This is a genomic window from Nonomuraea sp. NPDC049646 (assembly GCF_044465525.1).
GTDB lineage: Bacteria > Actinomycetota > Actinomycetes > Streptosporangiales > Streptosporangiaceae > Nonomuraea.
On sequence record NZ_JBITLU010000004.1, the window covers coordinates 163,398 to 220,068 of the forward strand.

General features: G+C 69.0%; 48 protein-coding genes and 1 pseudogene (1 of these 49 running past the window's edge). 20 read left to right on the forward strand and 29 right to left on the reverse strand.

The window, feature by feature from the left end:
- From ACIBQ8_RS13275 to ACIBQ8_RS13305, 7 genes are all read right to left on the reverse strand, one after another.
- The coding region (locus ACIBQ8_RS13275) for a GntR family transcriptional regulator (RefSeq protein ID WP_397192021.1) at nucleotides 1–355 on the reverse strand (355 nt) is incomplete at its 3' end.
- A 42-nt stretch (nucleotides 356–397) separates the two neighbouring features.
- Complete coding sequence (locus tag ACIBQ8_RS13280; RefSeq protein WP_397192022.1) at nucleotides 398–874, reverse strand: GntR family transcriptional regulator; 477 nt, start codon at nucleotides 872–874, stop codon at nucleotides 398–400.
- A 1,183-nt stretch (nucleotides 875–2,057) separates the two neighbouring features.
- Nucleotides 2,058–2,369, reverse strand: coding sequence for a hypothetical protein (locus ACIBQ8_RS13285; RefSeq protein WP_397192023.1), 312 nt, complete (start codon nucleotides 2,367–2,369; stop codon nucleotides 2,058–2,060).
- 1,256 nt (nucleotides 2,370–3,625) lie between these two features.
- Nucleotides 3,626–4,069 (reverse strand): transposase, encoded by a 444-nt coding sequence (locus ACIBQ8_RS13290; RefSeq protein ID WP_397179700.1) that lies wholly within the window; start codon nucleotides 4,067–4,069, stop codon nucleotides 3,626–3,628.
- Between the two features lie 714 nt (nucleotides 4,070–4,783).
- Entirely contained in the window at nucleotides 4,784–5,440 is a 657-nt protein-coding gene (locus tag ACIBQ8_RS13295; protein WP_397179701.1) for a RadC family protein, read from the reverse strand.
- Nucleotides 5,441–6,237: 797 nt separating this feature from the next.
- The gene (locus tag ACIBQ8_RS13300) at nucleotides 6,238–6,984 is read right to left on the reverse strand and encodes a phosphotransferase family protein (protein WP_397192024.1); all 747 of its coding nucleotides are present in this window, start codon (nucleotides 6,982–6,984) and stop codon (nucleotides 6,238–6,240) included.
- Nucleotides 6,985–7,345: 361 nt separating this feature from the next.
- Nucleotides 7,346–8,062: a GntR family transcriptional regulator gene (locus ACIBQ8_RS13305; protein ID WP_397179703.1), complete on the reverse strand. Its 717-nt coding sequence runs from the start codon at nucleotides 8,060–8,062 to the stop codon at nucleotides 7,346–7,348.
- Nucleotides 8,063–9,145: 1,083 nt separating this feature from the next.
- Between ACIBQ8_RS13305 and ACIBQ8_RS13310 the strand changes: the two genes are divergently transcribed.
- The 3 genes from ACIBQ8_RS13310 (at nucleotide 9,146) to ACIBQ8_RS13320 (ending at nucleotide 12,499) form a co-directional block, all read left to right on the forward strand.
- The gene (locus tag ACIBQ8_RS13310) at nucleotides 9,146–9,592 is read left to right on the forward strand and encodes a GNAT family N-acetyltransferase (RefSeq protein WP_397192025.1); all 447 of its coding nucleotides are present in this window, start codon (nucleotides 9,146–9,148) and stop codon (nucleotides 9,590–9,592) included.
- A 249-nt stretch (nucleotides 9,593–9,841) separates the two neighbouring features.
- Nucleotides 9,842–10,759: a 4-hydroxy-tetrahydrodipicolinate synthase gene (dapA, locus tag ACIBQ8_RS13315; RefSeq protein WP_352352356.1), complete on the forward strand. Its 918-nt coding sequence runs from the start codon at nucleotides 9,842–9,844 to the stop codon at nucleotides 10,757–10,759.
- Nucleotides 10,760–10,813: 54 nt separating this feature from the next.
- Nucleotides 10,814–12,499 carry a ribonuclease J gene (locus ACIBQ8_RS13320; protein ID WP_397180169.1) on the forward strand — a complete coding sequence of 562 codons (1,686 nt, stop codon included), beginning with the start codon at nucleotides 10,814–10,816 and terminating at the stop codon, nucleotides 12,497–12,499.
- Between the two features lie 100 nt (nucleotides 12,500–12,599).
- On the opposite strand, the gene ACIBQ8_RS13325 is transcribed toward ACIBQ8_RS13320, so the two are convergent.
- The 3 genes and pseudogenes from ACIBQ8_RS13325 to ACIBQ8_RS13335 all read right to left on the reverse strand — a co-directional run.
- Nucleotides 12,600–13,376, reverse strand: coding sequence for an ABC transporter permease subunit (locus tag ACIBQ8_RS13325; protein ID WP_397192026.1), 777 nt, complete (start codon nucleotides 13,374–13,376; stop codon nucleotides 12,600–12,602).
- Nucleotides 13,373–14,137, reverse strand: a complete 765-nt coding sequence (locus ACIBQ8_RS13330) for an ABC transporter permease (protein ID WP_397180167.1) — start codon at nucleotides 14,135–14,137, stop codon at nucleotides 13,373–13,375. Before ACIBQ8_RS13330 ends, ACIBQ8_RS13325 begins: the two co-directional genes overlap by 4 nt.
- Before the next feature lie 62 nt (nucleotides 14,138–14,199).
- Nucleotides 14,200–14,853, reverse strand: a pseudogene (locus ACIBQ8_RS13335) (ABC transporter ATP-binding protein); the annotation flags it as partial.
- Between the two features lie 112 nt (nucleotides 14,854–14,965).
- Here ACIBQ8_RS13335 and ACIBQ8_RS13340 point away from each other — a divergent pair.
- Nucleotides 14,966–16,345, forward strand: a complete 1,380-nt coding sequence (locus tag ACIBQ8_RS13340) for a sensor histidine kinase (protein ID WP_397192027.1) — start codon at nucleotides 14,966–14,968, stop codon at nucleotides 16,343–16,345.
- Nucleotides 16,342–16,983: a response regulator gene (locus tag ACIBQ8_RS13345; RefSeq protein WP_397192028.1), complete on the forward strand. Its 642-nt coding sequence runs from the start codon at nucleotides 16,342–16,344 to the stop codon at nucleotides 16,981–16,983. The genes ACIBQ8_RS13340 and ACIBQ8_RS13345 overlap by 4 nt, the downstream gene beginning before the upstream one ends.
- A 1,075-nt stretch (nucleotides 16,984–18,058) precedes the next feature.
- On the opposite strand, the gene ACIBQ8_RS13350 is transcribed toward ACIBQ8_RS13345, so the two are convergent.
- Entirely contained in the window at nucleotides 18,059–18,424 is a 366-nt protein-coding gene (locus tag ACIBQ8_RS13350; RefSeq protein ID WP_397192029.1) for a transposase, read from the reverse strand.
- Nucleotides 18,425–19,147: 723 nt separating this feature from the next.
- Between ACIBQ8_RS13350 and ACIBQ8_RS13355 the strand changes: the two genes are divergently transcribed.
- Nucleotides 19,148–19,645 (forward strand): DUF402 domain-containing protein, encoded by a 498-nt coding sequence (locus ACIBQ8_RS13355; protein ID WP_397180163.1) that lies wholly within the window; start codon nucleotides 19,148–19,150, stop codon nucleotides 19,643–19,645.
- 797 nt (nucleotides 19,646–20,442) lie between these two features.
- Here ACIBQ8_RS13355 and ACIBQ8_RS13360 read toward each other — a convergent pair.
- On the reverse strand, nucleotides 20,443–22,080 hold the full coding sequence (locus ACIBQ8_RS13360; RefSeq protein WP_397192030.1) for a hypothetical protein: 1,638 nt from the start codon (nucleotides 22,078–22,080) through the stop codon (nucleotides 20,443–20,445).
- Entirely contained in the window at nucleotides 22,077–23,333 is a 1,257-nt protein-coding gene (locus tag ACIBQ8_RS13365) for a glucarate dehydratase family protein (RefSeq protein WP_397192031.1), read from the reverse strand. The genes ACIBQ8_RS13360 and ACIBQ8_RS13365 overlap by 4 nt, the downstream gene beginning before the upstream one ends.
- A 108-nt stretch (nucleotides 23,334–23,441) precedes the next feature.
- On the opposite strand from ACIBQ8_RS13365, the gene ACIBQ8_RS13370 reads away from it, so the two are divergent.
- Complete coding sequence (locus tag ACIBQ8_RS13370) at nucleotides 23,442–24,914, forward strand: aldehyde dehydrogenase (NADP(+)) (protein ID WP_397192032.1); 1,473 nt, start codon at nucleotides 23,442–23,444, stop codon at nucleotides 24,912–24,914.
- A 157-nt stretch (nucleotides 24,915–25,071) separates the two neighbouring features.
- Here the strand turns inward: ACIBQ8_RS13370 and ACIBQ8_RS13375 are convergent, their stop codons facing one another.
- The 5 genes from ACIBQ8_RS13375 to ACIBQ8_RS13395 all read right to left on the reverse strand — a co-directional run bounded on the left by ACIBQ8_RS13375 (nucleotide 25,072) and on the right by ACIBQ8_RS13395 (nucleotide 29,920).
- Complete coding sequence (locus tag ACIBQ8_RS13375) at nucleotides 25,072–25,980, reverse strand: 5-dehydro-4-deoxyglucarate dehydratase (RefSeq protein WP_397192033.1); 909 nt, start codon at nucleotides 25,978–25,980, stop codon at nucleotides 25,072–25,074.
- A gap of 24 nt (nucleotides 25,981–26,004) precedes the next feature.
- Nucleotides 26,005–26,766 (reverse strand): IclR family transcriptional regulator, encoded by a 762-nt coding sequence (locus ACIBQ8_RS13380; protein WP_397192034.1) that lies wholly within the window; start codon nucleotides 26,764–26,766, stop codon nucleotides 26,005–26,007.
- Between the two features lie 66 nt (nucleotides 26,767–26,832).
- Nucleotides 26,833–27,693: a carbohydrate ABC transporter permease gene (locus tag ACIBQ8_RS13385; protein ID WP_397192035.1), complete on the reverse strand. Its 861-nt coding sequence runs from the start codon at nucleotides 27,691–27,693 to the stop codon at nucleotides 26,833–26,835.
- Nucleotides 27,690–28,616, reverse strand: coding sequence for a carbohydrate ABC transporter permease (locus ACIBQ8_RS13390; RefSeq protein WP_397192036.1), 927 nt, complete (start codon nucleotides 28,614–28,616; stop codon nucleotides 27,690–27,692). The genes ACIBQ8_RS13385 and ACIBQ8_RS13390 overlap by 4 nt, the downstream gene beginning before the upstream one ends.
- The gene (locus ACIBQ8_RS13395; protein WP_397180155.1) at nucleotides 28,613–29,920 is read right to left on the reverse strand and encodes an extracellular solute-binding protein; all 1,308 of its coding nucleotides are present in this window, start codon (nucleotides 29,918–29,920) and stop codon (nucleotides 28,613–28,615) included. The genes ACIBQ8_RS13390 and ACIBQ8_RS13395 overlap by 4 nt, the downstream gene beginning before the upstream one ends.
- A 135-nt stretch (nucleotides 29,921–30,055) precedes the next feature.
- Between ACIBQ8_RS13395 and ACIBQ8_RS13400 the strand changes: the two genes are divergently transcribed.
- The 3 genes from ACIBQ8_RS13400 (at nucleotide 30,056) to ACIBQ8_RS13410 (ending at nucleotide 32,826) form a co-directional block, all read left to right on the forward strand.
- Entirely contained in the window at nucleotides 30,056–30,850 is a 795-nt protein-coding gene (locus ACIBQ8_RS13400) for an NAD-dependent epimerase/dehydratase family protein (protein ID WP_397192037.1), read from the forward strand.
- Between the two features lie 81 nt (nucleotides 30,851–30,931).
- Complete coding sequence (locus ACIBQ8_RS13405; protein WP_397192038.1) at nucleotides 30,932–31,894, forward strand: LacI family DNA-binding transcriptional regulator; 963 nt, start codon at nucleotides 30,932–30,934, stop codon at nucleotides 31,892–31,894.
- Nucleotides 31,891–32,826 (forward strand): aldose epimerase family protein, encoded by a 936-nt coding sequence (locus ACIBQ8_RS13410; protein WP_397180152.1) that lies wholly within the window; start codon nucleotides 31,891–31,893, stop codon nucleotides 32,824–32,826. The genes ACIBQ8_RS13405 and ACIBQ8_RS13410 overlap by 4 nt, the downstream gene beginning before the upstream one ends.
- Here the strand turns inward: ACIBQ8_RS13410 and ACIBQ8_RS13415 are convergent.
- The 3 genes from ACIBQ8_RS13415 to ACIBQ8_RS13425 all read right to left on the reverse strand — a co-directional run bounded on the left by ACIBQ8_RS13415 (nucleotide 32,816) and on the right by ACIBQ8_RS13425 (nucleotide 37,305).
- A complete protein-coding gene (locus ACIBQ8_RS13415) occupies nucleotides 32,816–35,278 on the reverse strand; it encodes a SpoIIE family protein phosphatase (protein ID WP_397192039.1) in 2,463 nt (820 codons plus the stop codon). The two genes, ACIBQ8_RS13410 and ACIBQ8_RS13415, sit on opposite strands and share 11 nt — an antisense overlap.
- 99 nt (nucleotides 35,279–35,377) lie before the next feature.
- The gene (locus tag ACIBQ8_RS13420; protein ID WP_397192040.1) at nucleotides 35,378–36,631 is read right to left on the reverse strand and encodes an MFS transporter; all 1,254 of its coding nucleotides are present in this window, start codon (nucleotides 36,629–36,631) and stop codon (nucleotides 35,378–35,380) included.
- Nucleotides 36,628–37,305 (reverse strand): tyrosine-protein phosphatase, encoded by a 678-nt coding sequence (locus ACIBQ8_RS13425; RefSeq protein ID WP_397192041.1) that lies wholly within the window; start codon nucleotides 37,303–37,305, stop codon nucleotides 36,628–36,630. Before ACIBQ8_RS13425 ends, ACIBQ8_RS13420 begins: the two co-directional genes overlap by 4 nt.
- An 87-nt stretch (nucleotides 37,306–37,392) precedes the next feature.
- Between ACIBQ8_RS13425 and ACIBQ8_RS13430 the strand changes: the two genes are divergently transcribed.
- On the forward strand, nucleotides 37,393–38,100 hold the full coding sequence (locus ACIBQ8_RS13430; protein ID WP_397180148.1) for a GntR family transcriptional regulator: 708 nt from the start codon (nucleotides 37,393–37,395) through the stop codon (nucleotides 38,098–38,100).
- On the opposite strand, the gene ACIBQ8_RS13435 is transcribed toward ACIBQ8_RS13430, so the two are convergent.
- The gene (locus ACIBQ8_RS13435) at nucleotides 38,084–38,920 is read right to left on the reverse strand and encodes a metallophosphoesterase (protein WP_397192042.1); all 837 of its coding nucleotides are present in this window, start codon (nucleotides 38,918–38,920) and stop codon (nucleotides 38,084–38,086) included. The genes ACIBQ8_RS13430 and ACIBQ8_RS13435 overlap by 17 nt on opposite strands.
- A 123-nt stretch (nucleotides 38,921–39,043) precedes the next feature.
- Here ACIBQ8_RS13435 and ACIBQ8_RS13440 point away from each other — a divergent pair, with 123 nt between their 5' ends.
- The 6 genes from ACIBQ8_RS13440 (at nucleotide 39,044) to ACIBQ8_RS13465 (ending at nucleotide 45,576) form a co-directional block, all read left to right on the forward strand.
- Entirely contained in the window at nucleotides 39,044–41,554 is a 2,511-nt protein-coding gene (locus tag ACIBQ8_RS13440) for a DNA translocase FtsK (RefSeq protein ID WP_397180146.1), read from the forward strand.
- Between the two features lie 77 nt (nucleotides 41,555–41,631).
- Nucleotides 41,632–42,396, forward strand: coding sequence for a helix-turn-helix domain-containing protein (locus tag ACIBQ8_RS13445; protein ID WP_397180145.1), 765 nt, complete (start codon nucleotides 41,632–41,634; stop codon nucleotides 42,394–42,396).
- Nucleotides 42,397–42,454: 58 nt separating this feature from the next.
- Nucleotides 42,455–43,864 carry a 30S ribosomal protein S12 methylthiotransferase RimO gene (rimO, locus tag ACIBQ8_RS13450; RefSeq protein ID WP_352323163.1) on the forward strand — a complete coding sequence of 470 codons (1,410 nt, stop codon included), beginning with the start codon at nucleotides 42,455–42,457 and terminating at the stop codon, nucleotides 43,862–43,864.
- On the forward strand, nucleotides 43,861–44,433 hold the full coding sequence (gene pgsA, locus ACIBQ8_RS13455) for a CDP-diacylglycerol--glycerol-3-phosphate 3-phosphatidyltransferase (protein ID WP_357985696.1): 573 nt from the start codon (nucleotides 43,861–43,863) through the stop codon (nucleotides 44,431–44,433). Before rimO ends, pgsA begins: the two co-directional genes overlap by 4 nt.
- Nucleotides 44,434–44,441: 8 nt before the next feature.
- Nucleotides 44,442–44,933 carry a CinA family protein gene (locus ACIBQ8_RS13460; protein ID WP_397180144.1) on the forward strand — a complete coding sequence of 164 codons (492 nt, stop codon included), beginning with the start codon at nucleotides 44,442–44,444 and terminating at the stop codon, nucleotides 44,931–44,933.
- Nucleotides 44,934–45,219: 286 nt separating this feature from the next.
- A complete protein-coding gene (locus tag ACIBQ8_RS13465) occupies nucleotides 45,220–45,576 on the forward strand; it encodes a helix-turn-helix transcriptional regulator (protein ID WP_352323171.1) in 357 nt (118 codons plus the stop codon).
- On the opposite strand, the gene ACIBQ8_RS13470 is transcribed toward ACIBQ8_RS13465, so the two are convergent.
- The 3 genes from ACIBQ8_RS13470 to ACIBQ8_RS13480 form a co-directional block, all read right to left on the reverse strand.
- Entirely contained in the window at nucleotides 45,573–46,352 is a 780-nt protein-coding gene (locus tag ACIBQ8_RS13470; protein WP_397192043.1) for a DNA-formamidopyrimidine glycosylase family protein, read from the reverse strand. The genes ACIBQ8_RS13465 and ACIBQ8_RS13470 overlap by 4 nt on opposite strands.
- Before the next feature lie 83 nt (nucleotides 46,353–46,435).
- Nucleotides 46,436–46,885, reverse strand: a complete 450-nt coding sequence (locus ACIBQ8_RS13475; protein WP_358291879.1) for an Rrf2 family transcriptional regulator — start codon at nucleotides 46,883–46,885, stop codon at nucleotides 46,436–46,438.
- Between the two features lie 8 nt (nucleotides 46,886–46,893).
- Nucleotides 46,894–48,765 carry an endonuclease/exonuclease/phosphatase family protein gene (locus ACIBQ8_RS13480; protein WP_397192044.1) on the reverse strand — a complete coding sequence of 624 codons (1,872 nt, stop codon included), beginning with the start codon at nucleotides 48,763–48,765 and terminating at the stop codon, nucleotides 46,894–46,896.
- 89 nt (nucleotides 48,766–48,854) lie between these two features.
- Here ACIBQ8_RS13480 and ACIBQ8_RS13485 point away from each other — a divergent pair, with 89 nt between their 5' ends.
- A complete protein-coding gene (locus ACIBQ8_RS13485) occupies nucleotides 48,855–50,036 on the forward strand; it encodes an ROK family protein (RefSeq protein ID WP_397180173.1) in 1,182 nt (393 codons plus the stop codon).
- A 24-nt stretch (nucleotides 50,037–50,060) separates the two neighbouring features.
- On the opposite strand, the gene ACIBQ8_RS13490 is transcribed toward ACIBQ8_RS13485, so the two are convergent.
- From ACIBQ8_RS13490 to ACIBQ8_RS13505, 4 genes are all read right to left on the reverse strand, one after another.
- Nucleotides 50,061–51,500 carry a glycoside hydrolase family 3 protein gene (locus ACIBQ8_RS13490; protein WP_397180141.1) on the reverse strand — a complete coding sequence of 480 codons (1,440 nt, stop codon included), beginning with the start codon at nucleotides 51,498–51,500 and terminating at the stop codon, nucleotides 50,061–50,063.
- Nucleotides 51,501–51,576: 76 nt separating this feature from the next.
- Complete coding sequence (locus ACIBQ8_RS13495; RefSeq protein WP_352352381.1) at nucleotides 51,577–52,428, reverse strand: carbohydrate ABC transporter permease; 852 nt, start codon at nucleotides 52,426–52,428, stop codon at nucleotides 51,577–51,579.
- Nucleotides 52,425–53,438, reverse strand: coding sequence for a carbohydrate ABC transporter permease (locus ACIBQ8_RS13500; protein ID WP_397180140.1), 1,014 nt, complete (start codon nucleotides 53,436–53,438; stop codon nucleotides 52,425–52,427). The genes ACIBQ8_RS13495 and ACIBQ8_RS13500 overlap by 4 nt, the downstream gene beginning before the upstream one ends.
- Nucleotides 53,439–53,440: 2 nt before the next feature.
- Nucleotides 53,441–54,760 (reverse strand): extracellular solute-binding protein, encoded by a 1,320-nt coding sequence (locus ACIBQ8_RS13505; protein WP_397180139.1) that lies wholly within the window; start codon nucleotides 54,758–54,760, stop codon nucleotides 53,441–53,443.
- A 137-nt stretch (nucleotides 54,761–54,897) separates the two neighbouring features.
- Between ACIBQ8_RS13505 and ACIBQ8_RS13510 the strand changes: the two genes are divergently transcribed.
- Nucleotides 54,898–56,046: an ROK family transcriptional regulator gene (locus tag ACIBQ8_RS13510; protein WP_352323153.1), complete on the forward strand. Its 1,149-nt coding sequence runs from the start codon at nucleotides 54,898–54,900 to the stop codon at nucleotides 56,044–56,046.
- Nucleotides 56,047–56,058: 12 nt separating this feature from the next.
- Nucleotides 56,059–56,671, forward strand: partial view of a M15 family metallopeptidase gene (locus tag ACIBQ8_RS13515; RefSeq protein ID WP_397180138.1) — the 5' portion only. 44 nt of this gene lie beyond the right edge of the window; the window shows 613 of its 657 coding nt (coding positions 1–613); it begins with the start codon at nucleotides 56,059–56,061; its stop codon lies off the right edge, out of view.

Below are 56,671 nucleotides of genomic sequence, written 5' to 3' on the forward strand. Positions count from 1 at the left end.
CGTCGTCCCCTGTGCCGTCGTCCCCTGTGCCGTCGTCCCCTGTGCCGTCGTCCCCTGTGCCGTCGTCCCCTGTGCCGTCGTCCCCTGTGCCGTCGTCCCCTGTGCCGTCGTCCAACAACCCATCCGTTGCGACCCCGACGAACGTCCCCTTCCCCCTCACCGTGTGCACGAGCTGCCGCCGACGCAGCTCCCGCACCACGTTCCGGACGGTTGACCGCGCCACGTCGAACTCGGCCTCCATGGCCAGCTCGCTCATCACCGCCTCGCCGGCCAGCAGCTCACCCCTCAGAATCTGGCCCTCGATCATCTCGGCAATCTGCACATAGATCGGCACAGGGCCGTCTCGGTCGAGCATGCTCATACCTTAGACGTCTGGATACAAGCAGATGAGTGAATCTCAATCCTGGGGCCACGACTCTTCCGGCGACACGTAACTCCCACGCTGCGGCACGGTGTAGATCCACCCTTGCTCCCGCAACAACGCCATGGCCCGCCGCACCGTCTCCCGCGCCACGTCGTACTGCTGAACCAACGCAGTCTCGCCCGGAATCGCGCGCTTGGGCTGGAAGTGCCCCGCCCTGATCTGCTTGGCCACATCAGAAGCGATCTGCCGATAGAGCGGCACTTTCCGCTGCTTACGCGGCGCTTCATCAGGTGCACCGACGAACGTTCCCTCGCCCTGGACCGTGTAGATGAGCCCTTCCTCGCGCAACACGTGGATGGCCCGGCGGGCCGTCGTCCGCGCGACCCCGAACTCGTGCTGAATGTCGGCCTCACTCGGCACGGGATGCCCGGACGCGAGCCCCTCGACCCGCCGCCGAAGGATTTCCGCGATCTGTACGTAGATGTGGGTGTCGCCGTCGTAGTCCAGCACACCGGCAACATAGACGAAGGTGTACGAGCCCTCCCATATCCTCCTGCCTGGTCAGGCAGAGTCATCTTTCCGAATAGACGAGCGGATACAACCAGACGTACTCTCCATTCATGGCCGTACTCCCCCTGGACTACGAACACTGCATCGGCATCCACCTCCCAGAACCCCGCCCAGGCCGCACAGCCATCCGCTGGTATCCCACACGCTCCCCCTACGAACGCGTACGGGTCCGGGCATACACCTGCCACTGCGGGCCCACGATCTACGAACTCTGCCAAGTCGGAGGGCAGCGCTTCATCCGCCGAATCCGGGAGAACGGCAGGAGCCTCCTCTTGGAGGAGAGCTTCCGATGCTCTGTTCGCAGGACCATGCTGCTCTGGGACAACCTCCTGAGCGGCAACGCCCGATAAACCGGGCGCCTATCAGACCAGCAGCGAACATCGGCTCATCCCCCAGGCCATAGACGAACCCCCGCCTCTGAGCCTCTACCTGCCGCAGCACGAACCCCGCGTTGTTCGACCGCCTGAAGCAGGCTATCGGGAGAGCCCGACAGAACCGCCCTCCCGTCCGAACACACCCTCAAGCTCCCCGCGCCGCTCAAACGCGGCGCTGCGGCCCCGGGTCGACCCGCCCCTGTAAGACCCCATTCGTCTCGCGAAACGAAAACTCTCTACATACGTACGGGCGCCTGAGTGGCCGGCTAACGACGATGGCGGCACCCCGGAAGCTCACAGATCGCTTACCCGGGCTTGCCGAAACCCTTTGGCCTGCACTAGATGCGCCATTCTGAGAAAGGCTCGGCAGCCCCGGCCCCCGTAACGCGATGTCACCAACGAGCTGTCACTGACACCCCATTTTCCCAACTAAGAAGGACGCGTTGGCTTTCCGCCCGAAGCCAGGCCGAGAAGAGAGAAGTAGGAGCCACAGTTCCAGAACGGCTTTGCATGCCACCTCGAAGGCGGCACACTGTACCTCGCGGCCATCACGTTGGCTCCTTCGTTCTCGGACAGGCCCTAGAAGGAGTACGGGATGGCCGTCACCATTTCCGATGCCGCCGCTACTCCTCACCGATTAACTCGAACCAACTCTGAAACCGACCTCCAGCATCATCGCCATCAAATGTTGGAGCCGTCGAGTAACCTCAACAATGAGCCCACGACCTAGACCGGGGGCTCAAGGCCGCTCAGAAATCATCTTTCGCCAACAGGCGATCCAGTCTGAGCCCGAGATCATCGAGCTGGAACCGTAGCCCCTCAAGCATCGTCATCGTCTCCGCCAGGCTGGCCTTGCAGCTCTCGTCGAACCGTTCCCGAAGGCGCGTGATCTCGAAGTTGAGGATCTCAAAGTCCCGGCCGACCCCTGAGCGAACCTCGACGATCTCCGCCCTGGCCGTAGCCAGCCCTGCCAACACCGCATCACGCCCACCCGTGCACGAGCGAGCCTCCAGCGCCTGCAGACGGAGTTGTAGATCGAGGATCTCCACCTCAACGTTCACGTACCCCTACCCCTAACCAGTGGACGACGAGGGAGCCCGCCCACAGCGGCCGGCCCCCACTTGCTGCGAGCACATATTGGCAAGACGTCTCTACCTAAAGCGATCCCCGACAAGCACCCCGGAGTGGTTTTCTTCCTCCGCCCACCCGGGCTTTCCCTGTGAACGTCCACATCCGCCCGGCTTGTCGGGGGAAATAAGTCCACCAAGGCAAGAAGCCTGAGCGCTCAAATGAGGCGGTGGGCAATCGTTATGCGTCACTCGCCCGGCTGTAGAAGCAGCAGAGGTGCGAACGCGGCGCCGTCGTGTCCTGTCATCATCTGGCATATAGTCCAAAAAGCCAGGTAATTCCTGACCAGAAGCCGGATACGAGATGGCAGCCCCCCGAAACCAGTGACCGCAGAACTAACTGAACGCGCGGGCGTCACACCCTGCTGACAGGCTCACGTCCCAACGTACAGGGGGCCGTTCGTAATAGGCGGCGGGCCGGCGACCGTAGCTCGGCTCGTCCGAATTGCCACACACCTCATGATCCGCCTTGCACACAAATCGACCGTGTACCAGGACGTCACGCGACCTCCCGTCACCTCGTCGACTCCGGCTGACCCGCTCCCACTCAGCGCTCCAAGTCCGGTCCAAGGCGCGCAGGCCACCCACCGCACCCGCGGCGCCCCTTGTCCGCATGGGCGTCACCTGTCGGCAGGAAGACAAGCTCGCTCGCCCAGACCAGCCAAGTTCCGAGCGGAGTCGACCGTGATCGCACGAGTCGATGCACCTCGAAGGCAACGTTCTAGATCATGACTGCCCCGTACAGCGCAGACTGGCATCTGGATCCACGCCGCCGATCCCCGGCGACACCGCGACAAGGCCCACTGGCAACAGCGGCCCCAACTCAACGACAACGCAGCCCGCAGGCGGTCACCGAGAGCGTCGACACAGCCGCCACCCCGGCAACACCCGGCCCCCGCAGCGGCCGAGTCATCGACCGCACAAGCGAGATCCTTGCCGAATCCCCGCCATTGGCCGCAGAGCGATCTGCAACGGACAACATCAGGAAAGTCCCACCTGTCGTCCAGCCGCGTAACGAGAGACGCTGATCGGCCTGCCGGTTGATGCTTGCCCATGGGCCCGATGGATCCCATAAATGAAGCGCCACACCGCGTCTCCCGCGGCTTCTGGACCCCATGGCCGATCAATTCGGGATGGCAGGCACCTACCCAAACAACCAACAGGCACCTGCCAACGCCAGCGCCCTCACTTCAACCCTTACGTCTCCCCATCTTGATCACCTCGGTCAGCCGGAGTTCCAGGCTCGCCAACACCGGATCTTTCTGCTGTACCGATCCGGCCCCCGCCTCCCGAGCCGCCCCAGCCAGCGGCCCGATGTCGTAAGTCATGACAGCGCCAGGATGCACCACAACATCGCTGTTCAAGTGCCCGTCGATGCCTTGCGCGGCCTGCACATCCTTGAGCAGACGCCCCCAGGTCCCGTCCACCGCCCAGCGGCGCTGCCATTTGTAGACCGTGATCCAGCAACCGAACCGATCCGGGAGATTGCGCCAAGGCGACCCGGTTCGCGCCTGATACAGCACTCCGTTGATCAGCATCCGCTGGTCTCCGTGCCGCCGGCGTCGAACGTCGCCGTCAGGCAGCAACGGCACCAGCCGTTCCCACTCAGCATTCGTCAGGTCCGTATGGCGCATTTATCCCTATCCTCGACTGTTTTCCGCTTTCAGCCTCGTCACCAGGACAATAAGGACGGCCATCGCAAGTCTCCTTCGAATAGCAACGATTCAAGGGGTGAAGGAGGCCTGCAATGGCCGCAGAACCCAGTATGCCTTCTTCGTCATGGCCCGCGCAGCAGATCGGCAAGGATTGGCCAAAATTCTCGAGCGCCACGACGAGAACGGTAGGCCGCTAACGACTATTCCACATGACTGCCGTCTTACACTCAACAGTAATCTGACACGCGAAGAGTCGCTTATTCGGGGACAATAGACAATCTAGCCTAATGTCCTCTTGGGTAGCCAAGCCGTGAGCATCGGATATGCGATTTGCCTCGGCGTCACCGTGTCAGACTTCCTTGGCGGGTAGGTGTGCGGGTGGGCGGGCGCGGTCGCAGGCTTGCGTGTGCTGCCAGCCATCGAGAGAATTCAGAGCCCGCGGTCCGATCTTGCCGCCGACCTCTCGCCCCACCAAAACATCCGCGAGGAAGAAAGCATGGTCCCGTGCTATCTCGGATGCCCGGGACCACGCTTGGACGAGTCTGTTGGCCAACCGACGTCCATTACGGCCTCAACTCGTGCCATTAGGCTCTCATGACTGCCTCATGCGCTTCTCCTGTTCGGCGCTATCGGAGGAAGGTTCCTTTTGGGCCCCGCGTTCCAACGTCTGTCGAGGCTCTGGATGAAGATGATTCATATGGAGATCCGCCTCCAAGCCGCATCCGTGATGATGAGATGGTCGAGGAGGCGCAGTCCCACTGTCCGGGCGGCCTCGGCGAGGCGGGCCGTGACTTCCAGATCGTCCTCGCTCGGATCTAGAGAACCTCCAGGGTGATTGTGGGCAACGCCGAACATGGCGCCACCGGTGGCGAGCACAAGGGAGATCGTCTCCCGCACGGGCACCGTCGTATGATCGGCGCCGCCCTCCGTCAGCACCGAACGTTTCAGCACGCCACCCCGCGTGTCACACACCACCACGACGAAGCGCTCATGCCCTAGGCCACGCAGTAAGGGGGCACAGACCTCCGCCAGGTCGGATGTGCTGGCGATACGCATCCGCGCAGGCTCCGACGCCGCACGCCGTACGAGATGAAAGGCCGCCGCCACGCGCGCGGCCTTGGCCGGCCCTATGCCTCGCAGTCGCAGCAGGCGGTGCGGATCGGCGCGCCCGAGCGCATCGAGATCGCCGCAGTGTTCGATGACTTGACTGGCTAGCTCCAGCGCGCTCGCCCCGCGGAAGCCGGAGCCGAGCAGAACGGCCAGCAACTCCCGGTCGGCAAGCACCGCCGCGCCGCTCGACATGAGCCTTTCGCGCGGCCGATCGCGCTCGTACAGATCTTTGACTCGCATTCGCAACCTCCGCACCCGTTCTATCAACGAGGACCGACAATCTCAGGCTCCGAATTCCAGATCGATAAAGGATGCACTGGGCGCAAATGTCGCCCTTGAGTTACGTCGGCGACAACCGCAAGCCGCGAATGCGACAAATGGCCGCCTGTGCAATGCTGTAACGCGAGTCTGGCCGGTCAGCGAGCGATCTTACGCGGCATAATGGGAGGACTGTTCTCTAACTGCTGTATGGCCACCAGTTGGAGCACCCGTTTGACCGGCGTCGATGTTGGCCCATTGATGGTGGGGGCGCTCAAGGTGCGTGTCCGGGGCGCCCGGCAGTGCCGCTTGCGATCTACCGCAGCTCTCGGCCGCTCCTGTTTGCCCGAAAGGGTGACAGAATGCTCGGGCATCCAACGACATGCCAGAAAACCTGGCCGGTATTCGGAGCAGCTACTTTTCGTCATCCGGCCCGTGGTCCCAAGGGCTGTATTGGTGGCTTCGTTGAAGACCCACTCGCCGAAGTGATGATCATCATGCTAACTCCGATACGGGGCAGCGCGGCTCACTAGCGTCGATTCGGAGATCCCGCCAAGCGCGAGCCATACGAATAGCTCCGTTCCGGGCATGTTGGCGACCCCGCTGTCGGCCGTCGGGGGCGCATTGTCGCCTCGAGTCGTGTTTCGGCAGCCCCATGTCGTTGACCGCCTGGTAGCGGTCTTCGAGGCCGTCACATCGTCGGCCCGGAGGGCGACGTACTTGCAGATATGCCTCGCCGACGCGACAGAACGGCGCTCCTGGCCATCAGCTCGTCCAGCTCACATCCGGGCCTTCAGTGCGTCGACCTCGCAGCCTGGCGCAAACGGGTCGAAGCCGTGCTCGATAAGCCATCTGATCGCCATCAAGCTTCGCGAGGACCACCACCCGCGGATCACGTCCAGGTCCACATCGGCCCCGTAGCCGGCGATCAGGTCGCCCAGGCGCTCCTCATGTCCGAGCGTCAGGATGGCGAGGTCGAACAGCGCATCGCCCTGACCCGCCTCGGACCAGTCGATCACGCCGGTGACCTCGTCACTGTCGACGAACACGTGCGTGATCTGCAGATCGCCGTGCGTGAACACCGGTTTCCACGACCGGAGCGCAGTCGCGGCGACCTCGCGATTACGTGCGACCAGGTCGGCCGGAAGGACGCCATTCGTGACGAGCCACTCGCATTCGGCGTCAAGACGCGATGTGACCTCATCCAGGCTCTGGCCAGGCCATGGCGGCAGGGGCGCATCGTGCAGCATCCGCACGGCGGCACCCACCGCGGCCCACGCCGCCGGCGACGCGGCAGACGGCTCGCCCAGACGACCGAGTGCCGTCCCCGGAACAGCGGCGAGCGCGAGCACGGGCGGTTTGCGCCACAGAACCTCCGGGGTCGGGATCGGCGCCATGGCCATTGCTTCGACCTCGACGTCAGTGCGCGACTGATCGGCGTCGATCTTCAGAAACACGTCACCGGCACGCAGGGTCGCGCGCTCGTTGTGCGCGACGACGACCTCGATCTGCTCCACGTCGGCCATTATCGCGAGGATGACCACCGACGTCGCCAGGTTATTCGCGTGCGGCTGATCACGTCCCGCTCCCGAGGGGTGTGCGGGACACTGACCACTGACGAATCAAGCAGTGAGGCGTTTCTCGCTCGCAGGCGCAAGGCGCCATCAACGACAGATGGCCCGACTTCATCTACGACTGGTGAGCCTGTCCACATGTGGGACTTCGCGAGGGTGATGGGGCAGGCCGAGTCTTACCGCGCCCTCCGGTCGATCAATGGTCGGATGGGATCCGGCCCGTGGTCCTTCGGTTCTTCGAGGTGCCGCTGCCTGAGAGCCTCTGTGAGGCTCCAGGCAGCGAGGTGCGGCGCCACCCGGAGCCCTGAACCGGTCAGACGGGCATGCTGTACATCACTCTGAAGCGATCGCCCGGAATGACGATGTCGCTCGTTTCGACAGGACGTTCGCCGGCCCAGTGCGTACGTTCGACATGCAGAACGTGAACCCCTGCCGCCAGATCGAGCGCATCGCTCTCGGCCGGCTGAGGCACCCGGGTGTGGATGCTCTCGACGACCTCGGTGATCTTTATGCCGTGCGCGTACATTCTCGCGACCAAGCTACGGCGTTCCTCCTCAGTGTGGGCGACGAACGCCATCGGCTCATAGGCGGTGACAAGTTGGATCGGCTTGCCGTCGCCGCGAAAGACGTAGTTCGTTCTGGTCAGCGTGGAATGCTCGTCGATGCGTAGACGTCTGGCGATGTCGGGGCTGGCGTCGGCCGGTTCGCTGTGCCAATCCCACGTCACGCGCCTGCCCTGGGACTGCAGGTCGGACGCGAACGGCGCCGGATGGTCCAGGAAGCGCCATCGATGCAAGGGGGTCAAATTTGGCCGGTCCCTGACGTAATGGCCTGAACCGACACGTCCGATGATGAGACCCTCGCCCGCGAGGACGCGTAGAGCATGACGGGCAGCGGTCTCGCCGACCTGATACTTACGGGTCAGTTGCGCCCGTGAGGGAATGGGCGCGCCTGGGGGGAGGGTGCCGTCGAGGATCTGCCGCCGGATGTCTTCGACGACACGCAGGTAGACCGGATCTGAGGTGGCCACTAGTCCATCCCTGGGGGTTCGTGTGAGGCGTTGCCCCATGTTGCCGTATTCGACAGGTAACCGACCGTCATCGATGACTGCTGGAGCCCCAACTTTGCGATGGCGAAAAATTATCGGAGAAACCCTGTAACGCTGATGTAAGGGACACCGATTCTCCGGTAGAGGTCGTCGATGTGTGTACCCCCGAGCACATATCGGCGGCCTCTTCCAATGCGCGCCCTCAGATGCGGCCGTCGAGGCATGCTCGCGCAGCTCATTCAGTACGTCTAGCTCCGCTTCCTGTCTTTCCATGACATGTCCCAACCGTTAGCCGGATGGACGGTCCGGGACGTGCGACAGCGGAACGCTGAGAGCAGAACCTGCTGGATGGGAACGGGGCACAGCACCCAGCTGCCCTGTCCTCGCCCGCGACCGCATGACGGCCACGGCCACGCGCGCCCGCCAACGCGGAGAGTGACGGGCGGGAGGGGTACGCGCGATCGGCCCCCGGCAGGAGTCTCAGCTCTGGTACCCACCGGCCGAGCGAGCAGCCGAGGAGAGCGCTCACACCCTCAGGGCGCACGGTAACCGCCGGACGGTCAGTATCGGCCGCCGTCGGTACCCCCGGGCCCTCAGTGCCGGCCACCATCGGCACACGCAAGGTTGCCAGCACCAGCCGCTGGCACGCGCAGGGCCATCAATATGCCCGCAGGGCTGCCAATACCACGGAAGGTCATCAACACCGGAAGGTCATCAGCAGCAATCGCGGGGCCATCGGCGCCTGTAGAGCCGTCAGCACCGACATGGACTGTCGCGCGGCAGGCTTCCCAGCGCCTCATTGCTCTCACCGAGGGGTTGTGCAGCGGTTCAGCGCCGAAGGCTCTCTAATTTGGTGTCTGGCCGACAGCGACTGGACTCTTGTGGCGCATACCCCTGGGGGTGAGGTGACATCAGGAAGAGTGGTCTTCTGATATCCCAAAGAAGTGGCTGTGCCGTAGAGGGCCACCTTCTCCTTACGTTGTGAACGTCCGCCCTTGTCTTGGTTGCCGACCCGGTTCATCCCGTGGTCCCGGCTGTCTGAGGCCGTGCCCGTAAGGAGACCATGTGATCAGCATCGGCAAGCTCATGCCGTCCGACCGGGATGCGTGGGAGAGCTTGTTCCGGGCGTACATCGACTTCTACCAGCGAGTCGAACCCGACGAGATGTACGGACGGGCCTGGCAGGAGTTCCAGGCAGACGCTCGGATGCACGCCTTCGGCGCGAGACTGGACGGGCGGCTCGTCGGCATCACCCACTTCCTGGTCCATGCCAGCACCTCGGCCCCTGACGCCGACGTCTGCTATCTCCAGGACCTGTTCACGGCTCCCGATGTCCGGGGCAAGGGGGTGGGACGCAAACTGATCGAGGCTGTCGCGGACTGGGCTCGGGATGGCGGCTGCTCCCGTGTCTACTGGAACACCCACGAATCGAACACCACCGCGCGCCGCCTCTATGACAAGGTGGCCGAGAACAGGGGTTTCATCAGGTACCAGATCGAACTGTCCCGGTAGAGGGCGCCGGAGGGTGGCTGATCTTCCTTCTGCGGCCCCGCCCGGGGAAAGGTAGGTGCGGGCGGACATGATGGGGACTCGGCTGCCGGTGAGGTGATCGCGAGCGGAGTAGATCGGGTTACCCCATGCGATGATCCTTGTCACCTTGCTCCTCCAAATGCCTGCGAATGAGGGCAAATGGCTGCGTCCGGCAGGCAAAGCGGGGTGGCGACGTCCAACGTTTTTCCGAATCCAGGTAGCGTTCGCACTATGGCATCGCCAACTGGAACCGCCGAAGCGCCCTTCGGTCGCATGCTGACCGCGATGGTCACGCCGTTCACCTCTGACGGCGACGTCGACTACGAAGGCGTACGACGCCTTGCCACCTACCTGGTGGACGAGCAGCGCAACGATGGCCTGATCGTCAATGGGACGACAGGCGAGTCGCCCACCACCTCGGACGATGAGAAGCGACGGATCGTCAGCGCCGTCCTTGAGGCCGTTGGCGACCGCGCCGCCGTAGTGGCGGGAGTGGGGACGAATGACACACGCCACACCGTCAAGCTCGCGAAGCAGGCGGCGGAGGTGGGCGCCCACGGGCTGCTGGTGGTGACTCCCTACTACAGCAAGCCCCCGCAAGAGGGGCTCTATCAGCACTTCACCCTCGTGGCCGACGCCACCGAGCTGCCGGTGATGCTCTACGACATCCCTGGGCGCAGCGGCGTGCCGATCAAGACCGAGACGTTGATCCGTCTGGCGCAGCACGACCGTATCGTCGCCGTGAAGGACGCAAAGGGCGACCTGTTCGCCGCGAGCCAGGTCATGACGGCGACCGATCTCGTCTTCTACTCCGGCGACGACCTGCTCAACCTCGCCTGGCTGTCGCTCGGCGCCGCAGGGTTCGTCAGCGTCGTCGGACATGTCGTTGGCTCTGAACTGGCTCGCATGATCGAGTTGCACAAGAGCGGTGACGTGAAGCAAGCGCTGGAGGTACACGGCCAGGTGGCCCCTGTAGTGGACGGGATCATGCTGAAGGCCGGTGGCGCGATCATGGCAAAGGCGGCGCTGAGCTTGGTGGGTGTGCCGGTGGGACCGGTACGTCTGCCGCTCGTGGCCGCGACAGAGAAGCAAATCGCCGAGCTGCGTGCTTGCCTGGTAGCCGGCGGGGTGAAGTTGACAGACGCATAGGAACGGGGAGGAACCGGGAGTTTTGAGAACACGATTTGACCATGGGGGCCGGGCATGAGCCATCCGCATCCTGAGCTTGGCCCCCCGCCGGAGCTGCCTTACGGCGGCCTGCGCATCGTCGCGCTCGGCGGGTTGGGGGAGATCGGCAGGAACATGGCCGTCTTCGAATACGACGGCCGGCTGCTGATCGTCGACTGCGGGGTGTTGTTCCCCGAGCCCGATCAGCCGGGCGTCGATCTGATCCTGCCCGACTTCGAGTACATCAGGGACAGGCTCGACGACATCGAAGCCGTCGTGCTGACCCACGCCCACGAGGACCACATCGGGGCGGTGCCTTACCTTCTGCGCGAGCGGCGCAATATTCCGCTCATCGGATCCAAGCTCACCTTGGCCCTGATCGAGGCCAAGCTGACGGAACACCGGATCCAGCCGACCAAGGTCGAGGTCGTCGAGGGCGAACGGCACGTTTTCGGGCCCTTCGACTGCGAGTTCCTCGCGGTGAACCACTCGATCCCCGACGCGCTGGCCGTGGCGATCAGGACGCCCGCCGGCATCGTGCTGCACACCGGCGACTTCCGCATGGACCAGTTGCCGAGCGACGGCCGGCTCACCGACCTCGGCGGCTTCGCCAGGCTCGGTACCGAAGGCGTCGATCTGCTGATGTCGGACTCCACCAACGCCGAGGTGCCGGGCTTCGTCACCAGTGAGCGGGAGATCGGGCCGGTCATCGACGAGGTGATCCGCACCTCCGAGCAGCGCGTGATCGTGGCGAGCTTCGCCTCGCACGTGCACCGCATCCAGCAGGTGATGGATGCCGCGGCCAGGCACGGCCGCAAGGTCGCCCTGGTGGGCCGATCGATGGTCCGGAACATGGGTGTGGCTCGTGATCTGGGCTACCTCAAGGTGCCGCCGGAGTTGATCGTCGACTCGCGCGACATCGAGCAGTGGCCGCCGGAAGATGTGGTGCTCGTCTGCACCGGCTCCCAGGGCGAGCCCATGGCGGCGCTGTCGCGGATGGCCAATCGCGATCATCCGATCCGCATCGCCGAGGGTGACACCGTGTTGCTGGCATCGTCGCTGGTGCCGGGGAACGAGACCGCGGTCAACAAGGTGATCAACGGGCTCACCAGGTGGGGCGCTCGGGTCGTGCACAAGGGCAACGCCAAGGTGCACGTCTCCGGCCACGCGGCCGCAGGCGAGCTCCTCTATGTCCTCAACCTGACTCGACCCTCGAACTTCATGCCGGTTCACGGCGAATGGCGGCATCTGCGGGCGCACGCCAAGCTCGCCGCACTCACCGGTGTTCCCGACGACCACATCGTGATCGCCGAGGACGGCGTCGTGGTGGACCTGGTCGACGGCAGAGCGAAGATCGTGGGAGCGGTTCACGCCGGGTACGTCTATGTCGACGGCACCTCGGTGGGCGAGATCACTGACACCTCGCTGAAGGACCGCAGGATTCTCGGGGACGAAGGGTTCATCTCGGTGGTCGTCGTGGTCGACTCCGCCACCGGCAAGCTCACCGCCGGCCCCGAGATCCACGCACGAGGCTCCGGCATTGATCCGGCGCAGTTCGAGGAGTTCATTCCGCAGATCGAAAGAGCTCTTCAGGACAAGGCCGCGGATGGCGTGGTCGACATGCAGGAGATCCGCCGGGTCGTGCGCCGCACGGTCGGCCGTTGGGTCAGCGACACTTACCGTCGCCGACCCATGATCATTCCTGTCGTGCTCGAAGTCTGAGTCACTGAGCGGTACGGCAGGCACCTGAGCCTGCCGTACCCGCAGTCGCGGAACGAGACGGCAGAGGATGCACCGCAACAAGGTCCATGAAGTGGGCATTTCAAGCGTCCCTCCTGCGCATGAGCCAGCTGGCGGCCAGCAGGGGAAGAAGCGCGTACGACACCAGCACGGTGGCGGCGGCAGGCGGAGACAGAAGTGACCCGTACACCGACGTGGTGATGATGTCGCCGGTGATCTCGCGGGGAAGTGCACCGATCATGATCGAGCCCAGCCGTTCACTCCAGGGCTCCGGGATGTTGCCCACGACGATCGGAATCACGTAAATCAGACCCACCAACAAGGCGATCGCGCCGGTGGCGGAACGCAGAAGCGCGCCCAATCCCAAGCCAAGCAGCGCGAACACGACCACCGTGGAACTGGTGACGAGCAGGAGCGGGAGCTTGTCCGCGAACGAGGTCAGATAGACGCCGGAGAATCGGTCGCCAAGCACCCAACGCGAGACGAAATACGTCCCGAACACCGCCACCGGACCGATGACCAGGCTCAACACTCCGACCACGGCGGCCTTCGCAGCGAGAAGCGGCCATCTACGGGGGACGACCGTCAGGCTCGTCCTGATCAACCCGGTGGCGTATTCAGAGGTGACGGCCAAGGTGGCCAGGACGCCCATGCAAAGCTGCGGGACGATCACCAGAACCTCCTCCAGATCCGCTATCCGAGCAGTCGGACGCTGCTCCACGGGGGCGTCGTCGTACATGCCGGCTGCCATGGAGGCCAAGGCAAGGCCCAGAAGGATCGTGCCGAGACTGATGCCGACGATGAGATAGGAAGAGCGGACCGAACGGACCTTCAGCCACTCTGAGGCCAGAACACTCATACGTCCCTCCGCTTGAGCGAGATGAAACCGGCAACGAGCGCGACCACCGGGTAAGCCAGGAGGACCAGCAGCGCGGCCCAAGGCGGGAGAAGGCCGTCGCCAAGCCGGGACGAGAGGCGATCGCCGGCCAGTTGGGGAACCAGGTTCGGCAGCAGCAGTGATGCGGCGCGCGTGTTCCACGGCGAAGGCAGGTATACGACCACCCCGGGCAGGACGAACAGCAAGGCCACGACCGAGATGAGCGCGCCGGCTGTCGACCGCGTGGCCATGCCCAGGCCGAGCCCCACCAGAGCGAGCGCAGCCACCGAGATTCCCGCGGCCAACAGCTTCGGCACGTCGTCGGCCAGCGAAGTCTCGTTGAATCCCAGCCGGTGGTCGTGGGCGATCAGACGGCTCGCCGAATAGGTGATCAGAAGGATGACGTGAGCCGCTGTCAACGTGGCCAGGCCGACGACGACGGCCTTGGCCAGAAATAAGGCGCTGCGCCGCGGAACGACGGTAAGGCTGGTGCGAATCATCCCCGTCGCGTACTCGGACGTGACCGCCAGCACGCCGAGCACGGTGAGGCTCATCTGAAGGAGGGGCAGGAATGCCTGTTCCGGCGCGGCTGCCTGCAGCGTCCCTCGATCTTCGGCGAGGTTGCTGACGTAGAGCGTCCAGACCGCGCCGAGCACCGCCGTGAGAGCCGCCGCACCCATTGCGTGCCAGGTGGAAGTCACTGACCGCAGCTTCAGCCATTCGGCCAGCAGCGCCGCCCTCATCTCGCCGCTCCGAACTGGACGCTGCTCGCCGTCAGAGCCAGGTAGGCGTCCTCCAGCGAGGGGTAGCGCGCGGTCAGCTCGTCGACCGTGGAGTGCGCGACCAGCCGCCCCCGGCCGAGGATCACGATGCGTTCAGCGGTCAACGCCATCTCGCTCATGAGGTGACTGGAGAGCAGAACGGTCCGGCCCTCGGCGGCCAGTGACCGCATCAGGTCGCGGATCCAGCGCACCCCGTCGGGATCGAGGCCGTTGACGGGCTCGTCGAACAGCAACACGCCTGGATCGCCGAGCAGCGCAGCGGCGATGCCGAGTCGCTGCTTCATGCCGAGGGAGAAGCCGGCCACGCGTTTTCGTGCCACGCTCGCCAATCCGACCAGCTCAAGCACCTCGGCCACGCGTGTGGCGCCGATGCCGTTGGTGGCGGCCAGGCAGAGCAGATGGTTGTAGGCGCTGCGCCCGCCATGGACCGCGCTCGCGTCGAGCAGCGCCCCCACCTCGAACATGGGCTTGCGCAAGGAGGCATATCGTCGGCCGTCGACCAGAGCCTGACCCGAGGTCGGCGCGTCCAGGCCGAGAATCAGGCGCAGCGTGGTGGACTTGCCGGCGCCGTTGGGGCCGAGGAAGCCCGTCACGTGGCCCGGCTCGACCTTGAAAGACAGATCATCCACGGCGAGCGTGTCGGCGTAGCGCTTGGTGAGGTGCTGAAGTTCGATCACGCTGAAGAAGATGCGGCATGCCGGGCCGGCGGCGCATCAGACCACGGTTCGAACTTCAAGGTCAGACCCTGGGCTGACGTGCTCGGCTCGGCGAGAGGCTACCGTTCAACGCGTGAACGAGAGCCATCCCTTCTTCGCCAGGCGTTGGAGCCGCGGTCAGCTGATCGTGCTCGATCTGGTAGCAGGGCTGGGGTTCGCGTTCGTGTTCGTCACAGCGGCGGTCACCGCGCCTGGGATGCCGCCGTGGTTGAAGATCGCCCTCCCGTGCGGGCTGGGCCTGCCGTTGGCGGTGCGAAGGCTGTGGCCTGTGCCTGTCTTCTGTTTCACGCTGACGCTAGCAGTCTTCGCTGTTGCAGTTGACGTGGTGGGATACGCCTGCATCGCACCGGCGTATGCGATCTATATCGTGGCGATGTCCGACAGGTTCGGGGCCGTGGTGCCATCCTCGGCCATCGGCGTGGTCAGCATGGTCAGTGTGTTCGGACTGGTGGTCGCAGGTGGCGCGCCGCGCGGGGGCACGCCTGCTTGGCTCGTGCACATCGATCAGCCGCTGGTCGGCATCGCGGCGCTCGGCGGAGCCTGGACCATAGGGCGGGCCGTCCGCGAACGCAGGTTGTATGCCGCTCGTGAGGCCGAGCGAATGGCGGAGCATGCAGTGACGCAGGAAAGGTTACGTATCGCGCGGGAACTGCACGACGTCGTGACTCACAGCGTGGGATTGATCGCGGTCAAGGCCGGCGTGGCCAATCATGTGCTGGCGACCAGGCCGGAAGAAGCACACGACGCCTTGCGTGTGATCGAGACCGCCAGTCGGAGTGCTCTGGTGGAGATGCGCCATCTTCTAGGCATGCTCCGTTCGACCCGACTGCCAGATCTTGTTCCCGTTCCGGGCATCGCGGGTCTGGAGGGTTTGGTGGAGCAGGCCAGGCAAGCTGGGGTCGAGGTCGAGCTTGAACTCCGGATCGGCGGAGATGCGGCCGGCCAGGAGACTCCAGATCTGCGGGGTCAGGATGAAGGTACGCCACGGGGGCGGCCAGGAAGGAAGCCTGGCGAAGCAGGCGGGCCGCTTGACGGGGAACAGGCCATGCCGCGGGACGGTGACCGTGCCCCGGATGAAGGCTCGCTCGGAGGAGTCGTCGCCGCGAATGGAGTGGGGGAACGACGAGGAGGGGGTGCGGCGCAGCCAAGACGTTTGCCCGATGGCGTGGAACTGTCCGTGTATCGCATCGTGCAGGAGGCGCTCACGAACGTGGTCAAGCATGCCTCACCGACTCGCTGTCGGGTCTCTGTCGTAACGGACGGGGGCGAGGTGCGGATCGAGGTGGTTGACGAGGGCCCAGAAAGGCGCGTGTCGCCCGCGGAGGGCTCGGGTCACGGACTGATCGGGATGCGGGAGCGGGTCATGATGTACGGCGGAGTCTTCGAGGCGGCAAGTCTGCCCCGACGAGGGTTTCGTGTCTTCGCGCGTCTGCCGTATCAGGAGGTCTCGTGATCAAAGTGGTCGTCGCTGACGATCAAGCTCTGCTCAGGGGGAGCTTCACGATGCTCGTCGACTCCGAGCCTGACATGACAGTGGTGGGCGAGGCGTCAACCGGTGCTGAAGCAGTGGCGGTCGTCTTGGAGCATCGACCCGACGTGGTGCTGATGGATGTACGCATGCCGCACATGGATGGCATCGAGGCGACCCGGCGTATCGGGGATGTCTCGCGGGTGCTCGTGGTGACGATGTTCGACCTGGATGCGTATGTCTACGATGCGCTGCGGGCCGGTGCGAGTGGATTTCTACTCAAGGACACGCCGCCTGCTGACCTGCTCGCCGCTGTTCGTGTGGTTGCGAGCGGTGAGGCTTTGCTGGCGCCAACGGTGACGCGACGCTTGATCGAGGAGTTCACGAAGACCCCTGTGGCGCAGCGGCCACAGGGGTTGGACAGGGTGACGGAGCGCGAGAGGGAAGTGCTGCTGTTGATCGCTCGGGGGCTGTCCAACGGGGAGATTGCTGATCATTTGCAGTTGAGCTTGGCCACCATCAAGACACACATCGGCCGCTTGCTCGCGAAGGTGGGCGCTCGTGACAGAGCACAGTTGGTCATCGCGGCGTACGAGAGTGGGTTGGTTTCTGTAAGGCGGTGATGCGAGAGGGCCGGGATCGCTCAGCGCTACCTGTGCTCGTGGAACCGCTCACTCCAGCAGAGCCGCATCCCTCGCGTTGGGGCCTTCTGGGCAGTTGGCCGAGTTTCGGCGGCGGGTTCAGGCCGCTGCAGGAACCATCATCTGCCCCTATGCGTAGCAACCGATCTTGATCGATTCTCGGCTGGTTAGGGCCTTATGTGAGGTGAAGGGCAGGGGGCTACTGATCAGGTTCGAATCATGGCTACGTCGTTAAGACGTGGGCGAAGGCTCCGCCGCTGAGGGTGTTCGTGTTTCTCGGCTTCAGGGGGGCGGCGCCGGGCGATTCGCGTCATCCGGGCCAGGGATAGACCTGTTCGACAGGGAAGTGTTTTCGTCGATTGGGCCCCATCGAGCAGCGGCAGGAGAACCTGTTTTCCGCCGGGGCGGGCCGGTGTCACCTCGGGGTTTCTGCTGGAGCCGTGTGATGTTGGTGCTCTGGCGTTTGATGCATGTCCGGTTTCAGAGTGGGGCGGCTGGCGTTGTTGGCCGTTGGCTTGATGGGAGGGCAGGGCCGGCGGGGAGCGGCATGGGGGCGCACTGAGGGGAGATGCTGCCCGTTACAGGCTCAGGTTGACCGTGATGAAGGCAGATGTCCCTTCGGGGTGGAGGGGACTTGGTGGGGCTCGTCGTCTGCTCGGCGGATGGGGGCAGGGCTTGTACGGCTCGTGGGTCTTTGGTGTGCCTGCCGATGGCGGGTTCCTGCAGCATTGCCCGAGCTGGAGGGGCGGCCCGCGCGGGCACAGGTGTAGGGGTTGGTGCTCGCGCGGGCCGGAGCGGAGGAACCGGTAGGTGCCCGCGCGGGCAAAGTGGAGGGGGATTCTAAGTGCCCGCGCGGGTGTTCAATGGGATCCGATGTTGGATCGATCTGTCCTACTTCGAACAGGTGGGTGTGGAACTGTTCGCTGTTTCGGCTTGCTCAGGGTGAAGATTACTAGCCGGTGGCCTAGTTGTGGGAGTGAATTCTTATCTTGATGCCGGTGGAATGGTGAAGGTGGGCGGTTCGCGGTGAGTGGGGCTAAGTGCTTTCTTTTGCGTCTTATGCGGAAGTGTCGCAAGTTTGAGGGGATTGTCTAGTGGGGTTGCGTCTTTTTGAGGGGTCTGGGTTGTGTGGGGTGGAGGGTGAGGGGTGCTGGGGAGGGAGGTCTTCTTCGGCTTGTGCTTCGGCCAAGACCTGTGCCCATGTTCCGTCTTCGGTCCAGCGTTTGTATCGTTCGTAGCAGGTTTGCCAGGGGCCGTAGCATTTTGGGATTTGTCGCCAGGTTGATCCGGTATCAAAACGCCAAAGGATTCCGTTCACTACTTGCCGGTGTCCACGCCAGGGGCGGCCGGGGCCTGCGCCGGACGGGAGTAGAGGGGCGATTCGGTCCCATGCTTTGTCGGTCAAGTCGCTACGTGTTGCCACGGCTCACTATTTAAGCGGGATCCGGGGGGAGTGGTAAGGGGCTCCTTGGAGCGCTCTTCGACTGGAAGTGTGTGAGCGGGGCGGGGACGGTGAAAAGGCATGGGTATTTGGGGTAGATCGCAGGTTTTTCAAGGCTGATGTCGTTGGGGTCTGATGGGGTGATCGGATCGCTTTGTGGTATCTAGTGTGCGCATGTAGAAATGCCTCGAGGCGCGCTTGAGGTGAGGGCGAGTGAGGGTGAAGTGCGCCAGCTGAGGGGAGGGTGCGGTTCTGCTGATGCATGAGGGGCTTGTTCTGATTGGGGTGTGACTGCTTAGGTCGGGGTGACTCTCCGGTGTGGGTAGAGCGTGCTGGCCTTGCTAAAGCGGGAAGGGAGTGGCGCTGGACCGGTTGGGCGTGCAGCGCTCGTCGTTGTGGTTTGCATGCCAGAAGTTTGAATGCGCTCGGTGTGGACTAGCTGTGCCTCAGGGCCTTGCGTGGATGGCTAACCGGGAATGGCCGCTGATGGCTGGTTTCGTTGGTTAAGGGGGAGGTCCATCGACTTTTTGGGGGAGTGTTGAGGGGCTTGGATGCCTGTGCTGGGCGGCGTGTCTGATGGGTGTTGCCATGGTGGGGGGCGGTAGCAGGCGGGTGGGGCCTGGAGGACCGCTGGGCGGAGGAGGGGACGAGAGAGGTGGCCTCTCGGTTCTCGTGGTGGCGGTGGACGAAAAGTAGATTTGTTCTATGAGTGATGTACGGGTGGTGTTTCGGAAGTACGGCGGGGCGTTGCACTGGAACCATCCAGGCACGGTGCTCGGAGACGATCAATATGGGGTTTGGGTGGCCGTGCCCGGAGGGACGGTTGCCCGCAAGGGGGACGGGCCGGCCGTCACCTGGGACAACCACGCGATCATGCTGTTCCCGCGGGATGCCTGGTGGGCGGCATCGTTCAATGCGGCACCGCATCGCACTGAGGTCTATGTGGACGTCACCACGGTTCCCGAGTGGCGGGATGACGAGGTCACCATGTTCGATCTCGATCTCGACGTGATCAGGAAGCGGGATGGGCGGCTCATTCTCGACGATGAGGACGAGTTCGCCGAGCATCAGGTGGTGCTGGGGTATCCGCCGGAATTGATCGCGGGGGCGGAAGCGAGTGCGCGGTGGCTGATGGATGCGGTCGGGGCTCGTAGAGGGCCGTTCGGGGGAGCGCACGTGAAGTGGCTTGCGATGATGGAGTGAGTGCCGTCGGTCCGGACGGTGGGTGGAGTGGGGGCAGGCTCAGGCTTGCGCCGGCGGCTGATACGGCGGGGTGTGTTGGGGTGTCGGCTGGGGCCGCTGGCACTCCTCAGGTGGTGAGCTTGGGTTTCGAACGGGGATGGTCAGTGGGGGCCAGGGGAGCGCCTGGTCTGTTGTAGGGAGCTTGCGCTCGTCGAGGTGCGGTGGGTTGCGTTTCCTGGCTTGCTGTTGGGGAGCAGCTGGTTGCAGCTGCCGGTGCGCGCGCTGATAGGTGAGCGTCTGTCCGTCTATGGCTGCGCCAATGCGGGCAGACGATGATCGTGATAGGGCAGTCTGTGGCCTTCACCAGGTGGGCGAGCACACTGGGTGATGGATAGCACTTACCAGGTAGGCGAGCACGCTGGGTGATGGATGGCACTGGGCGGTCGATCATCGCTTGGGGCATCGGCTCGCAGGGTGAGCTTTCAGGGATCTCGTGCGGGCTCTCCGTTGTGTGGAATCGGGGGCTTGGAGATCGACGCGTGCCTGGTGCGTGGCTGCTCTGCGACGGTGCTCATTTGGCGACAGGGACATGGGCGGGTGAGGAGGGGGGATTCCGCTGAGCTGGGCCTTTCATCCTGAGGGTGAGGTGCCGAGCCATGGCTTGGTGCTACTGCTTAGGTGGTTCCGTGTTTTCGGTGGATTGTCGGCGGCTGCCCTGGTGGGGGCCAAGCACGGGCTCGCTTTGGGGTGGTTCGAACGGTGATCGGTTGGTGGTGCGCGGTCGGGCTTTGGGGCTGGTGCGGGCCGTTGGGGTGTGGCTATTGGGAGAGGCGGAGCGCGGTGGCTATGGCGGACAGGCGGTGGGGGGACGCCAGGCCTGCGTGGTAGAGGTGGAATTCTGAGGCGCCGGCATCGGCGTAGATCTTCAGTTGTTCGGCCAGGGCGGCTGCCTCGGCGGGGCGGGGTGGGAGGGCCAGGACGTAGGCGCCTACTCGTTGGCCGGGGGTGCACAGGTTCGCCAGGGCTGTGAGGCGGGCGGCGTCGGTGTGAATGTCGCCCCAGCAGTTGCCCACGAGGACGTTCAGGTTGGGGTCGCCTGAGGGGAGGGCTGCGAAGGCGCCGGTGGCCCAGGGGTTCGGGTCGGCGTGCAGCGTGATGGGGATGTCTGGTGCGGTTCGCCGGGCGGCGGAGATGAGGCGGTGGCGGAGGGAGGCTGACAGTCTCACCCTGGTTGCTCTCACCTCGTCGGCCAGGGGGCCGAGGGCGAGGTCCATCGTGTCGATGTGGTGGCCGGAGGCGGGATGGCCGGGGGTGCCCGAGGCGGTGGGGGTGCGGACTGTGGTGCTTTGAGGTGGCCGGGCAGCACTCTCTGCCGCTGCGCCCTGGGTGCTTGACGTTGGATGCTCTGGGGCTCGGGGCGGCGAACCTGGGGTTTCCGGGGCTCGGTTGTCTGAGGTGAGAGTTCCCGAGGCTTGGGGCTTCAAGGCGTGGGTCTCTGGGGTGAAGGTCCGTGAGGCGTGGGTCTCTGGGGTGAAGGTCTGTGAGGCTTGGGTCTCTGAGGTGAGGGTCCGCGGGGCTTCGGTCCCTGAAATGGGGGTCTCTGAGGACGGGGTTTCTGAGGTTGGGCGACCGGAAGCTGATGTCTCCCAGGGTGACGTCTTCGAGGTTGAGGGATCGGAGGCTGAGGGCTCTGGAGTGGGGGATTCCACGGCTGAGGGCGACGGGGTTGGGGTGTCCGCGAGCGGGGTGCCTGGACCTGTGGAGGGGGGTTTCGGGGGGCGGGGGGCGTTCTCGATGGTGGTGACGATGGGGGTGTCGAGGGTGGCGCGGATTTGGGGGGCGGTTTGTGGAGGGTATCGGGGAGCGCAGATCGTGCAGAAGCACAGTGAGAGGAGGGCGGCGTCGGTGGCAGTCCAGTCGGCGCCGGACGTCTTCTCGTGCACGCCCTGATGCCCGAACCCCATCGGCCCGCACGCCTCCAGGATCAGGCCGTCCGGTTCGGCGAGGGTGAGGATCTCCGTGACGAGGGTCTCGCAGTACGCCAGGACCTCCTCGTGCGCCGGGCAAAGGGCGTACGGGTACGGGTCGCCGAAGGCGTTGCGCACGGTCACGTCGGGGAACCGGGTGCCCAGGTAGGAGTTGTGGGTGAGGACGACCCAGGCGTGGACCTTCAGGCCGGCCTGGCGCAGGGCCGTCTGGGCCTGGAGGTAGGCGTCCGGCGGGGTCCAGGTGGGGGCGGCGGGGACCAGGCGGGACCAGGCATGGGGACGGATCGGCAGGTAGAAGGCCGAATGGGGGACGTCCAGGACGCGGTGTGCCGGGTGGTACGGGGTGGCGGCGCGGGTGGAGTGGTAGCCGGCGGCCAGGGCGATGGTGTCAACCCCCAGCCGGGCCAGGCGGGCGGGGGCGGCCGGGTCGCCGACGACGTCCCAGGGGTAGACGTAGGCGACGTTCACCAGCGGGGGATCTTCGCGGAGAAGGAAGGCTCGATGCGCCGCATGTAGGTCGTGTCGTCGCGGGCGCGGATGCCGCAGGTCTCGTACTGCTCGTGCATGACCGCCAGCGCGTCGCGGTCCAGTTCGACGCCCAGGCCCGGGCCGGCGGGCACCGGTACGGCGCCGTCGACGAAGCGCAGGCTGCCGGGGAACACCACGTCCTGGCCGTCCTGCCAGGGGGTGTGGGTGTCGCAGGCGAAGGTCAGGTTCGGGGTGGCGGCGGCCAGGTGGGTCATCGCGGCCAGGCTGATGCCGAGATGGGAGTTGGAGTGCATCGACAGGTCCAGGCCGAAGGTGCCGCAGAGGGTGGCGATGTGCGCGGATCGCACGAGGCCGCCCCAGTAGTGGTGGTCCAGCAGGAGCACGCCGATCGCGCCGGCGGCGATGGCGGGGGGCAGGTGTTCGGGGGTGACGACGCACATGTTCGTGGCGAGCGGCATCGGGACGGCCCTGGCCACCTCGGCCATGCCCGCGATGCCCGGCGTGGGGTCCTCCAGGTACTGCAGGACGCCGTCGAGTTCGCGGCCGACGCGGATGGACGTCTCGACGGTCCAGGCGGCGTTGGGGTCCAGGCGGAGGGGGATGCCGGGGAACGCCTCGTGCAGGGCGCGGATGCCGGCGATCTCCTGGTCGGGCGGGAGGACGCCGCCCTTCAGCTTGATCGAGGAGAAGCCGTGCTCCTTGATCAGGAGGGCGGCCTGCGCCACCAGGGCCGCCTCGTCGAGGGCCGGGCCGAAGCGGTCGGGGTCCGCGCCGGGGTGGCCGGCCCACTTGTAGAAGAGGTACGCGCTGTAGGGGACGGCGTCGCGGACACGGCCGCCGAGCAGGTCTGCGACGGGCACGCCGGCCGCTTTGCCGCGGATGTCCAGGCAGGCCACCTCGAAGGGGGAGAAGACCCGGTCGACGCTCTTCTCCTTGGTGGCGACGCCGGTCAGTCCGTGCAGGTCGGTGACGACGTCGCCGACGGTGGCCGCGACGCGGGCGTACATCTCGTTGGTGGCGTGGACGTCGAGCCCGAGCAGGACCTGCGCGCACTCGCGGACCTTGGTGAGGTGGCCGAGGTCGCCGTAGGTCTCGCCCAGTCCGGACAGGCCCTCATCGGTGACGATCTCGACGATGGTCCGCAGGGCCCACGGCTCGTGCACGCCGGCGGCGTTCAGGAGGGGCGGATCCCGGAAGGCGACCGGGGTGACGTGGATCTGCCGGATAATCAATTCAGAAACCGCCGTCCATATATGTGAACAATAGCCAGATTTGTGGACAGGTTGCCGCAACTGTAAGAATCGGGCCGAGAAAGTGTCAAGACTCCGAAGGGCCACTCGATGATCTACGGATACGACCCCAGGACCGGTGAGACCGTGGGCAGCGGCCTGCCCGAGACCGACGGCGCCGGGGTCGACTTGATCGTCTCCGCGGCGACGGCCGCCGGCGCCGCGTGGCGCGCGACCCCGGCGGACGAGCGGGCGGCGGCGCTGGAGGCCGTCGCCGACGCGCTCATCGCGCACGCGGACGAACTGTGGCGACTCGCCGACCAGGAGACCGCGCTCGGCGAGGTGCGGCTGCGTGGCGAGGTGGCGCGTACGGCCGGCCAGTTCCGGCTCTTCGCCCAGGTCGTCAGGGACGGCGGCTACCTGGAGGCCGTCATCGACCACGCGGACCCGGCGCTCACGCCGCCGCGGCCGGACGTGCGGCGGATGAACCAACCGCTGGCGGGGGTCGTCGCGGTGTTCGCGGCCGGCAACTTCCCGTTCGCGTTCTCGGTGGCCGGTGGGGACACCGCCTCGGCGCTGGCTGCGGGGTGTGCCGTGGTGGTCAAGGCGCATCCGGGGCATCCGAACACGTCCGAGCGGGTGGCGAAGATCGTACGGAACGCCCTGCCCTATCCGGATCTGCTCGGGCTGGTGCAGGGGATGCGGGCGGGCGCCGACCTGGTACGCCACCCGCGGGTGGTCGCGGCCGGGTTCACCGGGTCGGTGGCGGGCGGCAAGGCGATCCAGAAGCTGATCGACGAGCGGGAGACGCCCATCCCCTTCTACGGCGAGCTGGGCAGCGTCAACCCCGTCGTGGTGCTGCCGTCGGCGCCGGCGCAGGAGGTGGCGAGCGGGTTCGCGGCGTCGCTGACCCTGGGGGTCGGGCAGTTCTGCACGAACCCGGGGCTCGTGTTCGTGCCCGAGGACGACGAGTTGCGCAAGGCGCTGGTCGCGGCGGTGGAGGGCACCAGCGGCGGCCCCATGCTGGCCGAGCGGATCAGGGACGGGTATCTGGGCGGGCTCGGCCGGCTCGGCGAGCTGACCCTGCTGGCGGAGGGGAAGCCGGGAGAGGGGGCCTGGGCGGTGGCGCCCAAGGTGTTCACGACCGATCTGGAGTCGTTCGGCGAGCGGCTGCCGGCGATCGCGGAGGAGTGCTTCGGGCCGGCGGCCGTCGTGGTGACCTATCGGGAGGTCGCGGAGCTGAGGAGGGTGCTGGAGCGGCTGGAGGGGTCGCTCACGGCGACCGTCCACGGCGGTGATCCGGACGAGGCCGAGGAGATCGTCGAGGTGCTCGGCCGGAAGGCGGGGCGGCTGATCTGGAACGGCTGGCCGACCGGGGTGGCGGTCTGCTGGGCGATGCACCACGGCGGGCCCTGGCCTGCCTCGACGTCGGCGTACACGTCGGTGGGGGCGACGGCGATCGGGCGGTGGGTGGCGCCGGTCGCCTACCAGGACTGGCCCGAGGCGCTGCTCCCGGACGAGCTCAAGGACGCCAACCCCCTCGGCATCCCGCGCCGGGTGGACGGCCGCCCGCAGACGACGTGACAGGCCGCCCGCGGACGACGTGACGGGCCGCCCGCGGACGACGTGACGGGCCGCTCCCGGACGACGTGACGGGCCGCCCTCGGATGGCGTGACGGGCCGCCTGCGGTCGTGGAGAGCGGGCCCGCCATGGCCGACCGCCCCCGACAGGCGCGCCGGGTCAGGAGGTGGCCAGTTCGAGGCCCCTCGTGGTGAGGCGGCGCAGGGCGGCCAGGTGCTCGGGGGCCGGGTCGGTCAGGGGGGCGCGGACGCCGCCGACGTCCAGCCCCCGCATCCGTACGCCTGCCTTGACCAGCGAGACCGCGTACCCCGGAACCAGGTCGCGCAGCTCCACCAGCGGCAGGTAGAACCCGGTGAGCAGCCGTCGCACGAGCGGGTCGTCCCCGCCCGTCACCGCCCGGTGGAAGGCCAGCGCGATCTCGGGCGCGAAGGCGAACACGGCGCTGGAGTACAGGCTCACCCCGAGCCCCCGGTAGGCGGGCACGGTCAGCTCGGCGGTGGGCAGTCCGTTGAAGAACGTGAACTCCCCGGCGGGCGCGGCCGCCCGGACGGTCAGGATGATGCGCTGGAGCAGGTCGAGGTCGCCCAGCCCGTCCTTGAAGCCGATCACGTTCGGCAGGGCGGCGAGCTCGGCCACGGCGGCGGGGGAGAAGCGCGCGTTGGCCCGCTGGTAGACGACGACCGGCAGGTCGGTGGCCGCCGCGACCTCGCGCACGTACCGCACCAGCCCCGCGGGCGGGGCGCTGACCAGGTACGGCGGCAGCAGCAGCAGCCCGTCGGCCCCGCTGTCGGCGGCGGCCCGCGCGGTGGCCGTGGCGGTGGGCAGCGGCCCGCCCGCGCCGCCGAACACGGGCACGCGCCCGCCCGCCGCCGCCACCGACGTGGTCATGACCTTGACGTAGTCGGCGAGGTCGAGGGCGTTGTACTCACCGGTGCCGCAGGCGGCGAACACTCCTCCCGCCCCGGCCGCGACCCCGGCGGCGACGTGCTCGGCCAGCACCGGCTCCGAGACGGCGCCGTCGCCGTCGAAGGGGGTCACGGGAAAGAAGAGAACACCATCCAGCCGCATCGGCAGTCCTTCCGAACAAGGGGTCTAGCGGATGCCCTCCCTGCGCAGAGTGGCAGCCAGCTTGCGGGTGTGCTTGATCACCGCTTCGGTGACGCGCTCGATCTCGGCGGGCGGCAGCGCGGCGGGCATCGAGCAGCTGATCGCGTCGGTGGCCGGGATGCGGTAGTCGACCGCCACGGCCACGCAGGCCACGCCGGGGGTGCCCTGCTCGCGTTCGAGGGCCCAGCCGCGGGTGCGGACCTGGTCGAGCTCGCCGGTCAGCTTGGCCAGGTCGGTGATGGTGTGCTCGGTCAGCGCCCGCAGCGGGTCGGGCAGCAGGGCCACGACCTCGTCGTCGGTGAGCTGGGCGAGCAGCACCTGGCCGAGCGCGGTGACGTGGGCGGGCAGCCGCCGGCCCACCCTGGGGATCACGTGACCGGCCTCGCGCGACTCGCGGGTGGCCAGGTAGAGGACGTGGGCCTCGTCCCTGCGGGCGAAGTGCACGGTCTGGCCGATCTCGTCGCGCAGGTCCTCCAGGGTCTCCTGGGCGAAGCGCAGGGCCGGGTCCTTGTCGAGGTAGGCGGTGCCGGTCAGCAGGGCGTGCGGCCCGATCCCGAACGCCGACCTGGTCGTGTCGGTCTCGACCCAGTTGAGCTCGACGAGGGTGCGCATGAGGGCATGCAGGCTGCTGCGCGGGAAGCCGGTGCGCCGCTGGAGGTCCGACAGCGTCATGGGGGCGGCGGACTCCGCCAGGGTCTCCAGGATGCGTACGGTCCGCTCGGCGGACTTGACCAGCTGTGGCTCCATACTCGTCCCATCTCGGCGGCGGCGTCAGGGTGTCAGGATATGGGATCCCATCCAGATACATGGACATCAACCCTTGATCGCGCCACTTGTCAGACCCCGCATGAACTGCCGCTGGAACGCCAGGAACGCGATGATCGACGGCAGCAGCGCCAGCAGCGAGGCCGCGAGCAGCACGCCGATGCCGACCTCCTCGTCGGAGCGGAGCGAGCGCAGGGCGATGGGCAGGGTCCAGGTGCTGGAGTCCGTCGAGACGATCAGCGGCAGCAGGTACTGGTCCCAGATCATGGTGAAGCCGAAGACGCCGATCACGCCGAGCGCCGGCCGGCACAGCGGCACGACGATCGTCGCGAAGACGCGCAGCTCGCCCGCGCCGTCGATGCGGGCCGCCTCCTCCAGCTCGACCGGCACCTCCTTCATGAACTCCGTCATGACCAGGATCGAGAAGCCCCAGGCGCCGACGGGCAGGATCATCCCGGCGTACGTGCCGATCAGGTTGAGGTGCAGGACGGGCAGGTCGGCCAGGACGAGCGACAGCGGGATCGCGATGATCTCCTCGGGCAGCATCATCGTGGCCAGCATGAGCAGCATCACGACGGTCATGCCGCGGAACCTCTTGCGCGCCAGCGCGTACGCCGCGAACACGCTCACCAGCAGTTGCAGCAGCAGCCCGAACCGCACGATGACGAAGGAGTTGAGCAGGTACAGGTAGACGTTCTTCTCCCCGGCCCGGACGAAGTTCTCCAGCGTCAGGTCGTCCGGCCACAACGAGAAGGACGTCGGGTCGAGCGTCCTGCTGAACGCGCTGACCAGCAGCCCCGCCAGCGGCCCGGTGAAGACCAGGACCATCGCCGAGTAGAGCACGACCTTCGCGACGGTGGCCGCCGGCCCCTTGCGCGCCGCCAGGCCCAGGGCGCTGTCGAACCTCATGTCGCCTGCCTCCTGCGCAGCGCCTGCACGACGAGGGTGAGCGCCAGCGTGGCCAGGAAGAGCACGATCCCGCCCGCCGCGGCCACCCCCAGCTCGTTCTTCTGGAAGCCGAGCTTGTAGATCAGCGTCATCAGCACCTCCGACGAGCCGTTGGGGCCGCCGTTGGTCAGCACGTAGACCTCGACGAACACCCGCAGCCCGCGGATGGCCGCCAGCGTGAACAGGATCCAGAACACCGGCCGCAACGTCGGCAGCGTGATGTGCCGCAGCCGGTGCCGGGTGGCGGCGCCGTCGACGGCGGCGGCCTCGTACAGGCTGCGGTCCACGCCGACCAGGCCGGCCAGGAAGATCATCATGTCGTACGGCGTCCCGCGCCAGACGCTCATCAGCATGATCGACCACAGCGAGGAGTCCTCGCTGCCCAGCCACGGCTGCGGATCGACGCCCACCCAGCCGATGACGACGTTGAGCAGGCCGGTGTCGCCCGGATGGAACATGATCCGCCACACCTCGGCCACCGCCGCCATCGTGGTGACGACCGGGAGGAAGGCCGCGGTCCTGACGAACCACAGATAGTGGGCGGGCCCCTCGATGAGCAGCGCGAGCACGAGCCCGAGCAGGAGCGAGCCGACCGTGGTGCCCAGCGCCAGCACGAGGCTGTGCCAGGCGGCCGAGACGAACGCGTCGTCCGCGACGATCGTGCGGTAGTTGCCGAGGCCGACCCATTCGTCGGAGGCGTACTGGACCTTGTTGAAGCTCTTCCACAGGCCGAGGGCCATCGGGATGAACTTGAAGTAGAGGAACAGCAGCAGGGCGGGCGCGAGGAACAGCCAGGCGACCGGCGTTCCGCGCCGCCGCGCCCGCCCGGCGCGGCGGCGCCGGGCGGCGGTCGTGGCCGGTTTCCCCATGACGGTCGCGGTCATGACGCCTTCTGGCTCCGCAGTTCCTGGTCGAGCCTGGTGGTCAGCTCGGCCATCCTGGCCTTGACGTCGGCGCCGCAGTCGGCCCACACGGTGTTGATGACGTCGGCCGAGTCCTGCCGGATGGGCGCCCAGTTGGGCACCGGCGGCGCGTAGACGGCGTGCTCGTAGGACTGCTGGAACACCTTCCAGCGCGGGTCCCGCCGCTCGGCGGCCAGGTCGACGCCCTTGTTCACGGGCAGGCGGACGATGGCGCCGTTGGCGTCCTTGTTCATGCCGATCCGCTGGCCTTCGGGGGAGATCGCGAACTCGGCGAACCTCTTCTGGGCGTCGGCCATGTCCGAGCCGACCATGAGGTAGACGTTCTCGCCCTCGCCGAGGGTGCCGGGGCCGCCGGACGGGCCCTTGGGCACCGGCAGAACCTCGATCCTGTCGGTCCCGAGGCTCTTGACGAACCGGGCCAGCACGTACGGCCCGACCAGGTAGATGCCGCCCTGCCCCTTCTCGAACACCTCGTGCGTGACGGTGGTGTCGTTGCTCACCGCGCCCGGATTGACGGTCTTGCTCTTGCAGAACTGGTCCTGGAGGAACTGGACGGCCTCGACGGTCCTGGGGTCGTCCGTCATCGCGGCGAACCTGCCGGGGCCGGTGGGCTTCACGAAGTCGCCGCCGTTGGCGTAGATGAGGGAGGAGGCGTACCAGGAGGCGTAGCCGCGTTTGGTGCCGGCCGGGATCACGAGGCCCGCGGTGTCCTGCCGTCCGTCGCCGTCCGGGTCCTTCTCGGTGAAGGCGCGGGCCAGCGCGGCCAGGTCGGCCCAGGTCGCCGGCGGTCGCATGCCGAGCTTCTCCCGCCAGTCCTTGCGCACGATGAGCGCGAAGGCCTGCGCGGAGAAGGGCGCGCCGTAGAACTTGCCGTCGGAGCCGGTGGCCGCCTTCCAGGCCAGGTCCGAGAGCTGGTCGCCGCCGGCCAGCCGGCCCTTGTCGACCTCCTGCAGCCAGCCCTGCGAATGCATGTTGCCGAGTTGGGCGGTGTCGTTGATGACGATGTCGGGAAGCGCCTTCTGGGCGGCCTGCTGGTTGAGTTTCGTCTCGAAGTCGTCGAAGAGCGCGACGACTTTGGTCCTGACCCCCGCGGCCTTGGTGAATGCGTCGGCGAGTTTCACCGCCGTCTTCGCGGAGTCGGAGTCGGGCGCCTGCCTGATCCAGATCTCCAGCGTGTCGTTCGTGCTCGATCCCCCGGAACCGCAGCCCGTCAGCGTTGCGGCCAGGGCCGCGGCGAGGGCGGCCCCCAGCAAACGGCGTGACATCAGACCGCCTCCCGTTCACATACGTGGACACGTGTCGTGTGTATGAACTTGTTCCTGTGAAGGTAACTATTGCGGGACAAGGTGGTCAATATTCAAGTATGTGAATTTGAATCAGAATTGTGTACAACGGTGGACATGCGCATTCTGATGACCGGCGCCGCGGGAAAAGTCGGCACGCTGCTCCGTCCCCGGCTCGCCCGTCCAGGCCGTACGCTGCGGCTCTCCGACCTCCGGCCGGTCGAGCCGGGCCCGGACGAGGAATGGGCGGGCGCCGACCTGGCCGACCGCGCGGCCGTGGCCGAGGCCGTGAAGGGCGTGGACGCCGTCCTCCACCTGGGCGGCCAGAGCCGCGAGCACCCGTGGGAGGACATCGTCCGCGCCAATGTCCACGGCACCCAGGTCCTCATGGAGGCCGCCAGGAACGAGGGCGTGCGGCACCTGGTGCTCATGGGCAGCCATCACGCGGCCGGCTTCCACACCAGGCCGCGGGACGGCTCCGACCTGCCCGACTACGCCTTCCCGCGTCCCGACACCTTCTACGGCGTCAGCAAGGTCGTCATGGAGGCCCTGGGCAGCCTGTACCACGACCGGTTCGGCATGAACGTGACCGTGATCAGGCTCGGCACCTGCAACGAGGGCTCGGCCGACACCCGCGGCCTGGCCACCTGGATCTCGCCCGGCGACCTCGCCCGCCTGGTGGAGGCCGCGCTGGTCGCGCCCGGCTACCACGTCGTCTGGGGCGTCTCCGGCAACGCCCGCCGGTGGTGGTCGCTGGCGGAGGCCCGCCGCCTCGGCTACGAGCCCCGGGATGACTCAGAGCCCCAGGCGGCCGCCCTCGTCGCCGAGCACGGCGAGCCCGACCTGTCGGACCCGGTGCACGACCGCGCGGGCGGGGTGTTCACGCTCAACGAACTCGGCGGCTCCTGGTAGGCAAACGGTTGCAGGAACCTTGACGCCGGGACCGCCGAAGGTCAAGGTTGGCTTTGGCAACCGCTTGCAAGGAGGACGGCCATGTCGGTGACGATCAAAGACGTCGCCCGCGCCTGCGGCGTGCACGTGTCGACCGTCTCGCGCACGTTCTCGGCGCCGCACCTGGTCAATCCTGCCACGCGGAACCGGGTGCTGGCCGCCGCCGACGACCTCGGCTACCGGCCCAACAGGGCGGCCAGGGCGCTGACCACCGGCCGCACGTTCAACCTCGGCCTGATCGTCGCCGACATCGCCAACCCCTTCTTCCCGCCGCTGATCAAGGCCGCGCAGGCGCAGGCGCGGGGGCGCGACTACCACGTCTTCGTGGCCGACACCGACGAGGATCCGCGGGTCGAGGAGGAGCTGATCCGCACGTTCGCCAAGCAGGTGGACGGCGTGCTGCTGTGCAGCCCCCGGCTGTCCAACCGGATGATCGAACGCCTGGCGGAGGACGTGCCGTTCGTGCTGGTCAACCGGCGGATCAAGGGCATGCCCGCGGTGCTGATGGACGTCGGCAAGGGCGCCAGGCTCGCACTGGAGCACCTGGCCGGGCTCGGCCACCGCAGGATCGCCCTGCTGTCCGGCCCGCCCGGATCGTGGACCAGCAACGAGATGCAGGCCGCCGCGGCCGAGATGCCGGGCCTCGACCTGCTCTTCTTCGGCCCCAACCAGCCCACCGAGTCCGGCGGCCTGGCCGTGGCGCCGGAGGTGGCCGCCTGCGGGGCGACCGGCGTGCTGGCCTACAACGACCTCGTCGCGCTCGGCCTCATCGAAGGGCTCACCGCGATGGACGTCGAGGTGCCGGGCCGGGTCAGCGTGATCGGGTTCGACGACATCCTGCCGGGGCGGCTCGGCCGGCCCAAGCTCACCACGGTGGCGATGCCCGCCGCGGTGGCCGGGCGGATGGCGGTCGACCTGCTGTTGCAGTCAGAGGGCGAGGGCGCGGTGATCAACCTGGACACCGGCCTCATCGTCCGCGAGTCCACGGGAAGGGCCCAATCATGATCTTCGGAACGCTGCCGTCGGGGCAGACCGTCGAGCGCGTGGAGCTGTCGTCCGGACGGCTGCGCGCCGAGGTGCTGACCTACGGCGCCGTCCTGCGCTCGCTGGAGGTCGCCGGCCTCGACGTCGTGCTGGGCCTGGACACGCTGGAGGACTACCGAACCCGCAGCCGCTACTTCGGCGCCGTGGTCGGCCGCTACGGCAACCGCATCGCCGGCGGCCGTTTCACCCTCGACGGCCGCGAGCACCGCCTGCCGGTCAACAACGGCCCCAACAGCCTGCACGGCGGCGCCGAGGGCTTCGACGGCAAGGTCTGGACGGTCACCGCCCGCACCCCCGCCTCCGTCACCCTCGAACTGACCAGCCCCGACGGCGACCAGGGCTACCCCGGCACGCTCACCGCCTCGGTCACCTACACCCTGGAGGACGACGCCCTCCGCCTCGACTACGCCGCCGAGACCGACGCGCCGACCGTGCTCAACCTCACCAACCACTCCTACTTCAACCTGGCCGGCGGCGGCGACGTGCTCGGCCACGTGGTCAGGCTGGAGGCCGCCCACTACCTCCCGGTGGACGACGGCAAGATCCCCACCGGGGAGCTCGCGCCGGTCAAGGGCACCCCCTTCGACTTCACCGAGCCGCACGCGGTGGGCGAGCGGATGGGCGGCGCCTACGACCACTGCTACGTGCTCGACGGCGACATCGAGGTCAGCGCGGGCGGCCTGACCATGCGGGTGACCACCACCGAGCCGGGCGTGCAGTTCTACACGGGCGGCATGCTCGACGGGGTGGCCACGCCGTACGGGCCGTTCGCCGGGTTGTGCCTGGAGACCCAGCACTTCCCCGACTCGCCGAACCAGCCGCACTTCCCCTCCACCGTGCTGCGGCCCGGCGAGCGCCACACCTCCTCCACCACCTACCGCTTCACGGCCTGACCCCGCGCAGCTCCGTCGCGGCCTTGATGACCAGCAGCGCCACGTCGTCGTGCGACGGCTCCTGGGCGAACGTCTCGACCGCGTGCCGCACGCGTTCGGCCACCGCGTGGGCGCTCAGGCCGCGGCAGGTGGACAGCAGCGCCGACAGGCCGTCGTCGTCGTCGAGCAGCCGGTCGCCGTCGCGCCGCTCGGTCACGCCGTCGGTGACGCACAGCAGCACCTCCTCCGGCGCCAGCTCGAACGTCTCGACGTAGAACCTGGCGCCGGCCTCGACGCCGAGCAGCAGTTGCGGCGCGGCCACCGTGTCCACCGCGCCGTCGGCGCGCAGCAGCAGCGGCGGCGGGTGCCCGGCCGACGCGATCGTGCACAGCGCGCCGCCCTGAGGCAGCGGGATCAGCTCGCCGCACAGCAGGCTGAGGAACCGGCCGTCGTCGCCCTCCTCCAGCAGGGCCTGGTTGAGCCGGTCGAGGATGTCGGCCACCGTGTAGTGCTCCTTGGCCAGCAGCCGGACGGCGTGCCGGGCCAGGCCGGTCACCGCGGCCGCCTCGGGGCCGCTGCCGCACACGTCGCCGAGGGCGAAGCACCAGTGGTCGGAGACGGTGAACAGGTCGTAGAAGTCGCCGCCCACGTCGGCGCCCTCCTCGGCCGGCTCGTAGACGACCGCCGACTCCAGCCCCGGCATGGGGGCCACCCGCATGGGCAGCAGGCTGCGCTGCAGCACCCGGGAGGTGGTCGCCTGGCGGGCGTACAGCATGGCGGTGTGCAGGTTGAGCGCGACCAGCCGGCACAGGTCGGCCAGCAGGTCGGCCAGCTCCAGCGGCAGGGTCGGCTCGGCGCGGCCGATCACCAGCGCGCCGTGCGACCTGCCCTGCGTGAGCAGCGGGAACGACAGCACCGTCTCGGGACCGACCGGCCAGCTCACCTCGTCGAGCGCGGTGCGCGGGATCGCCGGCAGCGACCTGCGCAGGTTGGCGTTGTAGCGCTCCTCGCTGTGCCAGACGTGGGCGAGCCTGGTCATGCCCGCCAGGTCGGTCAGGTAGACCGCCGCCCACGTCGCGATCTTGGGCACGACGAGCTGCGCGGTCAGAGCGGCGATCAGCTCCTCGTCGTGCACCCCGGCCAGCAGCTCGCCCGCCTCGGCCAGGAACGACAGCCGGCCCCGGTGGGCGCGCTCGCGCTCGGCCAGCCGCTCGCGCTGCACCGGCACGGCCACCTGGTCGGCGATGTGCTGCAGGCTGACCGTGAGCTCCTGGTCGAAGCGGCCCGGCTGGGCCGCGGTCACCACGATGTAGCCGGTCACCTCGCCGCCCACGCTCATCGGCGCGCACGCCAGCGACCTGGCCCGTAGCTGCTGGGCCAGCTCGACGTCGCCGGCCAGCAGGTCGTCGATCATCGACGGCGTCCTGCCGTCGGGGCCGAACACGCCCGCGGCCAGCACGCCGACCAGCCCCGCCGTCGCGCCCGCGCCCGCCGCCACGCCGAACCGGTCGCCGCCCTCGGCGGCCAGCAGCACGTACGCCGCGTCGCCGCCGCTGCTCGTCTGGACGATCCGCGCGATGGTGTCCAGCAGCTCCGTGAAGGGCATGTCCCGGTCGAGCAGGTCCTTGATCCGCCGCCCGGCCTCCCTGCGCAGCGGCGCGGCCGGCGGCGTCAGCACGTAGCGGTGGTCGCCGGCCACCATCATCCAGATCGACCGCCGGTCCTCCGGGCCGCCGCGGCTGCGCACGTGGGAGACGTAGACGGGGATCAGCCGGCCGTCGAGGTGGCGCATGCGCGCCTCGCCCCGCCAGCGGCCCAGGGACAGGGTGCCGGCCAGGGACATCGCGTACGGGCCGTGGCCGCGCCAGGCCACCAGGTCGGCCAGCGGCCTGCCCACCGCCTGCCCGGACGTCCAGCCCAGCAGGTGCTCGGCCTCGGAGTTCCACGACAGCACGGTCCCGTCGCCGTCGGCGAGCAGCACCCCGACGTGCAGCCCCTCGATGGGCGCGGCCACGGTGGCCGGCGCCAGGCCCGGCGTGCCGACCATGACCTCCTGGTGGTCGGGCCCGTCGGTCAGCTCCATGCGGACCCACACCCGTTTGGCGGTCCTGGTGTAGGTGACGCCCCAGGCGTCGGCCAGCATGGCGGCCAGCGCCAGCCCGCGCCCGGACGTGCGCGCGGGGTCGGTGGACATGGCCTCGGGGGTCGGGACCGTCCTGCCGGGGCGGTGGTCGTCGACCTCGATCTCCAGCCTGGCCGGGCTCGCCGCGACGTCGAGGCGGCAGGTCAGCTCGATGCCGGTGCCCGCGTGCACCACGGCGTTGGTGACGAGCTCGCTGGTCAGCAGCACCGCGTCCTCCGCCAGGTGGCCCAGGCGCCACTCGCCGAGCACCTGGCGGATGAAGCGGCGCGCGTGCGCCGGGGCGTGCGGAGTGCCGTCGAAGGCTGTGCTCGACACTCTGGTCGTGTCCACTGTGCGTCCTAGAACATCACTCGTTGTGGCAGTTCGGTCACAGTCAGAGTGTCAGATGGGTGCCGTTGATACCTCCGGTTGTGAAGAAGGTGCTCCCGGCTAACGCACGTCCCGCAGAAGGCCGACCAACGGCGCCGCGGCGGCCGTCACGACCGCGCAGGCCAGGAAGAGCAGGAAGTAGTTGGGCCCGGGGGCGAAGGGGTCGCCGCCGACGCCGAGCAGCACCGGCGCGAGCGCGGGCGCGATCGCCGACGGCAGGTGCTTGGCCATCGCGAACGCGCCCAGGAAGCGCCCGGCCTCGCGCTCGTCGGGCAGCACCTGGGTCACCATGCCGAGGTCGACGGCGTAGTAGACGCCGGTCGCCGCCCCCGAGACCACGGCCACCAGCACCACGACGGCCACGCTCGCGGTCGCCGCCTTGAGCAGCAGCATGGCGGCCAGGACCACGGTCGCCCACAGGACGAACGGCCGCCCCCTGCCGATCCGGGCCGCCCAGCGCCCGCCGAGGTAGGCCAGCAGGCCGGACAGCAGCGTGCTGACGATCGTCGTCAGGCCCACCAGCGCGGTCGCGGCCGCGGTCGGCATCGCCAGGCGGCTCTGCAGGTAGTAGAGCGAGTACGACGAGATCAGCGCGAACCCGATGCTGACCAGCACCCGCTGGATCCACAGCAGGCGGAAGTCGCGCGCTCCGGCGGGCAGCACCAGCAGCGCCGAGGCCAGGCTGCGCAGGCTCACCGGCCGCCGCCCGGCAGGGTCGAGCCGGCGGTCCGGCAGCACGACCCACAGAGCCAGCGCGGCGGCCACGGCCAGCGCCCCGCACACCGCGAACGCCGTGACCAGCGAGTCCTTGAACACCTGGGCGACCACCATCGCGGGCACGACGCCGACGATGTTGCACATCGAGAACACGCCGGCGACCCGCGTCCGGCGCTCGGGCGGGAACTGGTCCACGACCGTGGCGGTCAGGCCGGCGACCATGGCCTGGTAGCCGCAGACGGCGACGATCCAGCCGAGCGCGACCAGGGGCACGGAACCGGCCGTGGCCAGCACGAGCAGGCCGGCCAGGCCGGTGAGCGAGCCGCCGAGGATCCAGGGGCGGCGCATGCCGTACCGGCCGGCGGTCCGGTCCGACAGGTGGCCCGAGACCGGGTTGGCGATCACGGTGGCCACGCCGCCGAGGGCGGTGACCAGGCCGAGCGTGGTCTCCTTGCCCGCCGGGGCGATCTCCTGGATCTTCAGCCCCAGCCCGAGGACGAGGGGCAGCGCGCCGGCGGCGGCGTAGCAGAGCTCGGCCAGGCCGATGGCGGCGACCAGGCCGCGGCGCAGGCGTACCGGCTCCCGGGTGAGCGTCATGGCAGCAGGGCGGCGCGCAGCCGCCGGATCCGGGCCGCGGTGAGGCCGTGGGCGAGCAGGAACGTCTCGGCGCCGCCCAGGTCGTCCAGGGCGGCCAGGAAGGTGCGCATCGCGCTCTCGGGCGCGTCGAGCAGCGCCGCCGGCACGCCTCCGGCCGTCCCGGAAGCGCTCGACAGGCCGAGCATGGCCAGGACGTCGGGCAGCGCCCGCGCGGTCAGGGCGTAGTCGCGCACGATGGCCTCGTGGTCCACGCCGAGCAGGTCGAGGACGAGGGCCACGACCATGCCGGTCCGGTCCTTGCCGGCCGCGCAGTGCACGAGCGCGGGCAGGCCGTCGGCGATCTCGGCGACCACCCCGGCGAACCAGGCGGCCCGGTGGTGGAGCAGGCCGACGTACAGGTCGCCGAGGTCCAGGTCGGCGGGCAGCGCCGCGAGCCGGGCGGGGGAGGAGTCGCCGCCGGCGCCGAGCGCGGCGTGCCGGACCGCGCCGTCGAGGGCGCCGGCCCAGTCGCCGGGCCGGCGCTCGTCGTCGCCGCGCAGGTCGGCGATGAGCCGCAGGCCGGCGACCAGCCGGGCGTCCTCGGGGGTGAGGGTGTGCGGTTGCGCCGAGCGGTAGAGCACGCCCGGACGCAGGGAGGTCGCGGTGGCGACGTCCCGGAGGTCCAGGAGGGGCATGGGTCATATATATGAGTGGACGGTCTGCGGAAAGGCTGCCCGCATGTGGCCGGAGGATGAACCCTGCGGCACCTTTAAGGTGTTCACGTGCCACGACAAGCCCGCTACCGGGAGATCGCCCAAGTCCTCGGCAGGTCCATCGAGTCGGGCGAACTGGCGCCGGGCGAGCGCCTGCCGACCGAGGACGCGCTGGCCGAGCGCTACGGCGTCCACCGGCTGACCGCCCGCCAGGCGATGGTGGAGCTGCGCAAGGCCGGCCTGGTCGAGACCCGGCAGGGGCTCGGGAGCTTCGTCAGGCGGGCGCCGCGCCGGATCGAGGTCTCCGTCGACCCCGAGACGCGCCGCCACCGCCCTTCGGACATCGCGGGCATGGCTGGCGTGTTCGGCGGCGGCGAGCGGGTCGTGGAGCGCGCCGAGGCGGCGCATCCGGTGGCGGCCGGTCACCTGCGGCTGCCCGGCGGCGTCGTGCACGAGATCACCACCCTGCTCCGCAACGCCGAGCGGCCCTGCGTGCTCAGCCGCTACCGCCTGGCCCCCGAGCTGGCCGGGCTGCGCCTCGACCTCAAGGCGGGCGTGCTGGCCTCGCTGGAGGCCGCCGGCCACGCCTACCGCTACGCCTGGCACGCCATCTCGGCCGAGCCCGCCGACCTGCACGACCAGAGCATGCTGGAGATGCAGGCGGGCGAGGCGGTGCTGGTGCGGGAGGGGCTGCTCACGCATGACGGGCAGCCCCTGTGTCACGTCGAGCGGCGCTGCCGCGGCGACATGATCTCGTTCGTCACCCGATATGACTGAGCAGGACCTCGGTGTCCAGCTCGTAGACCGGCGGCGCGGCCGACAGCGGCACGAGCGTGGCGAGCGCCCCTGACGGGCCGAGGTCCACGCGGGTGAACGCCTGCAGCGGCAGCGCCCGCGTGCGCCCCGCCGGGGGCATGGTGTCGGCGGCGTAGGCGCTGCCGGGGCCCACCCAGACCGGGATGCCGGCCAGCGTGCCGGCGCTCGCGCTGTGCGTGTGACCGGCCAGCACGAGCCGCACGTCCGTCCCCGCCAGCACGCGGGCCAGCCGTTCGGGCTCGCGCAGGCCGATGCCGTCCATGAGGGGCAGCACGCTCGGGATCGGCGGGTGGTGCAGCACCAGCACGCTGCCGTCGGGCGCGGGCGTGGCGAGCGTGTCCGCCAGCCAGGCGAGCTGGTCGTCGTCGAGCTCGCCGTGGTGCCGGCCGGGCACGGAGGTGTCCAGCGCGACCAGCCGCAGGCCGCCCGCCATCGTGACGGCGTCCCAGGGGCCGTCCGCGGCGCGCGGGCGGGCGGCGGCGTTCAGCCCGGCCAGGCCCGCGCGGAAGGCCGCGCGCTCGTCGTGGTTGCCCATGGCGGTCACCACGACCGCGCCGAGCGCCCGCGCGGCCTGCCCGACCGCCTCCTCCAGCAGCCGGTACGAGGCCAGGTCCCCCTGGTCGGCCAGGTCTCCCGACAGGACGACGGCGGACACCTCCGTCCCGGAGGCCAGGACGGCGGCCAGCGCGGCCCGCAGGGCGCCCACCGGGTCCGCCGAGCCGTGCAGCGGCCCCTCGGGCACGACATGGACGTCGGTCAGATGGATCAGCGTGTACGTCATGACCGCCGACGATGCACGACGCCACTGAACGTGATCAGTCATCTATATGAATACAGTCGGACATTTCGGGCGCACGGCGCGTCTCCGCGCGTGCGACGCCGTCTCCGACGTACCTTTGGCATCATGGCCACCCGTACGCCGAAAAGCGCATCGAAGGGGCCGGCGAAGCGGTCGACCTCGCCTCGATCGACCCCCGCGAAGCGGCCGGCCACGGCGGCGGGGCGACCGAGGCCGAAGGCCGCGAGCTCCGGCCGCAAGTCCTCCGTCACCCATCCCGACCCGATCAGCTGGGTCTTCACGATGATCGGCAAGCTGATCGTCGGGCTGTGGATGCTGCTCGCCAACGGCATCGGCAGCACCGCCCGCGCGCTCGGCAAGAACGCCCGCGAGCTCGACCCCGCACACCGGCGCGACGGCGTGGGCCTGTCGGTGCTGGCCGGCGCGATCGTGCTGGCCGCGATGACCTGGCGCAACCCCGAGGGCACGGTCTCCGGCGTCGTGAACACCGTCGTGCACGCCGTGTTCGGCTCGCTGGCCTGGGCGCTGCCGCTGCTGCTGGGCCTGCTGGCCTGGCGCTACCTGCGCCACCCCGACCAGAACGCCGACACCGGCCGCATGGTCATCGGGTGGAGCGCGCTCATGGTCGGCGTGCTCGGCGTCATCCACGTGGCCAACGACACCCCCTACCCGGCGGGCCAGGGGCAGGGCATGGACAAGGTGTCGGCCGCCGGCGGCATGATCGGGTTCATCGTGTCGGCGCCGCCGATGAGCATCCTGCCGTCCTGGATCACGATCCCGCTGCTGCTGCTCCTGTCCGGGTTCGGCGTGCTGGTGATCACCGCCACGCCCGTCCACCGCATCCCCGAGCGGCTGTCGGAGCTGCGGCACATGCTGTTCGAGCGGCACGCCGAGCCGCTCGCACCGCGCGAGCCCGCCAAGCGCCGGCCGCGGGCCAAGAAGGCGGAGGCCGAGGGCGCCGAGACGGTCAAGCCGTACGACACGCCGGTCCTGGCCGAGAAGGACAAGCTGGCCGACCACTCGCCGGAGATCGTCCCCGGGCTCGTCGACGGGCCCGCGGACGAGGAGCCGTCCGTGCCGGAGCGCCGGCCGGAGCCGCCGGAGCCCACGCCCGCGCCGCGCAAGGTCGAGCAGCTCGTGCTGTCGCCGCAGGCGGGCCCGTACAGCCTGCCCGACCTGCAGTTCCTCAAGCCGGGCACCGCGCCCAAGCCGCAGACCAAGGCCAACACGACCGTGGTCAACGCGCTGACCAGCGTGCTGGAGCAGTTCTCCATCGACGCGCAGGTGATCGGCTTCACCCGCGGCCCGACGGTCACCCGCTACGAGATCGAGCTGGGCCCGGCGGTCAAGGTGGAGAAGGTCACCGCCCTCACCAAGAACATCGCCTACGCCGTCAAGTCGGCCGACGTCCGGATCCTGTCCCCGATCCCCGGCAAGTCGGCCATCGGCGTCGAGATCCCCAACGCCGACAAGGACCTGGTCGCGCTCGGCGACGTGCTGCGCTCCCAGGTGGCCCAGGCCGACCACCACCCGATGATCGTGGGCCTGGGCAAGGACGTCGAGGGCCGCACCATCGTCGCCAACCTCGCCAAGATGCCCCACCTGCTCATCGCGGGCGCGACCGGCGCCGGCAAGTCGGTCTGCGTCAACGGCCTCATCACCAGCATCCTCATGCGTTCCACCCCCGACGAGGTGCGCATGGTCCTGGTCGACCCCAAGCGCGTCGAGCTCAGCGTCTACGAGGGCATCCCGCACCTCATCACGCCCATCATCACCAACCCGAAGAAGGCCGCCGAGGCCCTGGAATGGGTCGTGGGCGAGATGGACCGCCGCTACGACGACCTGGCCGCCAGCGGCTTCCGGCACGTCGACGAGTTCAACAAGGCCGTGCGCGCGGGCAAGCTGGTGCCGCCGCCGGGCAGCGAGCGGGTCTACCAGCCGTACCCGTACCTGCTGGTGATCGTGGACGAGCTGGCCGACCTCATGATGGTGGCCCCGCGCGACGTCGAGGACTCGATCGTGCGCATCACGCAGCTCGCCCGCGCGGCCGGCATCCACCTGGTGATCGCCACCCAGCGGCCCTCGGTCGACGTCGTCACCGGCCTGATCAAGGCCAACGTGCCGTCCAGGCTGGCCTTCGCGGTGTCGTCGCTGACCGACTCGCGGGTCATCCTCGACCAGCCGGGCGCCGACAAGCTGGTCGGCCAGGGCGACGCGCTGTTCCTGCCGATGGGCGCGAGCAAGCCCATCCGGATCCAGAACGCGTTCGTCTCGGAGAAGGAGATCGCCGAGATCGTCACGCACTGCAAGGAGCAGATGCAGGTCGAGTACCGCGACGACGTGGCCGCCGCGCCGGTCAAGCGGGAGATCGACGAGGAGATCGGCGACGACCTCGACCTGCTGATCCAGGCCGCCGAGCTGATCGTGACCACCCAGTTCGGCTCGACCTCGATGTTGCAGCGCAAGCTGCGCGTCGGCTTCGCCAAGGCCGGACGGCTGATGGACCTGCTGGAGAGCCGCAACGTGGTGGGCCCCAGCGAGGGCTCCAAGGCCCGGGAAGTGCTGGTGAAACCGGACGATCTGCCCGGCCTGCTGGCCGACCTGCGTGGCGAATGACCCCAATGCACGGTTCCACGGCGATAACTGATTGAATATGAACCACTACGCACTGTCGTGGTGGGGAGGCGTTCGCTGTGCAGGAACAGAGCATCGGGGCCATGCTGGCAGCGGCCAGGCAGGCGGCGGGAATGACGGTCGCGCAGGTCAGCGCGGCGACCCGGATCAGAGAAACGATCATCAACCGGATGGAGCAGGAGGACTACGACCAGTGCGGGGGCGCGTTCTACGCCCGCGGCCACGTCAAGGCCATCGCCAAGGTCGTCGGGCTCGATCCCGAGGCCACGGTCCACCTGTTCGACCAGCAACACGGCGGGGCGCCGCAGCCCGTCCGCGCCGCCGCGGTGTTCCAGGCCGACCGCACGCTCGCCCTGCGCGAGCGCCGCGGGCCCAACTGGACGATGGCGCTCGGCGTGGCGCTGGCCGTCGTGGTGGTGTTCGGCACGGTGCGCGTGCTCGGCGGCGCGAGCGACCAGGTGCGCACCGCCGACGTGCACGCCATCACGCCCAAGCCGAGCGTGCCGCCGAACACGCCCATCACCGAGGGGCCCAGGGCCGCCGCGGGCAAGGGCAAAACGGGCAAGGGCATGGTCACCCTGAAGATCCAGGCCAGGCGTACGTCGTACGTCAACGTGCGCGACGGTCAGGGCCGGATGCTCTTCGCCGGGATGTTGAAGGCCGGGGACAGCTCGACGTGGCGGGCCGCCGAGAAGGTCAGCCTGCTTCTCGGTGACGCGAGTGCCGTGTCCTTGCAGGTCAACGGCAAGAAGGTGGACAAACTCGGGGGCCGGGGGGAGATGGTGACCCGCTCGTTCGGCCTCGACGCGTCGCCTCCGCGGTAGTCCGGCGGGGAGGCCGTGCATCAGGTGGTGGCCAACTCCCGATACCGTAGTGTTCACCATGTCATCCCGCCGAACCGCATCGCTGATCACCCTGGGCTGCGCGCGCAACGAGGTCGACTCCGAGGAGCTGGCCGCGCGACTTGAGGCTGCCGGCTGGCAGCTGGGCGACGACGACCCCGACGTCGTCGTCGTCAACACGTGTGGCTTCATTGACTCGGCCAAGAAAGACTCCATCGACACGCTGCTCGCCGCCGCCGACTCCGGGGCGAAGGTGGTGGCCGCGGGTTGCATGGCCGAGCGCTACGGCAACGAGCTGGCCGAGGCACTGCCCGAGGCGAGCGCCGTCATCTCCTTCGACGACTACACCGAGATCGGCGGCCGGCTCGACGACGTGCTGGCCGGGCGTCCGCTCAAGCCGCACACGCCGCGCGACCGCCGCACGCTGCTGCCCATCTCGCCGGTCGAGCGCGGTAGCGCGCCCAAGACCGGCATCCCGGGCCACGGCGAGCTGCCCGACGGGCTCGCGCCCGCCAGCGGCCCGCGCGTGCTGCGCAAGCGCCTCGACGAGAGCCCGGTCGCCTCGCTCAAGCTGGCCTCCGGCTGCGACCGGCGCTGCACGTTCTGCGCCATCCCGGCCTTCCGCGGGGCCTACGTCTCGCGCAACCCCGACGAGCTGCTCGCCGAGGCCGACTGGCTGGCTCATCGCGGCGTGCGCGAGCTCGTCCTGGTCTCGGAGAACTCCACCTCCTACGGCAAGGACCTGGGCGACCTGCGGGCGCTGGAGAAGCTGCTGCCGCAGCTCGCCGCCGTCCCGGGGATCGACCGGGTGCGGGTCAGCTACCTGCAGCCCGCCGAGCTGCGGCCGGGGCTGATCGACGTCATCACCGCCACCGAGGGCGTGGCCGACTACTTCGACCTGTCCTTCCAGCACGCCAGCGGCGGCGTCCTGCGCCGGATGCGCCGCTTCGGCGACCCCGAGCGCTTCCTCGGCCTCCTGGAGAGCGTGCGCAAGGGCGCTCCCGAGGCGGGCGTGCGCTCCAACTTCATCGTGGGCTTCCCGGGCGAGACCGAGGAGGAGTTCGGCGAGCTGGTCGGCTTCCTGGAGCAGGCCAGGCTCGACGTGATCGGCGTGTTCGGCTACTCCGACGAAGACGGCACCGAGGCGGCCAACCTGCCGGGCAAGCTCGACCAGGAGGTCATCGACGAGCGCGTGCGCGTGCTCACCGAGCTGGCCGAGGAGCTGACCGCCCAGCGCGCGGAGGAGCGCATCGGCACGGAGGTCGACGTGCTCATCGACGACGACCTGGGAGACGGCGGCTACGAGGGCCGGGCCGCCCACCAGGGCCCGGAGGTCGACGGCTCGGTGACGGTCCAGGGCATCGGCCTGGTCAAGGGACAGATCGTGCGCGCGGTCGTGGTCGACGCCGAGGGGGTTGACCTGATCGCGCGCATCAAGGCCAGTCCATGACCAGGGACGAGCGCCGCGTGGTAAGCCCGTGGAACATCGCCAACGTCCTCACGGTCCTCCGGTTGGCGCTCGTCCCCTTCTTCGTCGCATGCCTGTTCCTGCCCGGCACCGGCTGGCGGCTGGCCGCCCTGGGGGTGTTCGGGGTCGCCTCGATCACCGACCATCTCGACGGCGAGCTGGCCCGCCGCTACGGGCTGATCACCGATTTCGGCAAGATCGCCGACCCGATCGCCGACAAGGCGCTCACCGGGGCGGCGCTGGTGTGCCTGTCGATCCTCGACGAGCTGCCGTGGTGGGTCACGATCGTGATCCTGGGCCGCGAGCTGGGCATCACCCTGCTCCGGCTGGTGCTGCTGCGGCACGCGGTCATCCCGGCCAGCTACGGCGGCAAGGTCAAGACCGTGCTGCAGATCGCCGCCATCGTGCTCTACATCCTGCCGGGGGTGCCCGACCCGCTGCGATGGGTGGTGATGGGCGCGGCGCTGGTCGTCACCGTCGCGACGGGCGTCGACTATCTCGTACGGGCGGTCAAGCTGCGCCAGGTGGCCAGACGGGCGCGTGGGGAGTGATCTGAGCGATGGCGGACGTGGCCGAGGTTCTGGCCCTGCTGGTGCGGCAGGACGCCACCGTGGCGGTGGCCGAGTCGCTGACCGGCGGGCTCATCGGGGCCGCGTTCACGTCGGTCCCGGGGGCGTCCAAGGCGTACCGGGGCGGGGTGATCTCCTACGCCACCGATCTCAAGCGCGATCTGCTGGGCGTGCCCGGCGAGCTGCTGCGGCGCGAGGGGGCCGTGCATCCCGAGGTGGCCGCGGCGATGGCCGAAGGGGTCGCCCGGGTGTGCGGGGCGGGATACGGGCTGGCCGTGACGGGTGTGGCCGGCCCGGAACCGCAGGACGGAAAGCCCGTGGGCCTGGTGTACGCCGCGGTCCACGGCCCGGACGGGGAGAACCTGGTGCGGGCGTTGAGCCTTGAGGGGTCGCGCGAACGTATCCGGGTAAGGACGGTGCACGAGGCAGTCGATCTCCTTGCAGGTGTGCTGAAGGCCAACAAAGGGGAACATTCCGGATGATTACCGTGTTACGTCCCGAGCGAACATGCGAAGCACGGTCTGACGCGGTGTCGGTGGATACGGGTACGGTGGAGCTGTGAGTGAGGTCCGTGAGCCAACTGCAAGCACCGAGCGCCCGGCAGGCGGGCCTGATGAGTCGCGCGACCAGGCACGAGCGGCAGACCCGGGGCGGCGACGCCCCATGATGACGGCGAGGAGTATGTACGAAGCCAAGAAGACCAATGTGCGGCACGATCCGATCGCGCGGGGCGTGGTGAAGACATCCACGCCGGGGAGGGAGCGACAGATGATTCTGCTGCGTCAGCTGCTCGGTGACGTGCTGAGGCGGTTGCGGGTGCGTCAGGGGCGCACGCTACGCGAGGTGTCCACGCTGGCGCGTGTCTCGCTCGGCTATCTTTCCGAGGTCGAACGCGGCCAGAAGGAAGCCTCGTCCGAGCTGCTCGCGTCCATTTGCGGTGCTCTCGGTGTGCCGCTCTCGCAGGTGTTGCGTGAGGTTTCCGACCAGTTCGCGCTGGCGGAGCTCCAGGCCGCGCCTGTGCTGGCCGACATGCCCGAGCACGAGCGTCTGCCCCTTGCCGAGACGGTTCCCGGCTCGATCGGCGACACCGTGTTCCCCGAGGTCAAGGACATGGTGGCGGCCTAACGCGGCTGGCAGCCACCACACCACAGGATCAGCCTTTCCTGTGGCTGTGCCCCCATCTCCCCGCGGCTGATGCGCGTGCCGCATCGGCGACAGGGTCTCCCTGCCCTGCCGTAGACCCAGGTCTGGTTCGCCGGGCGGCGATCACCTGTCGTCACCGTGCCGCCATGCCCCTTGTTGGCCTCCAGCAGCCGGTGGGCCAGCGTGACGAGCCCTTCGAGATCCTCGATCTCCCCGACCTTCCGCCACGGCCAGATCCCGCGCAGGAACAGGGTCTCGGCGCGATAGATCGTGCCGATCCCCGCCAGGTTGCGCTGATCGAGCAGCGCTTCGCCGATCGTCCTGTCCGGTGCCGCTCGTAGCCTTCGTACGGCCTCGCCCGGATCCCAGCCGGCGCCCAGCAGGTCAGGCCCCAGGTGCCCCACCAGCCGCGGCTCGTCGGCGGTCGTGACCAGGTCGACCATGCCGAGCTTGATCCCCACCGCCTGCCACTCCTCGTTGGCCAGGATCAGCCGCACCTGGTCGCCGCCGGCCGTGCGCCGCCCCGCGGGCATGACCCGCCAGCTTCCGTCCATGCGCAGGTGGGTGTGCACGGTCAGGCCGCCCTCGACCCGGGTCAGCAGATGCTTGCCCCTGGAGACCGTGGTGAGCACCGCCCGGCCCCTCAGGTCGGCGGTGGCGTGCCGCGGGACGCGGAAGTCCGACCTGGTCAGCACGCGGCCGTCGAGCGCGCCGCGCAGGCGCGCAGCGGTGCGGTAGACGGCGTCTCCCTCGGGCATCCCTCCAGTCTAGGTACCCGTCCTCCGGCCGGGGCGGCGGCCACGGGCCCGAGGGCGCCCGCGGCCAGTGCCCGGCGCGGCGGTCAGTCCCAGGCGGCGGGGTCGGCGGCGAGCTGGCGGACGCGCTCGGGAAGGCTGCCCGAGGCGACCTGTTCGAGCGTGACCTCCTCCAGGATGGCCCGCTCGGTGGCGCGCAACGCGATCCACACCTGCTGCAACGACTCGGCCGGGCCCCGGTAGCCGACATGTTCGGGACGCTCGCCGCGCACGTTGGCCAGCGGCCCGTCCACGGCCCTGATCACGTCGGCGAGCGAGATGTTCGCGGCGGGCCGGGCCAGCACGTAGCCGCCCTCGGGACCCCGCTGGCCGCGCACGAGGCCGGCGCGGCGCATCTGGAGCAGGATGTTCTCCAGGTATTTGGGAGGCATGTCCTGTTCCTTGGCGAGCTCACCCACGGTAGTCGGACCCGCGCCGGCTGCGGCGAGTTCAGCGGCGGCACGGAGGGCGTAGTCGACACGAGCGGAAAGGCGCATGTTCTCGATTATCCCTCCTGGTCAACACTGGTTAGGCGCAAGGTCGTCAGAACGGGCAGGTGATCCGAATACGGCAACCGCGGCGCCTGCGCAGAAACCGCAGTCAATCCCTTGGTGAGCAGCACGTGGTCGATGCGCTCCTTGGGGGCGTCGGCGGGCGAGGTCGGCGGGTCCCCGAACGCGGTCAGCGGGTCGCTCAGCCCGGCCGCCTTCAGCACCTCCATGGCCGGATCGGTGGGCCGCGTGTTGAGGTCGCCCGCCAGGATCACCGGCCGCCTCACCTGTGCCCCCGCTCCGACGGAGAGGTGCCCGGCGGCGGCGGCGTCCCGGCCGGCGGCCAGGGCGCGGGCGATGGCGGCCACCTCGGGCGCCTGGCCCTCGGGGGCCTGCAGGTGGGTGTTGACGATGCCCACCTCCCTGCCGCCGACCTCCAGGACGATCGTCTGGGCCTGCGCCCCCGTGGGGTAGTCGTGGGCGCCGAGGGGGTGGGAGTGCACCTGCTTGACCGGGAGGTTGGTGAGCAGCGCGTCGCCCCACACCTTGTCGGCGGCCGGCGCGAAGTGGTAGCGCATGCCGAGGCCGCGGGCGATCCTGGCCAGGTCGTCGTGACCGCCGTTGAGCAGCCAGCCGCGGTCCACCTCGCTCAGCAGCACGATGTCGGGCTTCTGGGCGGCGGCCCAGGCCGCGATCTTGTCGAGCGACAGGCGGCCGTCCAGGCCGTAGCCCATGCGGATGTTGTAGGCGATCAGGGTGAAGGTGTCGCCCTGCTTGGCCCGTACGGGCGGCGCGGCCGGCGCCCCCAGCGTCACCAGCCCCACCAGCAGGACGGCGACGCCCAACGGCAACCAGCCGATGCGGACCGGCACGACCGGCTGCGGCGTGTGCCGGACCAGGGCCGTGACCACGCAGAGGACGGCCACCAGCACCGCCACCGCCACGAGGACGAAGCCGTTGGGGAAGCCCAGGTCGAGGTCGTAGGCGGCGTAGTAGACGAACAGCCCGACGAAGAAGACCAGCCCGCCGCCGAGCACGGCCACGCCGGGACGCCGCCCGGCGGGACGGTCGAGCCGCGCGGTCCCGGCGAGCAGACCGCCGAGCCAGCCGATCATCAGCACGGTGAAGTAGGACGCCGACAGGGCCAGGCCCACCGCGCAGACCACCAGCAGGACCCCGAGGATGAGGTCGAAGATCGGCGACAGCGGCGGCTGGGCGGCCTGCGCCACGACCATGACCAGGACGACGGCGAGCAGGCCGGCACCTGCCAGCACCGGCCACACGTCGGTCGGGCTCTGCTCCGGCTTGGCCCAGCCCGTGGCGGCCACGCCGGTCAGCAGCATCGCCGGGCCGAGCAGGAACCAGGTGAGCGTGGGCGCGCGGTCCACCTCGGCGGCCGGCGGCCGGACCAGGCTCAGGAAGGCGGCGCAGGCGCAGAGCACCGCCGGCCACGGGACGAGGCCGTCGCGCCAGACCAGGTCCACGCCGTCCAGCAGCAGGTGGACGATCAGTGACAGGCTCAGGCCGCCCATGACGCCGACGGGGACCGCCCGGCGCGGCACGGCGTGGGCGCAGCCGTACAGGAAGACCAGGCCCGCGGTGACGCCGGCGGAGGCGACGTAGAGCTGGCTCGCGCCCGCCTGCAGCAGGATCCTGGCGAGGACCAGCGCCGCGGCGCCGCCGAGCAGAGCGTGGCGCGGCTTGGCTAACAGCGCCAGGAAAGGCAGGATGAACCAGGCGGCGGCGTAGAGGCCCATCAGCTCCGGCGGCGTCTCGCCCGCCCGGCCGAACAGGGTGATCAACGACGGGAGGAAGACTCTCAACACGTCCAGCAGCAGCACGAGGCCGAGCGCGAGCATGATCGCCGGGCCGCGGGGGATTGTCATGAGGCATCCTCGTGTTCGGCTCCGATGATATGCAAGAGCTGGGGCGCTAAACTTCCAACAACCTTTTCGAATTGACGGTGGGAATCAGCGTGGAGCGTCGTCCTGGTGTGCCCAGACTTCTCCGGGAGATCAACGATCGGGCCGCACTGGAGCTGTTGCTGGCCACCGGCCCCATGACGAGGGGGCAGATCGGCGACCTGACCGGTCTGTCCAAGGTCACCGCCTCCCAGACGCTCGCGCGGCTGGAGGAGCGCGGCCTGGTCGAGGTGGTGGGCGCGCAGGCGGGCGGCAGGGGGCCGAACGCGGCGCTCTACTCGGTCATCCCCTCCAGCGCGTACGTGGCCGGTCTGGAGGTGGGGCCCGAGCTGATCTCCACTGCCGTCGCCGACATCCACGGCCGCACCATCGCCGAGGTCACCGTCGATCCCGGCGGCCGTGACGACCCGGTGGCCGCGGTGCACGGTGCGATCGTCAAGGCGTGCCGCAGCGCGAAGGTCAGCCTGGCCAAGCTGCGCGGCGTGGTGATCGGCACGCCGGGCGTGGTCGATCCGCGCAGCGGCGACGTGCGCTTCTCCTTCGACCTGCCGGGCTGGCACGAGGGCATCCACGAGGCGCTCGCCGGCGACCTGCGGCGCGAGGTGACGATCGAGAACGACGTGAACCTGGCCGCCATCGCCGAGTACGCCGACGGCGCGGCCAAGGGCGTCGACGACTTCGTGCTGGTGTGGGCGAGCCGGGGCCTCGGCATGGCCGTCATGCTGGGCGGCAAGCTCCACCGGGGGCGTTCGGGCAGCGCGGGGGAGATCGGCTACCTGCCGGTGCCCGGCGTGCCGCTGCCTGAGGACATCCGCACCAAGCCGGGCCGGCTGCCGTCGCTGGCGGGCGGCCTGCAGTCGCTGGTGAGTGCCGAGGCGGTGGCCGAGCTGGCCCGTGGCTACGGTTTCACGGCCGAGAGCGCCGGCGAGTGCGTCGAGGTCGCGGTGGCGGCCGGGTCCCGCGGCGAGCCGATGCTCGACGAGATCGCCCACCGGCTGGCGCTGGGCGTGGCGGCGGTCTGCGTGATCCTCGACCCGGGGCTGGTCGTGCTGGCCGGGGAGGTGGGCCACGCCGGAGGATCCGCGCTGACCTCCCGGGTGGAGGAGGCCGTGGCGCGGATCTGCCCGGTGCGGCCGCAGGTGGTCACCACGGCGGTGGCCCACGCCAACCCCGTGCTGCGCGGCGCGGTGCTGGCCGCCCTGGACCAGGCGCGCGAGGAACTCCTCGCGCCCTGATCCGGCGGGCCGTGGCCGCCTGTCTCAGGCGGTGATCAGTTCCACGGCGGCCTGGGCGTTGGCCCTGGCCGCCCCGTACGTGGCGATGTAGGCGGCGCTGTCGGGCCGCCAGACGGGCAGGCCCATCTCGATCACCGTCGCGTCCTGGCGGGCCGCCACCAGGGCGGAGACCAGTTCCTGGCTCTCCTGGTAGCGGTGGGCGTCCTTCACCACGATGACCAGCGACCGGTTCGCGGCCTTGGCCAGCAGGGCGGGGACGTCGGCGGCCGCGGGCTCGACGCGGACGATCTCGGCGTCCGGCAGCCACGGGCCCACACCCCATGGCACGTTCCCCACGGCGATCGTGGGCGGGGTGTCCACCTCGATCACCAGGGGTTCCACCAGGGGTTCCGTCTCGCCGGTCAGCCGCACGGCGCGGCGGGCGGCGTGCAGGCCGACCCCGTTCTGCTCGGCCGCGATCACCTCGGGCGTGCCGAACCAGGCCCGCAGCGCTCCCACGCGGTCGGCCGCCTCCTCCAGCCTGGCGGCCGGCAGGCGGCCCTCGGTCACCGCGGCCACGATCTCCCCGATGACCCGCTGGACGTCGTCCTCGCCGGGGATCGGGCCGAGGCAGATCAGGTCCGCCCCGGCCGCGAGCGTGAGCACGGCGCCGTTGGCCAGGCCGACGCTCTTGGTGATCGCGTGCATGTCCAGCGCGTCGGTGATCACCACGCCGTCGTAGCCGAGCTCGCCCCTGAGGAGCCCGGTCAGAGCGGCGGGTGACAGGGTGGCCGGAGTGTCCCCGGTCACCACCGGAACCGCCACGTGGGCGGTCATCACGGTCCTGGCGCCGGCCTCGATGGCCGCCCGGAACGGCGCGAGCTCGCGGGCGCGCAGCACGTCCAGGCCGACGTCCACGACGGGCACGGCCAGGTGGGAGTCCACCCGGGTGGCGCCGTGGCCGGGGAAGTGCTTGACGCAGGCGGCCACGTTCACCGACTGCAGGCCGTTGACCGCCGCGACCGTGTGCCTGGCCACCAGCGCCGGGTCGGCGCCGAAGGACCTGGTCCCGATCACCGGGTTGTCGGCCTCGGTGTTGACGTCCGCGCTCGGCGCGAGGTCCAGGTTGATGCCGCACGCGGCCAGCTCGGACCCGATCGCCGCATAGACCCGGCAGGTCAGGTCCACGTCGTCGACCGCCCCCAGCGCCGCGTTCCCCGGGTACGGGCTGCCGACGTGGTAGGCCAGCCGGGTGACGTCCCCGCCCTCCTCGTCGAGCGAGATGACGGGCTCGGCCGAGGCGCGCAACGTCGTGGTGAGCGACCTGACCTGGTCGGGACCGGCGACGTTGAACCCGAAGAGCGTCACGCCGCCCAGGCCGTTGTCCAGCTCACGCAGCACCCAGTCGGGCGCCGTGGTGCCCTGGAAGGCGACGAGCAGCGTGCCGGCCGCGAGGCGACGCAGCCCCCGATCACTCTGACTCATGGCTCCTCATCACTTGAATGACGGCACGATCGGGTACGGCCCGGACCAGCCCGAGCCGTACGAGGATCAGTGCCTGTTACCCCTTCACGGCGCCGGCGGTGAGACCGGCGACCATGCGGCGTTGTACCAGCAGGAAGAAGACGACCACCGGAAGGGTCATCAGGGTGGAACCGGCCATGATCGCGCCCCAGTCGACGCCCTTCTGGCCGAAGAAGTACTGCAGGGCGACCGGCATCGTGTAGCCCTCGGAACCCGACATCAGGTAGAGGGCGAACACCAGATCGTTCCAGGCGGTGATGAACGAGAAGATGCTCGTGGCCACCAACCCCGGCGCGACCAGCGGGAACAGCACCTTCCAGAACGTGGTCAGGCGGCTCGCGCCGTCGATCCAGGCCGCCTCCTCCAGCGTCCGCGGCACCGCGGCCACGAACGTGCGCAACATCCAGATGCCGAACGGCAGCGTCAGCGCGACCTGGGTGATGATCAGCCCGATGAGCTGGTCACCCAGGCCGACCCGCTTGACCATCATGTACAGCGGGATGAGCAGGCCCTCGGCCGGCAGCATCTGCACGATGAGCAGGATGACCAGGAACGTGCCGCGCCCCTTGAAGCGGAAGCGGGCGATGGCCGTGGCCGACAGCAGCGCGAAGACCGAGCCGATGAGCACGGTGCCGAGCGCCACGATCGCGCTGTTGCGCATGTAGAGCCAGATGGAGTTGTTCGCCACGCCCTCGGTCAGCACCCGTGCGAAGTGGTCGAAGGTGAAGTGCGTCGGGAACGGGATGAACTCCGTCGTGAAGATCTGGTCGTTCTCCTTGAAGCCGGTGGAGACCATCCAGTAGACGGGGAAGACCGCGTAGAGGAAGACCAGCACGCCGGCCGTGTTCAGGAGGATCTTCCCGAGCTTCTTGCGGGCCAGCGCGTTCACATCTCCTCCTGCTTCACGATCTGCCGGACGTACGCGACGGTGATGATGAGCAGGATGATCGTCAGCACGATGGAGATCGCCGCGCCCGTGCCCAGCTTCTGCGGGGGCTTGAACGCCTCCGCGACCGCGTACATCGACAGGTTGAAACCGTCGCGGTTGGTCGGGCCGTTCATCAGCACGTAGAGCTGGCTGAAGACCTTGAAGTCCCAGATGATCGACAGGATCGTCAGGACGGCGAAGACCGGCTTGAGCAGCGGCAGGGTGATCTTCCTGAACGTCCGCCACGCCCCCGAGCCGTCGACCTTGGCCGCCTCGTACAGCTCGGACGGGATGCCCTTGAGGCCGGCCAGCACCGAGACCGCGATGAACGGGAACCCGGCCCACACCACGCACACGATCAGCGCGACGTAGAGCGGGAAGGTGTCGTTGAGCCAGGGGGTGCCCGACCAGTCCCGCTGGCCGGCGGGCGGCGCGGCCAGCCAGTCGGGCAGCAGGTTGAGCAGCCAGTTCACGATGCCGGACTCGGCGTCGAAGAGCGAGCGCCAGATGACGCCCTGCGCGACCGGCGGCACGGCCCAGGCGAACATGCACCCGATGACCACGAACAGGGACATCTTCTTGCCGAGCTTGTTCAGCAGGACGCCGACCGCGGTGCCCACGATCAGGGTGAGGCTGACGGCGACGAAGGCGAACACCACGGTGTTGCGCAGAGCCGACCAGAAGATGTCGTTGGAGAGGACCTTGTTGAAGTTGTCCAGGCCCACCCATTCGGCCGGCTTGCTCCCCCTGATCTGCGCGAGCCCGACCTTCTGGAAGGCCATCACGCCGAGCTGGAACATCGGGTACAGCAGCAGTCCCGCGATGACCAGCAGACCGGGGACGAGCAGCACGTACGGGATGCTCCAGGTGGGCATCCCGGTGGCCTTGACGGGCCCGCCGCCCTTCTTACGGCGGCGCCCCGGGGCGGGGGACGAGCCCCTGCCCCGGGTGACCGTAGTCGTGTTCGCCATCGTTACTGGTTCAGGATCTCTTCGAGTTCCTTGTTGGCGTCAGCGAGGGCCGTGGTGGTGTCCTTCTTGCCCTCGATGACGGCGCGTGCCGCGTTCTGCAGCACGGCCTTGGTGGCGTCGGCCTCGGCCCAGTTCGGGTCGGCCGGGAACGCCTTGGCCTTGGCGAAGGCCTGGGCGAACGGGCCCTGCGCCGGGTCCTCGTTCAGCGCCGCCAGGGTGTCGGGGTAGACCGGCAGCAGGCCGCCTTCCTTGGCGTAGCGGTCGGCCCAGGTCTTGCTGGTGGCGAGCTTGATGTACTCCTTGCCGAGGTCGGCCTCCTTGGTGCCGCCCCACAGCGCGATGTCGTTGCCGCCGAAGAAGGACGGGGCCAGGCCGCCGGTCTTGGCGGGCAGCGGGAAGAAGCCGAGCTTGTCGCCCTTCAGCTTGCCCTTCGAGTCCTCCTCGATGCCGGGCAGGTCCCAGCCGGCGGTGAGGTACATCGCCACCTTGTTGTTGGCGAAGCGCTTGCGGATGTCGACGGTGTTCAGCGTCAGGTTCGCCTTGCTGGACAGACCGCCGGTGACCAGGCCGGTGTAGGTCTCGAAGCCCTTCTGGAAGCCGGGGTCGGTCAGCTTGCCGACCCACTTGTCGCCCTCCTTGACGGCGAACTCGCCGCCCTCGGACCAGGCGAACGCGGCCAGCAGGTGGTTGGCGTCGGAGCCGCCGTTGAAGGCGAAGCCGTCGACGCCGGCGCCCTTCTCCTTCTGGATCTTCTTGGCCGCGGCGACGAGCTCGTCCCAGGTCTTGGGAACCTCGATCTTCAGGTCGGCGAACCAGTCCTTGCGGTAGAGCACGGCGCGGGCGCCGGCGCCCCACGGGATGCCGTAGACCTCGCCGTCGACCGTCTCGTAGCCGTAGAGGTTCTGGGGGATCTGGGCACGGTCACCCTCGTGCGCGATGTCGGTGATGGGAGTGAGCGCGTCCTGGCTCTGCCACATCGGGACCTGGTCGTTGCCGATCTCGGTCACGTCCGGGCCGGTGCCGGTCGCGGCGGCGGCGAACTTGTCCGCCACCTGCGGCCACGGGATCCACTCAAGCTTGACCTCGGCGCCGGTCTGCGTCTTGAACTCGGCGTTGAGCTCTTCCATGTACTTGGCGGCGGCAGGGTTGCTGTCGCCGAGACGCCACACGCTGAGCGTCTTGCCCGCGAACTTCGGGCCACTGGAAGCGGGGGCGGCCGCGCTGGACGACGGCTTCGGCTCCTCGCTTGACCCACAGGCGGCCAGGCCCAGGGCCAGGGCGGCCGTGGTGACCGTAGTGGCTGTGATCTTCGCGATCCTCACAGGGTTCTCCCTTCCCGGGTGCTGGCCTACGGTCCGCACCAGGCTGATCGTCAAATGCCGAACGACGCTGTTAAACTAACAAGAAACTTTCTTAAAAGAAACGCTCGTTAGCCATTCGTGACGAGAGGGGTGCGGTAATGAGTCGAAGCCCGGGGATCCCCCGGTTGCTGCGCAGGTTGAACGACCGCTCGGCACTTGAACTCCTCCTCGCGGACGGTCCGCTGACCCGCGCCGAACTGGGGGAGCGAACGGGGCTATCCAAGGTAACCGCAGGTCAGCTGCTCGCTCGACTCGAAGAGCGGGGCCTGGTGGAGGTCGCGGGCGAGCGCGCCGGCGGCCGGGGCCCGCACGCCGCCCTGTACGCCGTGGTTCCGTCGAGCGCGTACGTCGCCGGTCTGGAGGTGCTGCCCGACAGCCTCACTGTCGGTGTGGCGGACATCACAGGTAAAATCGTTGTCGAGGTGACGGTCAACCCGTCCGACGCCCGTGATCCGGTCAAGGCGGTCCACTCGGCCGTCCAGCGGGCCTGCGCCACGGCCAGCGTCGAGCTCTCCCAGCTCCGCTCCTTCGTCATCGGCACCCGGGGCGTCGTCGATCCCCGCAGCGGCGACGTGCGCTGGTCCTACGACCTGCCCGACTGGCACGTCGGCGTGCTGGCCAGCCTGCGCCAGACCCTCGGCGGCTCGGTGACGATAGAGAACGACGTCAACCTCGTCGCCCTGGCCGAGAGCCGCTACGGCGCCGCCGTCGGCCACGACGACTTCGTGGTCATCTGGGCCGGCGTCGGCCAGGGCCTCGGCGTCATGCTCGGCGGCCGGCTGCACCGGGGGATCACCGGCGGCGCGGGCGAGATCGGCTGGCTGCCGGTGCCGGGGGAGCCGCTGCCGTCCGACGTCTCGCAGCCGCAGTCGGGCTCGTTCCAGCGCCTGGTGGGCCACGACGCCCTGCGCGGCCTGGCCGGCGAGCACGGCGTGATCGGCTACACCGTGCCCGACCTGGTCCGCAACGGCGACGAGGACTACCTGGACGAGGTGGCGGGCCGCCTGGCCGTGGGCGCGGCGGCCGTGGCCGTCGTGCTCGACCCCGGGCTGATCGTGCTCAGCGGCGACGTCGGCCGGGCCGGCGGCGAGCGGCTGGCCGCCAAGGTCGAGGAGGCCGTGGCCCGCGTGTGCCCGAGCCAGCCGACCGTGGTGACCACCAAGGTGACCGGCAACGCGGTGCTGCGCGGGGCCATGGTCGCGGCCCTGGAGCAGGCCCGGGAGCAGGTTTTCTCCGACACTGTGTGAGAATTTCTGCCCATGTGGCAGCTCGACACCGACGTAGTCCTCATCTCCGATCCGCGCGTCTCGGCGATCCCCGTCCGGGAGTGCGGCGAACCGCTGGCCGACGTACGCGGGCGGCTGCGGGTCGACACGCGGATGGCCGACGCCGACGGCGCGTACGCGCACCTGCGCGCGGGGCTGCTCGACCGGCTGGAGCGGGCCGAGCGCTCGTTGCCCGACGGCTTCCACCTGCTGATCGTCGAGGGATACCGGCCCATCGCCACGCAGCGGCGTATCTTCGAGGGGTATCGCGAGGAGCTCCTCACCACTTATCCCGACATGTCGCCTGACGAGTCCTTTATCGCGGCCAGTCGGTATGTCTCCCCTGTTGAGGTCGCTCCCCACACCGCCGGCGCCGCCGTCGACCTGACCCTGTGCGCCCCCGACGGCACCGAGTACGACATGGGCACCCAGGTCAACGACAACCCCGAGGAGAGCGACGGCGCCTGCTACACGGCCGCCGCCGGCATCCCGGCGCAGGCCCGCGTCCACCGCGAGATCCTGGCCGCCGCCCTGGAGCCCGTGGGCCTGGTCAACTACCCGACCGAGTGGTGGCACTGGTCGTACGGCGACCGCTACTGGGCCATGT

What these genes read in the sequence shown, in the direction of transcription:
- ACIBQ8_RS13290 (WP_397179700.1), bottom strand. Translation starts at nt 4,069, where the DNA reads ATGCGCCATACGGACCTGACGAATGCTGAGTGGGAACGGCTGGTGCCG.
- ACIBQ8_RS13295 (WP_397179701.1), bottom strand. Translation starts at nt 5,440, where the DNA reads ATGCGAGTCAAAGATCTGTACGAGCGCGATCGGCCGCGCGAAAGGCTC.
- ACIBQ8_RS13300 (WP_397192024.1), bottom strand. Translation starts at nt 6,984, where the DNA reads ATGGCCGACGTGGAGCAGATCGAGGTCGTCGTCGCGCACAACGAGCGC.
- dapA (WP_352352356.1), top strand. Translation starts at nt 9,842, where the DNA reads ATGGCATCGCCAACTGGAACCGCCGAAGCGCCCTTCGGTCGCATGCTG.
- ACIBQ8_RS13320 (WP_397180169.1), top strand. Translation starts at nt 10,814, where the DNA reads ATGAGCCATCCGCATCCTGAGCTTGGCCCCCCGCCGGAGCTGCCTTAC.
- ACIBQ8_RS13325 (WP_397192026.1), bottom strand. Translation starts at nt 13,376, where the DNA reads ATGAGTGTTCTGGCCTCAGAGTGGCTGAAGGTCCGTTCGGTCCGCTCT.
- ACIBQ8_RS13330 (WP_397180167.1), bottom strand. Translation starts at nt 14,137, where the DNA reads ATGAGGGCGGCGCTGCTGGCCGAATGGCTGAAGCTGCGGTCAGTGACT.
- ACIBQ8_RS13355 (WP_397180163.1), top strand. Translation starts at nt 19,148, where the DNA reads ATGAGTGATGTACGGGTGGTGTTTCGGAAGTACGGCGGGGCGTTGCAC.
- ACIBQ8_RS13370 (WP_397192032.1), top strand. Translation starts at nt 23,442, where the DNA reads ATGATCTACGGATACGACCCCAGGACCGGTGAGACCGTGGGCAGCGGC.
- ACIBQ8_RS13375 (WP_397192033.1), bottom strand. Translation starts at nt 25,980, where the DNA reads ATGCGGCTGGATGGTGTTCTCTTCTTTCCCGTGACCCCCTTCGACGGC.
- ACIBQ8_RS13380 (WP_397192034.1), bottom strand. Translation starts at nt 26,766, where the DNA reads ATGGAGCCACAGCTGGTCAAGTCCGCCGAGCGGACCGTACGCATCCTG.
- ACIBQ8_RS13385 (WP_397192035.1), bottom strand. Translation starts at nt 27,693, where the DNA reads ATGAGGTTCGACAGCGCCCTGGGCCTGGCGGCGCGCAAGGGGCCGGCG.
- ACIBQ8_RS13390 (WP_397192036.1), bottom strand. Translation starts at nt 28,616, where the DNA reads ATGACCGCGACCGTCATGGGGAAACCGGCCACGACCGCCGCCCGGCGC.
- ACIBQ8_RS13395 (WP_397180155.1), bottom strand. Translation starts at nt 29,920, where the DNA reads ATGTCACGCCGTTTGCTGGGGGCCGCCCTCGCCGCGGCCCTGGCCGCA.
- ACIBQ8_RS13400 (WP_397192037.1), top strand. Translation starts at nt 30,056, where the DNA reads ATGCGCATTCTGATGACCGGCGCCGCGGGAAAAGTCGGCACGCTGCTC.
- ACIBQ8_RS13405 (WP_397192038.1), top strand. Translation starts at nt 30,932, where the DNA reads ATGTCGGTGACGATCAAAGACGTCGCCCGCGCCTGCGGCGTGCACGTG.
- ACIBQ8_RS13410 (WP_397180152.1), top strand. Translation starts at nt 31,891, where the DNA reads ATGATCTTCGGAACGCTGCCGTCGGGGCAGACCGTCGAGCGCGTGGAG.
- ACIBQ8_RS13420 (WP_397192040.1), bottom strand. Translation starts at nt 36,631, where the DNA reads ATGACGCTCACCCGGGAGCCGGTACGCCTGCGCCGCGGCCTGGTCGCC.
- ACIBQ8_RS13425 (WP_397192041.1), bottom strand. Translation starts at nt 37,305, where the DNA reads ATGCCCCTCCTGGACCTCCGGGACGTCGCCACCGCGACCTCCCTGCGT.
- ACIBQ8_RS13435 (WP_397192042.1), bottom strand. Translation starts at nt 38,920, where the DNA reads ATGACGTACACGCTGATCCATCTGACCGACGTCCATGTCGTGCCCGAG.
- ACIBQ8_RS13440 (WP_397180146.1), top strand. Translation starts at nt 39,044, where the DNA reads ATGGCCACCCGTACGCCGAAAAGCGCATCGAAGGGGCCGGCGAAGCGG.
- rimO (WP_352323163.1), top strand. Translation starts at nt 42,455, where the DNA reads ATGTCATCCCGCCGAACCGCATCGCTGATCACCCTGGGCTGCGCGCGC.
- pgsA (WP_357985696.1), top strand. Translation starts at nt 43,861, where the DNA reads ATGACCAGGGACGAGCGCCGCGTGGTAAGCCCGTGGAACATCGCCAAC.
- ACIBQ8_RS13460 (WP_397180144.1), top strand. Translation starts at nt 44,442, where the DNA reads ATGGCGGACGTGGCCGAGGTTCTGGCCCTGCTGGTGCGGCAGGACGCC.
- ACIBQ8_RS13465 (WP_352323171.1), top strand. Translation starts at nt 45,220, where the DNA reads ATGATTCTGCTGCGTCAGCTGCTCGGTGACGTGCTGAGGCGGTTGCGG.
- ACIBQ8_RS13470 (WP_397192043.1), bottom strand. Translation starts at nt 46,352, where the DNA reads ATGCCCGAGGGAGACGCCGTCTACCGCACCGCTGCGCGCCTGCGCGGC.
- ACIBQ8_RS13475 (WP_358291879.1), bottom strand. Translation starts at nt 46,885, where the DNA reads ATGCGCCTTTCCGCTCGTGTCGACTACGCCCTCCGTGCCGCCGCTGAA.
- ACIBQ8_RS13480 (WP_397192044.1), bottom strand. Translation starts at nt 48,765, where the DNA reads ATGACAATCCCCCGCGGCCCGGCGATCATGCTCGCGCTCGGCCTCGTG.
- ACIBQ8_RS13490 (WP_397180141.1), bottom strand. Translation starts at nt 51,500, where the DNA reads ATGAGTCAGAGTGATCGGGGGCTGCGTCGCCTCGCGGCCGGCACGCTG.
- ACIBQ8_RS13500 (WP_397180140.1), bottom strand. Translation starts at nt 53,438, where the DNA reads ATGGCGAACACGACTACGGTCACCCGGGGCAGGGGCTCGTCCCCCGCC.
- ACIBQ8_RS13510 (WP_352323153.1), top strand. Translation starts at nt 54,898, where the DNA reads ATGAGTCGAAGCCCGGGGATCCCCCGGTTGCTGCGCAGGTTGAACGAC.